Raw genomic sequence first — 56,885 nt, 5'->3', positions numbered from 1 at the left:
CGGGTCGTGGAGAAGCTCGGCTTCCGCGAGGAGGGGCTGCGGCCCCGTTACCTCCACATCGACGGCGCGTGGCGGGACCACCTGGTGTTCGCGCTGACCGCGGAAGAGGCCCCGGAAGGACTGCTGAGAAGGTGGCGTTCCACAAGAATGAAATAAGTGTTCGAATTAAATCGGCATGTGACGGACCGTCGCCCCGAACAATCACAAAAAATTTCAGTGATATCAGCCAGATCGTGCGACACACCGGGCCAATTGGCCGATGCCTTGGCGTGAACCCCTCTACCGTGTGAATCGTGAGCAGCAGCGGCCTCATCTACGCAGTCATCGTCGGGGCCTGGGCCGCCTACTTGGTGCCGATGTGGCTCCGCAGGCAGGACGAGCTGAACGAAGCCCGTCCGACGGAACGCTTCAGCACCGCCATCCGGCTGCTTTCCGGACGGGCGGGCATGGAGCGCCGGTACGCCAAGGAGCTGAAGGAGCGGGACCGTACGGCGGAGGGTCCGACGCCCGACGTAGACCCGGACGCGGTGACCGAGCATCTGAGCTCGGTCGACGTCCGGGCCTTTTCCGCGCCCGCGACCAGGACCGAGGCGCGCCTGGAACTCCCGGAACCGGCCCCCGCGCCCGCCCCGGCCCGCCCCACCCCCGAGGCCGCCGAACGCGCCCGCCGGGGCAAGGTCCTCGCCCGGCGCCGCCGGACCACGATCGTCCTCTTCCTCGCCTTCACGCTCGGCGCGGTCGTCGCGGCGGTCGGCGGGGTCCCCTTCCTGTGGGTCCCGGCGGTCCCCGCCCTGCTGCTCAGCGCGTACATCGTCCACCTGCGGACCCAGGAGCGGCGGCGCTTCGTGTACGTGATGGACCGGCGCCGCGCCGAAGCGGCGGCCGCCCGGCTGCGCGAGAGCCGCCGCCCCGCCCCGACGCCCGCGCCGGAGGCCGGGACGACGCCCGCGACGGCCCCGGCGGTCTCCCCGCAGGAGGCCGACCGGCGCGCCCTGGTCGAGCAGACCGACCACGCGGAGTGGGTGGACCAGCAGCGCGAGCGCGGCCCGGCCCGCGGCGACAGCTGGGACCCGGTCCCGGTCCCGCTCCCCACGTACGTCACCGCCCCGGTCGCCCCGCGCGCCACGAGCGGCGTCGACATCACGGACCCGGAGACCTGGAGCGCGGCCCGCTCCTCCACGGCGGCCGACCCGGCCCCCACCCCCTCTCCGGCCCCCCGCCGCCGCGCCACCCCGCCCCGCCGGGGCCGCGACCAGGGCCGCACCCCCCTCTTCGACCAGTACGCGGACGACGACGACCGCCCCCGGGCCGCCAACGAGTGAGCCCCGGGGCTCACCCCCGCCCCGTCACCTTCCAGCGCGGGGCCGCGTCGTCCGGGACGTCCGGAGAGGCGAAGTGGAACGGCACGCCGAGGCGGTCTGCGAGGAGCCGCCCCGCGACGGCCGGCGGACGTCCGTCCCGGGGGCCGAAAACGGCCGCCAGGTGCCCCTCTCCCGCGGGATCGTCCAGGACCGCGACCAGCAGCACGAACCAGTCGTGGACGGTGTCGCCGTCCCACAGCGCCTCGATGGCGACCGGCCGGCCCGGAAGGGCGGAGACGCGGGCCGCGAGCGAGGGAAGGTCGAGGGGGTCCGTCGGGGCGAGGGCCACGCGCTCCCCGAGGACCTCGTAACGGGTGTGGACGACCTCCTCCGCCGCGCGCAGGCCGATACCCAGCGGACGCAGGGCCTCCCACACTGCCCTGACCGCCGTCATCCGCCGGTCGCGCAGCACGTTCGCGTCGACCTCCGTGCGCGTGCTCTCCTCCAGGTACGGCCACCAGCCGCTCATCGGGCCACCGGCCGGGCCCCACGGGATTCACCATGCGGCGAAGGTACGCCCGTGCTCTCCGGAACGGCGGATCGGCCGTCCCCGCCCCGCCGCACACGGCGTGACGGTCGTCGCGCGGGTCCGGGAGCCTCCCCGGCTGACCTGCGGCGGAAGCGATTTTTGTTCTCGCCGGTCGGGGTGCTAATGTTTCACACGTCGCAAGGGCCTGTGGCGCAGTCTGGTAGCGCACCTCGTTCGCATCGAGGGGGTCTGGGGTTCAAATCCCCACAGGTCCACAGACAACGAGAGTCCCGCACGGTCGCAAGACCGGGCGGGACTCTCGCGTTTCCGGGCGCGTTCGCGACCGTGCCCGGTCCTCGCCCGCAGGTGAGAACCGGTGCCGGGCGCCCGGCCGGCCGTCGCGACGGTCCGTCAGATCAGCGGCTTGGCGTAGCAGAGGCTGTTCTCGTAGTCGCGGTAGTGGCCGAACTTGGCGCAGGGCTCGTAGCCGCTGGAGGTGTAGAGGGCCACGGCCTCCGGCTGGGCGTCGCCGGTCTCCAGGACCATGCGGACGCGGCCGGCGGCGCGGGCGTCGGTTTCCAGGGCCGCGAGGATGCGGCGGGCCAGGCCCAGGCCGCGCGCCTCCGGGACCACGTACATGCGCTTCAGTTCGGCGTCGCCGTCCGAGTAGCCGTGGTCGTTCTCGTCCTGGGTGCGCCAGCCGCCGGTGGCGACGGGCTTGCCCTCCGGGGTGTAGGCGAGCAGGTAGAGGCCGCGCGGTGGGACGAACATCGTGGCGTCCAGCGGTGTGACGTCGCCCTCGTCGCCGTAGCGGAGGGCGTACTCCGCCTGCACCGCGTCGTTGAGCTTCACGGCGTCGGGGTGGTCATAGGGCGTGGGCTGGATGTTCATGCGCATCATCGTACGTGTGTGCGAGTGGTGGTTGTCGGTATTCTCCCGGGATGCTCACCGTCACCAGCGTGAATGTCAACGGCCTCCGCGCCGCCGCCAAGAAGGGCTTCGCCGCGTGGCTGGCCGGGACCTCCGCCGACGTCCTCTGCCTCCAGGAGGTGCGCGCCGAGGAGGCCCAGCTGCCCCCGGAGGTCCGGGCGCCCGAGGGCTGGTTCGCCGTGCACGCGCCCGCCGCCGCCAAGGGGCGCGCCGGAGTCTCCCTCTACACCCGGCGCGAGCCGGACGCGGTGCGGATCGGCTTCGGGTCGGCCGAGTTCGACGGCGGCGGCCGGTACGTCGAGGCCGACCTGCCCGGCGTGACCGTCGCCAGCCTGTACCTGCCCTCCGGGGAGACCGGGACCGAACGGCAGGACGAGAAGTACCGCTTCATGGACGAGTTCCTGCCGTACCTGAAGGAGCTGAGGGTCCGGGCCGCCGCCGACGGGCGCGAGGTCGTCGTCTGCGGCGACTGGAACATCGCCCACCGCGAGGCCGACCTCAAGAACTGGAAGGCCAACAAGAAGAACGCCGGCTTCCTGCCCGAGGAGCGGGAGTGGCTGAGCCGCGTCCTCGACGGGGAGGACGGGGGGTACGTGGACGTCGTACGGGCGCTCCACCCCGACCGGGAGGGCCCTTACTCCTGGTGGTCCTACCGGGGACGGGCCTTCGACAATGATGCCGGCTGGCGCATCGACCTGATCGTCAGTTCGCCTCGCCTGGCGGAGCGTGCGGTGAAGGCGTACGTGGAGAGGGCTGCGAGCCATGCGGAACGGTGGAGTGATCACGCGCCCGTGACTGCCGTGTTCGATCTGTAGGGAGCGCAGTGGAAAGTCCCGTCCGGCTGTGTTCTTCGCCGTCGCCGGACGGGGCCGCGTGGGGGCGCTAAGCGCGGTTCACGCTTTCTGGCGGGACCAGCCCATTCACGGCCCCCGCCTTCGGGACGTAAGAACGTCGTAGGGCGTTTCTGGCGCTCGCTCGGGAGCTGGGCGGGGTCCTCGTAGTCCGGAATCACGTCCCGCAGGACGCCGACCCGTCCCGCGCGGTCTTCCACGCGCTGCCCGATGTCCGCCGAGGTGACCATCAGTGCCCCTCGGGGTGGCGCCGCATGAAGATGTTGCAGTCGCTGACGGTCGTCCAGTCGCCCACGACGCGAGCACGGCTCCGTACGGCAGCCAGCTCGGCGCAACCCGCGCACCCCTCGGCGGGGTCCGGTTCCCGCTCCAGGTCTAGCGGCAGTTCGATCGGCGGGGTGCTGTAGCGCGTGGGCTCACTCATGGCGCGATCGTCGCGCCGGTCATCAGGACGGGGGAACCTCGTACGTTTCCCACTTCGGGACGTCCCTTCGGGGGTAAAACGTCCCTCGGGATGTCCGGGAGTCGAGGGGACGCAAGCATGCAGAATGAGCGGCTGCGAGCCGTCATGGAGACCGGTGGGTGGACGCACGCCGCTCTGGCCGACGTCACGGGCGTCGACCCCAAGTCCGTGGAACGGTGGGTCAACCTCGGGCGCACTCCGCGCCGGGCAACTGCACTGGCGGCAGCGGAAGCGCTCGGAGAAGACGTGCATGCCCTCTGGCCGGCACTCCGCCAGGCGCGTGCCGCACGCGCCGTGAGCCCCGAACTCGTCGCCTTGTACGGACAACGGGCGGATCTCCCCGTGTCGGCCTTCGTCGATCTCTTCTCCCGGGCACGGCAGCGGATCGACGTGCTGGTGTACGCGGCCGTCTTCCTGCACGAGGCCTACCCCCGCCTCAACGACCTTCTGCGCGAACGGGCCGACGACGGATGCGCGGTCCGCATCGCGGTGGGTGACGCCGATGACTCCAACGTCCAGCAGCGCGGACGGGAAGAGAAGTTCGGCCACGGCATCGAATCCCGCTGTCGTCTCGCCCTCCTGCACTACCGGCCCCTCGCGGGCGTGCCGGGAATCGAGCTGCGTACGCACGGAACGACCCTCTACAACAGCCTGTACCGCGCCGACGACCAGATGCTGGTCAACGGACACGTGTGGGGCGTCAACGCCTACGGTGCGCCCGTGTGGCACCTGCGACGCCACGGCGACGGGGGCATGTTCGGCACCTACGCGGGGAGCTTCGACGCCGTGTGGGGAACGGCCCGCCCCGTGGAAGGCTGAGCGTCGTGGCCCGAACCGAGTACTACGACGATCCGAACGCCCCCCGGCCGAACAGCCTGGTCGTGGCAGCCTCCGCCGTCGTGACCGACGGGGACGGGCGTGTACTTCTCCAGCGTCGCCGGGACAACGACTTGTGGGCGCTGCCAGGCGGAGCCATGGACATGGACGATTCCCTGCCCGGCACGGCCGTGCGAGAGGTCAAGGAGGAGACCGGTCTGGACGTCGAGATCACGGGACTCGTCGGCACGTACACCGACCCCCGTCACGTCATCGCGTACAGCGACGGAGAGGTACGCCGGCAGTTCAACGTCTGCTTCAACGCCCGGGTCGTCGGCGGCACCCTGGCCGTCTCCGAGGAGAGCACGGAGCTCCGCTTCGTGGCACCAGAAGAACTCGACTCGCTTCCCATGCACCACACGCAGCGGCTGCGCATCGGGCACTTCCTGGAACGGCGTGCCGCCCCGTACCTCGGATAGCACCCGGCCGCCGGTTCAGGGCTTGTCGCGCAGCCGTCTGTCCAGGGCCAGGGACAGCTCCGCCTCCACCACGCTCTTGGCGAGCGGGCGCAGGCGCCACAGGTCCTCCTCGGCGGCGTGGGCGCGCAGGAGTCCGGTGAAGAGCTTCGCGAGCGCCTCGGCGTGCTCGCGGACCCGGGCGCCCGCCCCGAGGACCTCCGCGAGCGGGACGCCCTCCCGGACGAGGGAGGCCGAGACGTCGAGGAGGCGGCGGCTGACGTGGACGATCTCCTCGCCGTCGGGCACCAGGTAGCCGAGCTCCAGGGCGGCGGCGAAGTTCTCCGGGGTGACCTCGCCCGCGAAGTGGTCCGCCAGCTCCTCGGGGGTGAGCCGGACCGGCTCCTCCTCGCTGGGGGTGTCCAGGGCGAGGACCTCGCGGACGTTCCGGCCGCTCTCGAAGGCGCTGGTGAGGTCGGCGATGCCGTTGAGGGTGTGGCCGCGCTCCAGGAGGGCGGCGATGGTCCGCAGCCGGGCCAGGTGCTGTTCGTCGTACCAGGCGATCCGGCCCTCGCGGCGGGGCGGCGGGATCAGGCCGCGCTCGCGGTAGAAGCGCAGGGTGCGCACCGTGATGCCGGCCGCCGCCGCCAGCTCCTCCACGCGGTACTCGCGCGCGCCGCCGCCGCCGGTCGCGGGAGCGGTGCTCCCCGACGCACCCCCCGCCGCGCCGCCGGTCGCGGGAGCGGTGCTCCCCGACGCACCCCCCGCCGCGCCGCCGGTCGCGGGAGCGGTGCTCCCCGGCGTACCCCCCGTCGCGGCGCCGGCGCCCGTGCCGCCGTCGTCGGTCGTGCCGCTTCCCGTGCCGCCGTTGTCCGTCGTGCCGCGCCGGCCTCCGTGTGCGCCCGTCCCCGGACCCGCTCCCTCTGCCACGCCCGCCAGCCTATGTTGTACCGCCGGTAACTTTCCCTCGTCGTACCCCTACCGTTCGGTAGGGAGCTGCTCTACAGTCCCCACCATGCCAGTGATTGCTGGCGAGATCGGGCCGGACGCACGGGAGGCGGCATGGCGAAGCACGAGCACGTACGGGTGGCGGTGATCGGATCGGGATTCGGCGGCCTGGGAGCCGCCGTCCGGCTGCGCCGCGAGGGGATCACCGACTTCGTGGTCCTGGAGCGGGCCGACTCCGTGGGCGGCACCTGGCGCGACAACAGCTACCCGGGCTGCGCCTGCGACGTCCCCTCCCACCTCTACTCCTTCTCCTTCGCGCCCAACCCGGACTGGCCCCGCACCTTCTCCGGGCAGCGGCACATCCGCGCGTACCTGGAGCACGTGACGGACACCTTCGGGATCCGGCCCCACCTGCGCCTGAACCACGAGGTGCTGCGGATGGTGTGGGACGCCGAGGCGCTGCGGTGGGAGATCGAGACCTCCTCCGGGGCCTTCAGCGCCGAGGTGGTCGTCTCCGCCACCGGCCCGCTCTCCGACCCCAAGGTCCCCGACATCCCGGGGCTCTCCGACTTCCCCGGCAAGGTCTTCCACTCCGCCCGCTGGGACCACGACTACGACCTCACCGGCAAGCGCGTCGCCGTGATCGGCACCGGGGCCTCCGCCATCCAGATCGTGCCCGCGATCCAGCCGAAGGTGAAGAGGCTGACGCTCTTCCAGCGCACGCCCCCGTGGGTCATGCCCCGCATGGACCGGAACATCACCGGCGTCGAGCGCCGGCTCCACCGCGCCCTGCCCCTCACCGCGACCCTGCGCCGCGGCCTGCTCTGGGGCATCCGCGAACTCCAGGTCGGCGCCTTCACCAAGCACCCCGGTGAGCTGGGCCTCGTCGAGAAGCTCGCCAGGGCCAACATCGCCAGGGCCGTCAAGGACCCGGCCCTGCGGGCCAAGCTGACCCCCTCGTACCGCATCGGCTGCAAGCGCATCCTGCTGTCGAACACGTACTACCCGGCGGTCGCGCGGCCCAACGTCGACGTCGTCGCCTCCGGGCTCCGCGAGGTCCGCGGCTCCACCCTGGTCGGCGCCGACGGCACCGAGACCGAGGCCGACGCGATCGTCTTCGGCACCGGCTTCCACGTCACCGACATGCCGATCGCCCCGCGCGTCATCGGCGCCGACGGGCGCTCGCTCGCCGAGGTGTGGAAGGACGGCATGGAGTCGCTGCGCGGCGCCACCGCCGCCGGCTTCCCCAACTGGATGACGATCATCGGCCCCAACACGGGCCTGGGGAACTCCTCGATGATCCTCATGATCGAGTCCCAGCTCAACTACATGGCCGACTACCTGCGCCAGCTCAACGTCCTCGGCGGGCGCGCCGCCCTCGCCGTCCGGCCCTCCGCCGTGAACGCCTGGAACCGCAAGGTGCAGGCCCGGATGGAGCGGACCGTCTGGAAGTCCGGCGGCTGCGAGAGCTGGTACCTCGACGCCAACGGCCGCAACACCACCCTCTGGCCGGGCACCACCGGCGAGTTCCGGCGCGAGACCCGGCGGGTCGACCTCTCCGAGTACGAGGTCCTCCGCGCGCCCCGGTCCGCCCCGGCCGCGACGTCCCGTCCGTCCCGCACGAAGGAGGCCGCGCAGTGAGCCGGCACCTGACCCCGCTCCCCGAGGCCCGCGAACTCACCGCGGTCTCCGCCGACGGCTCCCGCGTCCACGTCCGGGTCTACGGCCCCGAGGGCGCCCCCGCCGTCGTCCTGTCCCACGGCTGGACCTGTTCGATCGCCTTCTGGGCCGACCAGATACGGGCGCTCGCCCCCGACCACCGGGTGATCGCCTACGACCAGCGCGGACACGGCCGCTCCCCGGTGCCCGGGTCCGGGGGCTACTCCACGACGGCGCTCGCCGACGACCTGGAGGCGGTGCTCGCCGCCACCCTCCGGCCCGGCGAACGGGCCGTCCTGGCCGGCCACTCCATGGGCGGCATGACGATCATGGCCGCCGCCGACCGCCCCGGTCTGCGGGACCACGCCGCCGCCGTCCTGCTCTGCTCCACCGGCCCCTCCCGGCTGACCGCCGGGGCCACCGTCGTACCGCTGCGGCCCGGCCGGCTGCGCACCCGGCTCACCCGGGCCGTCCTCGGTTCGAAGGCGCCGCTCGGTCCGGTCAACGCCCTCTCGAAGAAGATCCTCAAGTACGCGACCATGGGCCCCGGCACGGCGCCGGAGCGGGTCGACGCCTGCGCCCGGATCGTGCACGCCTGCCCGCGCGACGCGCGCTACGGCTGGTCGCAGGTCCTCGCCGGCCTCGACCTCGAACGGGGCCTGAGGTCCCTGCGGTTGCCGGTCGCCGTGCTCGTCGGCACCGCCGACCGGCTCACCCCGGCCGCCCACTCCCACGCCATGGCGGACGCGCTGCCGCACTGCACCGACTTCGTCCGGCTGACCGGCGTGGGCCACATGACGCCGATGGAGGCGCCCGAGGCCGTCACCGCGCAGATCCGCGAACTGACCCTCACGTACCTGGGCGTGAAGGACACCGTGAACGTCAAGGAGGAAGCATGAGCAGGGTGAGTCTCGAAGGGCAGGTCGTGGTCGTCACCGGGGGTGCCCGGGGCGTCGGCGAACTCCTCGCCCGCAAGCTCTCCGCGCGCGGTGCGAAGATCGCGCTCGTCGGCCTGGAGCCCGACCTCCTCAAGGAGGTCGCCGGGCGGCTGCACACCGAGGCCGACTGGTGGCACGCCGACGTCACCGACCACGAGGCGATGGCCCGGGTCGCGGCCGAGGTGAAGGAGCGCTTCGGGAAGGTCGACGTCGTCGTCGCCAACGCCGGCGTCGCGACGGGCGGTCCGTTCGCCGACTCCGACCCGGTCGCCTGGCGCCGGGTCATCGAGGTCAACCTGATCGGCGGCGCCGTGACCGGCCGGGCGTTCCTGCCCGTCCTCATGGAGTCCCGCGGGTACTTCCTCCAGATCGCCTCGCTCGCCGCGATCACCCCGGCCCCGATGATGACGGCGTACTGCGCCTCCAAGTCGGGCGTCGAGGCGTTCGCGCACAGCCTGCGGGCCGAGGTCGCGTACAAGGGAGTGAAGGTCGGCGTCGGCTACCTCTCCTGGACCGACACGGACATGGTGCGGGGCGCCGACCAGGACGACGTCATGCGCGAGCTGCGCCAGCGGCTGCCGTGGCCGTCGAACCGCACGTACCCCCTCGGTCCGGCCGTCGACCGGATCGTCGAGGGCATCGAGCGGCGCTCGCCCCACGTCTACGCCCAGTGGTGGCTGCGCGGGATGCAGTCGATCCGCGGCTACCTGCCCTCCCTGATCGGGGTGGTGGGCCAGCGCGAGGTGAAGCGCTTCGAGCCGCGTCTCGGCTCGATTCCCAAGGGGCTCGTGGGCGCGGGGGGCGCGGCCGACGAGCACGCGCGGGCCGGAAAGGTCTGACGGGACGGCCCGGGGGAGGGCCGGGCGGTGGCCCGGGGGAGGGCTTCGGAGAAGGGCCCTTCCCCCGGGCCTCACTGTCCGTAATTGATCGACATGCGTGGAATGTCCGCCCGTGTGAGGCTGGTCGAGGCCGGGGACAGGCCGTCCCCCACCTCGCTAGGAGTGAACTTCCATGGGTATGCAGGACCAGTTCAAGGACAAGGCGGAGCAGCTCAGGAACCAGGCCAAGGAGGCCATGGGCAAGGCCAAGGACGAGGCGTCCGAGCGCGCCTCCCAGGGCCGCGAGCGCTCCGGGGACGAGGCGCGCGACGCCCGCCGACAGGTGCAGGACCGCGCCGAGCAGGCCCGTAACCGCCAGGCCTGACCCGGCTGTTCCACACGGAGGGCGCACCCGGTACGCCGGGTGCGCCCTTCCGCGCACGCCGCGTCCTTCCGCGCAGGCCGCCTCCCTCCGCGCGCACCCGTGGTCCGGCGCGAAACCGCTCGTCCCGCGCCCCGGTTCTCCGTACGGTGGCGCCCATGGCCGCACTCGAACGACTCCGACCCGACCACGCCCCCGCCCTGCTCGCGTTCGAGCGGGAGAACCGGGCCCACTTCGCCGCGTCCGTGCCCGACCGGGGCGACGCGTACTTCACCGACTTCGACGCGCGGCACCGGGCGCTGCTCGACGAGCAGGAGGCCGGGACCGTCCACTTCCACGTGCTCGTGGGGGAGGGCGGCGAGGTCCTGGGACGGTTCAACCTGGTCGACGTCGCCGACGGGAGCGCCGAGCTGGGCTACCGGGTCGCCGAGCGGGCCGCCGGGCGCGGCCTGGCCACCGCCGGGGTCCGCGAGCTGTGCCGGCTGGCCCGCGAGGAGTACGGGCTGAGCCGGCTGACCGCCGTCACGACCCTCGACAACGCGGGGTCGGGCGCCGTCCTCCGACGGGTCGGCTTCGGCGCGGTCGGCAGCGTGACGCTGGACGGGCGGGCGGGGACTTCGTACGAACTGGACCTGGTATACGCGGCCGTGGAGACGGCGTAGGGGTGGTCCGGCCGACGGCTCCTGAGGGTTGCGCACTTGCGCCGGTTTCCTAGACGGGCTCGAACGAGTGGAGGGCCACTCGGAGGGCCTTCGGACCGATGGCTGCCCGTGCCGACCGTGCCCTTCGAGTTAAGCCCCGACACGGGGCCACCGGCACGGCACGGCCTGGTCCGAGGCCGATGCGAACGCCGTGCCGCGAACCTGCCGACGAACCGATCGCCATGACCGGTGCATACGTTTTCGGCCGACCGCGATGCGCCTGTCGGCGGCTCACGGGCGGTCTGGTCGCACGTTTCCGCAGGTTGGCGCGTCTTTGGTGTTCCATTGGCCGAAAATGATCTCCACGCTCCTGTGAGTCGTCCGTATGGTTCATGAAGATCCCGTGGAGGAACGTGCAGGACGTGAAACGTCGTGCGCCCGACGGGAGGGTGCCCGATTGGTGAACGTCCAAGTCGGTGACGTTGTCGGGCACATCTTTTGTGGGGGGATCCACGATGCGTACTTCGAGGGCGTACGTGCGCCGCCTTGCGGTCGGTACGACCGTTTCGGCGCTGGCGCTGACGATGCTGGCGACACCGTCCGAGGCGGACGACCGGAAGGGGGAGTCGGGGATCGTCAAGCCCGCGCTTCCACGCTGGACGCCTCCGACGGCGAAACTTCCAGTCGGTGCGCAAGGTGTTGCGCGCTTCGGTGCGCAGGCCGCAGCGCCCGTGACGCCACGCTTCGACGTTGACGGGGACGGCGTGAGCGATCTCCTCATCCGGGGGCTGGACGACGCCGTGTACATCAAGCGCTGGCAGACTGGCCAAGCAGATTCGTACCCGTCGGACTACGCTCTTCCGGATCTTCCGAACGTCTGGAAGGACGTGATCGAGCCGGGCGACCTCGACGGCGACGGCGTGCCCGAGCTGTTCGTCCTCGGTCCGGACGGCACCCTGACGCTGCAGCCCTCCAAGATTTACCTGGGTAAGAAGGTGTGGACTCAGGCCGGATGGCAAAAGTACAACAAGGTCTTCGTGCCGGGTGACGTGACCGGCGACGGCAAGAACGACCTGATGGCCCGGACTCCGAACGGTGACCTCTACCTCTGTGCTGGCACGGGCAAGCTGGACGCCCCGCTCGCCGCTGCAGTCAGGGTCGGCTACGGCTACGACATGTTCGACCAGTTGGTCGGTGCCGGTGACATGAACGGCGACGGACGTGGTGACGTGGTCGCTCGTACTCCGGCCGGGGACCTTTACTTCTACGCCGGTACCGGCAGCGCCTCCGCACCACTGAAGCCCATGGTCAAGGTCGGGTCCGGATGGGCCGCCTACAACCAGATCCTCCCGCTGGACAACAGCTCCGGTCACGTCGACCTGGTGGCCCGGGACCTCGCCGGAACGCTGTGGATGTTCCCGGGGGACGACAAAGGAGGGCTCGGTGCGCGGGTCCAGCTCGGTACCGGATGGCAAGGGGCCACTCTCGCCAACTCGGGCGGTAATCCCTTCTTCGGCAAGGGTGAACTCATCGCCTGGGACACCACCAACACGCTCAACTATTACCTGAACCTCGGCAATGGCCTCTTCGCCGCCCGGCTCCTCATCGACGGCGACATGACCGGTTACGCCCTGCCGAAGCTGTCCAATGCTTCCTCGATGGACGACAACTCCCGTTGGTCCACCCTCACCCTGGTCCGCTCCGACGGACACCTCGAGGTGGGTGGCAACGACGTCGGCGGCGGATGGAACGTGATGACGGCGTTCGCCGGCATCGGAGACCTCGACAACGACGGCAAGAGTGACCTGCTGGCCCGCCACTCCGGCGGCCACCTCTACTTCTATCCCGGCACCGGGGTGAACGACCTCAGTACCCGTACCGACCTCGGTGCCGGATGGAACGCCTTCGACGTGCTCGTCGGCTCCGGTGACGTCACGGGCGACGGACTGCCCGACCTCCTCGCCCGGGAATCCGGCACCGGACACCTATGGCTCTATCCGGGCGCACAGAAGATTGGCTTCGGCACACGAGTGGACATCGGCGGCGGCTGGAACGTCTACAACAAGATCGCGTCTCCTGGTGACATGAATGGTGATGGTCTGGCCGACCTCGTCGCCACCGACGCGGCCGGTGACCTTTGGCGTTACAACGCCGACGGCGCCGGAAAGCTGCACACCAGGGTTGAGGCCGGCCAGGGCTGGAACGTACACAAAGCCATCTACTGATTTATTTCGTGAGCCCGGGGCCGATGTCCCGGGCTCCCTGGAAGCGTGGCGATCGCTGATCCGGCGGTCCGTCGACTGGTGATCCCGTGCCCAACGCCGCACGCTTCAGGTGATGGGGGATCGCCGAAAATCGCATTCCATGAACCGCCTTTTGCGTGCAATGATCTCCTCCGTACTTCAGGGGGAAGGAAAAGGGATACTCCGCGGCCTTCGTGTCGGACTCGGATTGACTCGGTTTTTCCTTCCTCGTCCTTCACGAAATCCAGAGGGGGCCCATGTGGGCACGCACGACCCACAGGCGCGCAGACAGGAATTTCGGTCCTGGCTCGTGTACGCATTTCACGCAACCGCGTTCACCACATCCTTGGCGGTGACCGCCACCCTGATGGCTACGGCGCCGGCGCTTGCCGATGAGCCCGGAGACTTCCCTGAAAACCCGTACGAGCGCACTCTGCGCATCAGTCTCGGGCAACGGGAACGCATGGACCGCTGCCGGTTGAGCCGCGACATCCGAGTGGCGGGTCCTGTCCAGAAGGCGTTCGTCAATGACGTACTCGCAGGACCGGACAAGAATATCCATGAAACGCTTTACTTCGGGGGGAGCGGATACCCCAGTGTCGAGTATTTCAAAGCCGGGCAAAGCGACTATGACGTCGAACGTGCGGCAGGGAAAGAGTTCGACGAGCGGCAGCTGAACCTCGAAAAAACCAACGCCCCCTATGCTCGGGCGAACTATGAAGGTGGCCGCCCGTACGCCGCTCCAGTGATTGGGGCGGATATTCTCGCCTTCACCTGGAAGGGGCGCGAATCCATTCGGGCGGCTGTGTCGAGTGATCCCATCCCCAAGCCGTCGGCGGTATCACTCGCCAAGGCGAAGGAGATGTATTCGGCAATCCCGGTCAGCGAAGACTACTGGACTAAGGAGTACACTCGTCTGGCCGCAGCCGAAATCGGCGCCACGTCCGGTTACAGCGCTTACAGCTCCGCGAACGACGTCGCCTCGTTCCTCAGATACGGAGGATTCCCCGCCAAGGCGCCGCAGCCGGATTCCCTGGAGTTCCGTACAGAAGTCGAGACCCTCAAAGCTGCTTGGGCCGCCTGTGACAGCGTGAACCCGGTCGATTTCAACCGTGTCCTGACCGGTCCGATCCTGCAGGCTCACACCGAATGGGAGGCTGAATACACCTCTCAGACGACCCAACGCAAGGACATCGTCGCCGCCGAGATCGCCGCCTCCAAGGAGGCACGGCTTTCCGCCGACTACATGATCGAGGCGATCCGGCAGTCGTGGCAGGCGGACCAGGTCCTCTTCTGGCAGCAGTACTGGCGTGACAACCCCAATGCCCCGAACAGGCCCTCGCTCAACGACCAGAAGAACGCGACCCGGCTTCTCGCCACCATCCGCGAGACCACTTCTCAGCTGCTCCCCAACGCCAACGCGGCCGTCACTCGAGCCAAGGTCGCAGCTGACCGGGCCTCTACAGCACAGAACTCCGCGTGGGCCATAGCCGACCAGAACCTCTACCCGCGCGGCCGTGGCCTGATGTACGCGGCCCAGTCCGTTCAGGTGGCAAAGGCCTCCGTGGCCGCGGCACAGGCCGCCGCCAAGACGGTCGAAACTGCGCTCAAGGCCATCCAGGCCAACAGTTCCAACGGCCAGGCGTTCTACGCCCTGGCGCAAACTCAGTCCCACGCGGTCACCACGGAGTTCCGCAAGGCGGCGGCGCTGGAGGCGAAGGAGCAGGCGAAGGCGGCCTCCGAAGCCGCGGCCAAGCGAGCGCAAGAGGCGGCTGCCAACGCCGCGACGGCCAAGCAGGCCCGTACGACCGCGGAGAAGGCCGAACAGGACGCCAAGGCCGGCGCGGCCGAGGCGAAGCGGCAGCGGGGCATCGCGGAGACCGAGAAAGCCAATGCCGAGCGGGAACGCGACAAGGCGGCCGGCGAGCGCCAGAAGGCACAGGCCGCAGAGGAGCGGGCACTCACCGAGAAGGACAACGCCCAGCGCGCCCGCGTGTCCGCCGAGACGTCGGGTACGACGGCGGCCCAGCAGTCGGAGGTGGCGGAAGAAGCCGAACTGCGCGCCCGCGCGGCACGCGCCAAAGCGGTCGATGCCGAACGCCAGCGGGATGCCACGGCATCGCGCGCCCATGCGCTGGAAGCGGCCGCGGCAGCCGCTGAGGGAAGCAGCGCGGCCGCCGAAACGCGACAGGCTGCCACAGAGGCACGCGCAGCCTCCAACGAAGCGGCCTCGGCCGCAGTGAGTGCCCGCGCCGCGGCGAACGAGGCGTCGACGGCGGCGGTCAACGCGCGCGCGGCGGCGACCCGTGCCGCGGGTTCGGCCAAGCGCGCCAACGCCGCGGCCACCTCCGCATGGTCGGCCTACAGCAAGACGCACGCGGCGGCGGCCACGGCACACGCGGCTGCCGCGAAGGCGATCGACGCGGCCGCGGCCGCGTAGAAGAATGCCAAGGCCGCCCAGGACGAGGCCAAGAAGGCCCAGACCGCGGCGATAAACGCCCGTAAGCAAGCCACCGCCGCCGTGGCCGAGGCGGCGAAGACCGCTGCCTGGTCAGCGAAGACCGCCGGCTTCGCCCACGCGGCGGCACAGTACGCCCAGGGGGCCCGGGACGCCGCCATCGCGGTGACCAAGGCGGCCGACGAGGCGATCAGCCTTGGTGCCCCCTACCGCGAGACGGATACCAGTGCCGCGTTCGCAGTGCTGATCGGCCAGTTCTCCAAGACCCTCGCCGAGCAGCAGTCCGCCGCTGCCAAGGCCAAGGCGGACGAAGCCGACAAGGCGGCCGCGCAGGCCAAGGCGCTGGCCGACAAGGCGTCCGGCGACGCGAAGATCGCCCTTCAGGCGGCAGCCGACGCCGCCGCCTACGCGGTGCAGGCGCAGAAGTCCGCGGACGCGGCCCGTGCCTCGGCGGCGGCGGCGACCGCAGACGCGACCGCGGCCCAGAAGGCCGACGCCAATGCTCAGAAGTACGACGAGCAGGCCGGCACCGACGCCTTCTACGCCAGTTTCGCGGCGAGCGACGCGGACGCGGCCGCGGCCCAGGCCGACCGGGACGCCACCGACGCCGAGCGGGACGCCGCGAGCGCCGGCTCCGCGGCCACCTCCGCCGAGAACGACGCGGCGGCCGCCGGCCGGACGGCCACCACCGCGGAAGCGAACGCCACACGCGCCGAGCAGGCTGCTGCCAACGCTCAGAACGACGCCGAACGGGCCGACGAGGCGGCCGACGAGGCGGAGGCCGAAGAACGGCAGCGCGCCAAGGAGGAACGGGAGAAGGCCGTTGCCTCCAGTGGTTCCACCGGTGGCTCCTCCGGCGGAACCAACCCTGAGTACGTGCTGACCACGGATGAGGAAGCCATCCTCCTCGCGGAGTGCGGTCAGGTCTGTGTGGACCAGTACCACCAGGCCATGACGCAGGTGGACCAGGACATCATCGACTGGGTCCAGGCCAACGGCGGGCAGATCATCCTCGATCTGGTTGGTGTGACGGACGCGAAGAAATGCTTCTCGGACCCTGACATCGAAAGCTGCCTGTGGACCCTCTTCAACGCCGTAACCCTGGTGACCGTGATCGGCAAGGCCCCGCAGTTCGCCAAGGCCGTCGCACGCGTCAGTTCCGGGATCGGGAAGTTCTTCGAGGCCACCACCGCCGCCCGTAGAACTCTCGAATCGCTGCGCACGATCATCAACGCCCGCCTCGCCCTGGCCGTCTCGTTCTGTGTCAAGCACAGCTTCGTAGCGGGCACCAAGGTCAAGATGGCCGACGGCGGCCTCCGCAGCATCGAGGACGTGACCGCCGGAGACCTGGTCCTCAACGCGCGGCCCGGCGGCAACGCCGTCGAACGGCACCGTGTCGCGCGGACGCACCGCACCACGACGGACACTCGGTTCACCGATGTGACCGTCGCCACCGCGAACGGCCGGCACACCGTCACGGGCACGTCCGACCACCCGTTCTACGACCTGACCACCCGGTCATGGGCGGACGCGGGGCGGCTCAGGGTCGGAGACCGCCTGCAGACCACCGACGACGGAACCGTCACGGTTCTGGACGTCACCTCGTACACCAAGCCGCAGGTCACCTACGACCTCACAATCGCGGGCGTTCCCACGTACTTCGTGATGGCCGGTGACTCTCCCCTGCTGGTGCACAACATCAGCTGCCGCACGATCAGGGAGGGCGCGCTCAAACACATCGGTGACAGGCACTTGTGGGGTGGCACCTACCATCTCGCCGGTGACATGAACAACGTCTTCGACCAGGCGATCGACGCGGTCAAGCTGAAGAAGCTCATCCAGGAGGCGGCTCAGTTCGGCCACGAGGTTCCACGGTCCGTGAAGGATGTGGAGCGAACCGGCAACTACATCGACTACGCCTTCGACAGCATCACGACCGGCGTCAACGGACAGAATGGAATCCGCCTGGTCGTAGACCAGTTCGGCGACCTCATCACCGCCATGCCCAAGAACGTCTTCTAAGGAAGAGCGGATGATCGATTTCTCCTTCGAGCCGAGGGCGGACGACGCATCCTGGTCCCCGGACTGGCGTCCGGAACACCCGGAACTGGACAGCTCGGCCTTCTGCCTGAGGTATTTCAGAACGGACCAGCGGCTCGTCATCCACGGCGTGGACCTCAGTGTGCATGTGGCGGGGGAACCCGCCGTCGACTTCGCGCTGATGCTCGACCTGGCCACCAGGACACTCACGCACCAGAGCAGCGTCGCGGTCGAAGCCAGCCTGTCCCAGCACGTGTACGCGTTCACCAGGGAAGGGGAGACCGTCACCCTGACGACCACGTGGCCGCCGGGAGCAGTGGCCCGGCTCGCCTGGCCGGAGTTGCAGGAGCTGACGGAAAGAGCGAAGTACGAAGCGGTGCGGCTGATCGTTACCGCCCATCCGGAACTCCGCGACAACGAGTGGCTGACCCGGACGGTCGCGCGACCGCCCGCCGTCTAGTACCCGTTGTCCGAGGGCCGGGGCCTTGAGCCCCGGCCCCTCGTCGTTCAGGACCTACACTTCGGTCCGAAGGTTTTAAAGGTGCGCTTCAGCCGGCCTGCTCCTCCCGCCTCGGCGGCAGCTTCGGCCGCGACCGGTCCGGCAGGTCCACGTACTCCGGAGGGCTCGCCGCCGGGTTCTTCTCCAGGAGGGCCAGGGCGACGTGGACGGCGTCGTCCAGTTGTGCGTAGCGGCCCTCCGCCCAGTCCAGGGGGGTGCGCAGGACCGCGAGGTCGGGTTCCACGCCCTGGTTCTCCAGGGACCAGCCGTACTCGGGGAACCAGGCGGCGTTCATGGGCACGGTGATGTGGGTGCCGTCCCCCAGGCGCTGGCGGCCGGTCATGCCGACGACCCCGCCCCAGGTGCGCTGGCCGACGACGGGGCCGAGGCCGAGGATCTTGAACGCGGCGGTGATCATGTCGCCGTCGGAGGAGGTCGCCTCGTCCGCGAGGGCGACGACCGGGCCGCGCGGGGAGTTGGAGGGGTAGCCGACGGGCTGGGCGTCGCGCGTGAGGTCCCAGCCGACGATCCTGCGGGTCAGCTTCTCGATGACGAGTTCGCTGATGTTGCCGCCGGCGTTGCCCCGCACGTCCACGATGAGGGCCGGCCGGGAGACCTCCATGCGCAGGTCCCGGTTGAACTGCGCCCAGCCGGAACCGCCCATGTCGGGGATGTGGAGGTATCCGCAGCGCCCGCCGCTCAGTTCGCGCACCACGGCCCGGCGCTTGGCCACCCAGTCCTGGTAGCGCAGCGGGCGTTCGTCCACGAGCGGGACGACGGCGACGCGGCGGGCGGGACCCTCGCCCCCGGCGGGACCCTCGCCCCCGGCGGGACCCCCGCCCCCGGCGGGACCCCCGCCTCCGGCCGGGCCCTCGACCCCGGCGGGACGGAAGGTCAGCTCGACGGTGGTGCCGCCGGTCCCGGAGAGCAGCGGGTACGGCCCGGTGACCGGGTCCACCGGGCGGCCGTCGACGTGGGTGAGGACGGCGCCCGCGCGGATGCCGGTGCCGGCCAGCGGGGAGCGGGCCTTGGAGTCGGAGGACTCGCCGGGCAGGATGCGCCGGACCGTCCACCCCGCCTCCCGGGGCACGAGATCGGCGCCGAGCAGGCCCATGGGCCGCTGATAGTGCGGCGGGCCCTCGTTGCGGCGGGCGGGGGTGACGTACGCGTGCGAGGTGCCCAGTTCGCCCAGGACCTCGCGGAGCAGGTCGGCGAACTCGTCGGGCGACGAGACCCGTTCGACCAGCGGCCGGTACTGGTCGAGGACCGCCGTCCAGTCCACGCCGCCCATGCCGGGCTCCCAGAAGTAGGCGCGGACGATCCGCCCGGCCTCGTCGAACGCCTGGCGCCACTCGGCGCCCGGGTCCACCTCGTGCAGGATGCGCCGCAGATCCAGGTAGACGGTGGAGTCGTCGTCCGCCGCCTCGGTCGCGGGCACCGCCCGCAGCTCGTTCTCGTCCGCGACGACGAGCCGCGTCCCGTCGCCGCTGACCGCGAACCAGTCGAGGTCGGAGGCGAGTTCGCTCTTGCGGGCCCTGGTGATGGAGAAGTGTTCCAGGGTGGGGCGGCCCGAGGTGTCGGCCGGGTTGGCGAAGGTCTCGCCCAGCGCGCCGGAGATGGGCCAGCGCAGCCAGACCAGGCCGCCGCCGCTGACCGGGTGCAGGGCGGAGTACTTGGAGGCGGTGACCGGGAAGGGCGTGACCCGGTCGGCGAGGCCCTCGGTCTCCACGGTGACCGTGCCGTCCGCCGTCGCCTCCGCGTCGTCGTCGGCCGGGTCGAGGCCGCCGGCCGCCGGCCGTCCGTCCGGGAGCAGCGCGAAGGGGGACGGGGTCGCGGAGGAGAGCGGGACGAGGTAGGGCCGGCAGCCCAGCGGGAAGGAGAGGTCGCCGGTGTGCACGTCGTACACCGGGTCGAAGCCGCGCCAGGAGAGGAAGGCGAGGTAGCGGCCGTCGCGGGTGAAGACGGGGTTCTCGTCCTCGAAGCGCCCGTTGGTGACGTCCACGACGGTGCGGGCGCCGGGGCCCGCGACGCGGGCCAGCTTGATGGAGCGCAGGGAGCGGCCGATGCCGGGGTGGGACCAGGTCAGCCAGTCGCCGTCGGGGGAGAAGGCGAGGTCGCGGACGGGTCCGTTGACGGACCTGATCAGCTCGGTGACCTCGGCGTCGGGCCCTTCGGCGTCCGTGGCGCCGGTCTCCTCGGGCACGGTCAGGAGGAGGAGCCGGCCGTCGTGGGAGGCGAGCGCGATCCGTTCGCCGTCCGGGTCGGCGACCAGCTCCTCGATCCGGCCGAGGCCGCCGGTGACGAGCCGGCGCGGCGGCCGGTCGCCGCTGACGCGCGGCAGGCTGGCCACCTCGACGGCGTCCTCGCCGTCGGCGTCGGTGACGTACGCGACCTGGCCGCCGCTGCCCAGCATCTCGGGCAGCCGGACCCGGACGCCCGGGGCGTCGGCGATCGTGCGGGCCGGGCCGTCGCGGTGCGTCAGCCAGTACAGGCTGCCCCGGACGGAGACGGCGCTGGCCCGGCCGGTCTCGTCCACGGAGAGCGCGTCCACGTGGTGGGCGGCGGGCACCTGGTAGGGGCGGCGGCCGACGCGCTGGCCGCCGAGCCGCACCTCCAGCCTGCGGGGGCGGGAGTCGGGGGTGAGGGCGTCCACGATCCACAGCTCGCCCGCGCACTGGTAGACGACCCGGCGGCCGTCGGTGGAGGCGTGCCGGGCGTAGAAGTCGGCGTGGTCGGTGTGGCGGCGCAGGTCCGTGCCGTCGGGCCGGCAGGAGTACAGGTTGCCGACGCCCTCGTGGTCGGAGAGGAACGCGACCCGGCCGTCCACGGCCATGGGGCAGTCGAGGTGCCCGCCGATGTCGGGCAGCAGCCGCTTCCCGTGCAGCCAGAGGCGGCCGGTGGCGCCGCCCCGGTACCGCTTCCACGCGGCCGGCTCGTGCGGCGGCGTTCCGGTCAGGAGCAGGGTGCACCGCTCGCCGTCGTGGCCGGGGGCGGGGGTGTGGTCGGTGACGGCGATGTCGGAGACGGGGCCCCAGGGCAGCCGGCGGCCGGGCGAGCCGTCGGTGGGGACGGTGTAGGCCCAGGAGAAGTACGAGAAGGGCTGCCCGTGCGAGGAGACGGCGAGGATCCCGGAGCGGCCGTCCCGGTCGGGGGGCGTCCAGCCGCAGACCCGGGTGTCGGTGGAGCCCCAGTGGGTGAGCTGCCGGGCGGGCCCGCCGTCGACGGGGACGAGGTGGATCTCGGGGTCCAGGCTGCGCCAGCTCGTGTACGCGAGGTGGCGCCCGTCCGGCGAGAAGCGCGGGTGCCCGACTCTGGTCCGGTCGACGGTGAGCCGCCAGGCCCGGCCGGGGGGCTGCCCCTCGGCCGCGAGCGGGGCGATCCAGAGGTCGTCCTCGGCGACGAAGCACAGCAGGTCGTCGTGGAGGTGCGGAAAACGGAGATACGCGACGTCGTCACTCACCACACCATGCTTCCCGGGCCGGGGGGCCGGGGCAACTCGTACGGGCCCGTGGACGGGGGCGCGGTGCGGGGGAGGTGTGGCCCAGAACACGTACGAAACGGTTTCGTTTCGCTGGACGCGGGGTTATCTTCGTACGGTACGAAACCGTTTCGTTCGCACTCGTCGGGGGGCGGACCACCGGAGGGAGCCATCGCCATGGCACGCAGCAGACTCACTCCCGAGCGGGAGACCGAGCTGTACACGGCCGTGCTCGACCTCCTCCGCGAGGTCGGCTACGACGCCCTCACCATGGACGCCGTCGCCGCCCGCACCCGCTCCAGCAAGGCCACCCTCTACCGCCAGTGGGGGAGCAAGCCCGAGCTGGTCGCCCGGGCGCTGCGCCACAACAAGCCGGCCGACCTCTCCGAGATCGACACCGGCTCGCTGCGCGGCGACTTCCGGGCCATGCTCGAACGGACCGACGACTGCCAGATGGAGAAGGACTCCGCGCTGATGCGGGGCCTGGCCCACGCCGTCCACGACAACCCCGACCTGCACCGGGCGCTGCGCGAACTCCTCATCGAACCCGAGATGACGGCCTTCCGCGAAGTGCTGCGCCGGGCGGTCCGCAGGGGCGAGGTCGACGCCGGCAACCCGGCGCTGGACCTCGTCCCGCACATGCTGGTCGGGGCGCTCGTCGCCCGCCCGCTGATCGAGGACCGGCCGGTCGACCACGCGTTCCTCAGCTCCTACGTCGACGCCGTCGTGCTCCCCTCACTCGGCGTCCGGCACCCCTGACCCCACCGCACCACACCCCCTGACCGCGTACCGCTCACGCCGTCGGGCCGGCTCCCCCCCGTCCTGTCCCGCCCCACACCGGGAGTACGCACCCGTGGCCACCTTCCTCTACAAGCTGGGCCGCTCCGCCTTCCGGCGCCGCCGGCTCGTCGCCCTCCTCTGGGTGGCGCTGCTCGCGGTCGCCGGCGTCGGCGCCGCGACCGCGCCCGCCGCCACCTCCGGCTCCTTCTCGATACCCGGCACCGAGGCCCAGCGCGCCTTCGACCTCCTCCAGGAGCGCTTCCCGGACGCCGGGGCCGACGGAGCCACCGCCCGCGTCGTCTTCAAGGCCCCCGAGGGCCGGAAGGTGACCGATCCGGCGCACAAGGCCGTCGTCGAGCGGACCGTCGCCGCGCTCAGGTCCGGCTCGGACCAGATCGTCTCGGTCGCCGACCCGTACACCGCGCACGCCGTCTCCCGGGACGGCTCCACCGCCTACGTCTCGGTCGCGTACGAGGTCAACGCCATGGAGCTGACCGACGCGACGCGCGAGGCGCTCCGGGAGGCCGGGCACGACGCGCAGGGCAAGGGGCTGACCGTCGAGATCGGCGGCGACGCCCTCCAGACCATGCCCGAGACCGGGGCGGGCGAGGTCGTCGGCGTGGTCATCGCCGGCATCGTGCTCGTCGTCACCTTCGGCTCGCTCGTCGCCGCCGGACTTCCGCTGCTCACCGCGATCGTCGGCGTCGGCATCGGCGTCTCCACGATCACGGCGCTCGCGAACGTCCTCGACCTGGGATCCACCACCTCCACCCTCGCGATGATGATCGGCCTCGCGGTCGGCATCGACTACGCCCTCTTCATCGTCTCCCGCTACCGCGCGGAGCTGGCCGAGGGCCGGGGGAAGGAGGAGGCCGCGGGCCGCGCCACCGGCACGGCGGGTTCCGCCGTCGTCTTCGCCGGACTCACCGTCGTCATCGCCCTCGTCGGCCTGGCCGTCGTCAACATCCCGATGCTGACGAAGATGGGCTTCGCCGCCGCCGGCACGGTCGTCGTCGCCGTCCTCATCGCGCTCACCCTGATACCGGCCCTGCTCGGCTTCGCCGGGGACAGGGTCGTGGGCCGCAAGGCGCGCAAGGGTGCGGAGAAGGGTTCCGGGGCGGAGACCGGCAAGCCGAACGGCGGCACCCGCTGGGCCCGGTTCGTCCTCCGCCGTCCCGTCCTCGTGCTCCTCGTCGGCGTCCTCGGCCTCGGCGCGATCGCGGTTCCCGCCGCCTCCCTGGAGATGGGCCTCCCGGACGACGGCGTGAAGCCGGTCTCCGCCACCGAGCGCCGGGCGTACGACCTGCTGTCCGACGGCTTCGGCCCCGGCTTCAACGGCCCGCTGCTCGTCGTCGTGGACGGCGACCGGGCCACCGCCGACAGGACGGTCTCGGCGATCAAGGGCCTCGAAGGCTGGGCCGCCGTCACCCCGGCGACCCCGAACAAGGCCGGCGACGCCGCGATGATCACGGTGGTCCCGAAGGACCGCCCGTCCTCGGTCGCCACCGAGAACCTGGTCCACGACATCCGGGAGGCCACCGGCGACGAGGTCCTCGTCACCGGCGCCACCGCGATGAACATCGACTTCTCGCAGAAGATGAACGACGCCCTGGTGCCCTACCTGGCCCTCGTCGTCGGCCTCGCCTTCCTGCTCCTGACCCTGGTCTTCCGTTCGGTGCTCGTCCCGCTGAAGGCGGCCCTCGGCTTCCTGCTCTCGGTGGTCGCGGCCCTCGGCGCGGTCGTCGCGGTCTTCCAGTGGGGCTGGCTCGGAAGCCTCTTCGGGGTCGAGCAGACCGGTCCGGTCATGTCGATGATGCCGATCTTCATGGTGGGCGTCGTCTTCGGCCTCGCGATGGACTACGAGGTCTTCCTCGTCACCCGGATGCGCGAGGCGTACGTGCACGGCGAGCGGCCCGGCGAGGCGATCGTGACCGGCTTCCGGCACAGCGCCCGGGTGGTCACCGCCGCCGCCGTGATCATGATCGCGGTCTTCTCCGGCTTCATCGGGATGACCGAACAGATGATCAAGATGATCGGCTTCGGCCTGGCCATCGCGGTCCTCTTCGACGCCTTCGTGGTCCGCATGGCGATCGTCCCGGCCGTCCTCGCGCTCCTCGGCCACCGGGCGTGGTGGCTGCCGAAGTGGCTGGACCGCGTCCTGCCGAACGTGGACGTGGAGGGCGAGGGGCTCGCCGCGCACACCGACGGAACCGGCGGGTCCGGTACGGACTCGAAGCCGGACCTCGTGAAGGTCTGACGGACCGGTCCGCACGGCTCCCGGAGAAGCGCGCCGGGAGCCAGGCGGACCGCGCTTCCCGCCCGCACGCCGTCCGCGCGTCCTTCAGGGGCGCGCGGACGGCGCGCGCGTACCGGCGGCGGAGGGGGAGGAGTACGTGTGCCGCAGGAAGCGGACCAGGGCGGCGGTGTCGAACTGGACCACCTCCACCCCGTCCTCCGTGTGGAACTCGACGACCGTCTGCACCCGGCCGCAGGGCCACACCCCGATGTCGCCGCGCCGCACCGGGGTGCGCAGGCCCTTCTCCAGGAGGGCGCGCGGGAAGGACCACTCGACGGCACCCGGGAAGACGAACCGGACGGTCGCCGGGGAGAAGTCCGGGTCGTACCGGAGGGCGACCGGGACGGGCCGGGAGAGCGGCGCGTCGCCGATGATCCGGCCCTTGGCGCGATCGTCGACTGCGGGGGCGGGTGCGGCGGCCATCGGGAACTCCTGAAAGTTTGTCCTTTTGTCGACCGATAGTCCGCTTCTTCCCACCGTTCCGCACGTCATGCGCGGACGGGCGCGGGCGTGATGTGACCCATGCGCTCTTGCGACCTCTTCGCAGGAACCCCCATCATGCCGACGTGCACGTACCCGACGGATTCATCAACGCCCCCGTATCGGCCGCCGCCGGTGTCGCCGCCGCTGGCGCCGTCGCCGCCGCCCTGCGCGGGGCCCGCCGCGAACTGGACGAACGGACGGCGCCGCTCGCCGGCCTCGTCGCCGCCTTCGTCTTCGCCGTCCAGATGCTGAACTTCCCGGTCGCCGCCGGAACCAGCGGGCACCTCCTCGGCGGCGCGCTCGCCGCGATCCTCGTCGGTCCCTGGACCGGCGTGCTCTGCATCGCCGTCGTCCTGCTCATGCAGGGCGTCCTCTTCGCGGACGGCGGCCTCACCGCCCTCGGCGTGAACATCACCGTCATGGGCGTCGTCACCGTCGTCACGGCCTACGCGCTGTTCCGGGGCCTCGTCCTGGTCCTGCCGCGCACCCGCCGCTCGGTCACCGTCGCCTCCTTCGCCGCCGCGCTCGTCTCCGTACCGGCCGCCGCCGCCGCCTTCACCCTCCTCTACGCGATCGGCGGCACCACCGACGTCCCCGTCGGCAGGGTCCTCACGGCCATGGTGGGCGTGCACGTCCTCATCGGGATCGGCGAGGCCGTCATCACCACGCTGACCGTCGGCGCCGTCATCGCCGTCCGCCCCGACCTGGTGTACGGCGCGCGCGGCCTGACCGCCCCGCTCAGGCTCCGGGTGGACGGCGACCTGGTCGACGCCGCACCCGCCGCCCCGGCCGCACCCGCCCAGGGCTCCCCCCGGAAGCTGTGGATCGGCGGCGTCGTCACCGCCCTCGTCCTCGCCGGCTTCGTCTCCTTCTACGCCTCCGCCAGCCCCGACGGCCTGGAGAAGGTCGCCGCCGACCAGGGCATCGACGCCAGGACCGAGGAGCACGCCGCGGCGGGCTCGCCGCTCGCCGACTACGGCGTCAGGGACGTCGCCGACGCCCGCCTCTCCGGCGGTCTGGCCGGCGTCGTCGGCGTGGGCGCGACCCTGGCCGTGGGCACCGCCGCCTTCCGGGTCGTGCGCCGCCGCCGGGCGCGCGCCGAAGCCGAAGCGGCCTGACGTGGGAGCGGGCCACGTCCACCGGCTCTACCGGCACGGGGACTCACCGGTCCACGCCCTGCCCCCGCACACCAAGCTCGTCGCCGCCCTCGGCTTCGTCGTGGCCGTCGTCTCCACGCCCCGCGAGGCCGTCTGGGCCTTCGCCCTCCACGCCGCGCTCCTCGGGGCCGTGGCGGCGACGGCCCGCGTCCCGGCCGGACTCCTGCTCCGGCGGCTCCTCGTCGAGGTGCCGTTCGTCGCCTTCGCGCTGCTCATGCCCTTCGTCGTGCCCGGCGAACGGACCGAGGTCCTCGGGATCTCCGTGAGCGTCCCCGGCCTGTGGGGCGCCTGGAACGTCCTCGCCAAGGGCACCCTCGGCGTCGCCGCCTCCGTGCTCCTCGCCGCCACGACCGAGCTGCGCGCCCTGCTCCTCGGCCTCCAGCGGCTGAGGCTGCCGCCGCTGCTCGTCCAGATCGCCTCCTTCATGATCCGCTACGGCGACGTCGTCACCGACGAGATGCGCCGCATGTCCGTGGCCCGCCGCTCGCGCGGCTTCGAGGCGAGGGGCGTGCGCCACTGGGGCGTCCTCGCCAAGTCCGCCGGGGCGCTCTTCATCCGCTCGTACGAGCGCGGGGAACGGGTCCACCTGGCCATGGTCAGCCGCGGCTACACCGGTACCGTGCCCGTGCTCGACGAGACGGCCGCCACCCGCGCCCAGTGGGCGCGCGCCGCCGTGCCGCCCCTCACCGCCCTCCTGATCTGCCTCCTGGGACGGGCCCTGTGACCACGCCCCCCTCCCTCGACGTGCGCGGCCTCGCGTACGCCTACCCCGACGGCCACCAGGCCCTCTTCGGGGTGAACCTGACCGTCGGCCGCGGCGAACGGGTCGCCCTCCTCGGCCCCAACGGCGCCGGGAAGACCACCCTCGTCCTGCACCTCAACGGCATCCTCACCGGCGGCGCGGGCACCGTCACCGTCGCCGGGCTCCCGGTCGGCGCGACGCACATGGCCGAGATCCGGCGGAAGGTCGGCATCGTCTTCCAGGACCCCGACGACCAGCTGTTCATGCCGACCGTCCGCGAGGACGTGGCCTTCGGCCCGGCCGCCGCCGGACTGCGCGGCGCCGCGCTCGACGCCGCGGTGCGGCGCGCCCTGGAGCGGGTCGGGATGGCGGAGTACGCCGACCGGCCGCCGCACCACCTCTCCTTCGGGCAGCGCCGCCGGGTCGCCGTGGCGACCGTCCTCGTCATGGAGCCGGAGATCCTCGTCCTCGACGAGCCGTCCTCCAACCTGGACCCGGCCTCGCGCCGCGAGCTGGCCGACGTCCTGCGTTCCCTGGACGTCACCGTCCTGATGGTCACCCACGACCTGCCGTACGCCCTGGAGCTGTGCCCCCGCGCGGTGGTCCTCAGCGAGGGCGTGATCGCCGCCGACGGGCCGACCGGCGAACTCCTCGCGGACGAGGGGCTGATGGCCCGGCACCGCCTGGAGCTGCCGTTCGGCTTCGTGCCCCGGCCGGTGGCCTGAGGGCCCCGGGCCCGTTCCCCCGCGCGCCGCGTTGCACCATGGAGGGTCGGAACACGGCGAGACGAGGAGCGGGAACGTGGACGTCCGGGGCACGGTGGCGGCGGGCTGGGAGCCCGTCCGGGACGCCTTCCTGCGCAACTTCGAGCAGCGCGGCGAGCGCGGGGCGGCCGTCGCCGTCCACCGGGACGGCGTGAAGGTCGTCGACCTCTGGGCGGGCAGCCGGGACGTCGATGGCGGGGCCGGCGAGGCCGGTGGGGCCGGTGGGGCCCCCTGGACCGAGGACACCGCCCAGGTCGTCCGCTCGGCCACCAAGGGCGTCGCCGCCGCCGTCCCCCTCCTGCTGCACCAGCGCGGCCTGCTCGACCTGGACGCCCCCGTGGGCACGTACTGGCCCGAGTTCAAGGCGGCGGGCAAGGACCGCGTGACCGTGCGGGACCTCCTCGCGCACCGGGCCGGCGTGCCCGTCCTCGACCGGCCCCTCACCCTCGCGGAGGCCGCCGACCTGCCGACGGCGACGGCCGCGATCGCCGCCCAGGCCCCCGTCTGGGAGCCCGGCACCGCCCACGGCTACCACGCCCACACCTTCAGCTGGCTCCTCTCCGGCCTGGTCCACCGGGTCACCGGCCGCACCGTCGGCCGCTGGGTGGCCGAGGAGATCGCCGTGCCCCTCGGCCTGGACCTGTGGATCGGCCTGCCGGACGCGGAGGCCCACCGGGCCGGCCGCATCGGCCCCGTCGAGGAGACCGAACCGGCCGGGAGCGGCGCGCTCCGGCTGCGCCCCAAGCGCGCGGTCACCGAGGCGTACCGGGACCCGGGCTCCCTCACCCGGCGCGCCTTCGGCGTCATCGACCCGGCGCCCGACGAGAACGACCCGGTCTACCGGGCCGCCGAACTGCCCGGCTCGGCCGGCGTCGCCACCGCCCGCGCCCTCTCCCGCTTCTACGCCGCCACCCTGGGCCCGGTGGAGGGCGCCGGGCGCCTCTTCGCCCCGGCGACGGTCACCCTCGCCCGCACCGAGGAGTCCGCCGGGCAGGACCGGGTGCTGCTCGTCGGCACGCGCTTCGGTCTCGGCCACATGCTGCACGGTCCGGCCTCCCCGCTCCTCGGCCCCACGTCCTTCGGCCACCCCGGCCGGGGTGGCTCCCTCGGCTTCGCGGACCCCGAGTCCGGGACGGCCTTCGCGTACGTCACCAACGGCATGCGGAAGACGGTCACGGCGGACCCGCGCGCCCAGGCGCTGGTACGGGCGGTGCGGTCGGTGACGCCGTGACGGGCGGTGCGGCCGCCGCCCCGTGACGAGTAGGGTCGACGCGCCGGAGAGCAGACCTGCCGCAAGGGGAGCGAGACGCATGACCGCGAACGACCTGGCACACGACGCGCACGACACGCACGACGCGCACGCCCCGTACGCCACGTACGAGAAGCTGCTCGCCCTCCTCGACGAGCGCGGGGCCGCCCACCGGGTGATCGAGCACGCCCCCGAGGGCGCCACCGAGGCGGTCAGCGCGCTGCGCGGCAACGCGCTCGCGCAGGCGGCCAAGTGCATCGTCGCCATGGTCAAGATCGGCAAGAAGGAGAAGCGGTTCGCGCTCGTCGTCGTACCGGGCGACCGGCGGGTCGACCTGGCGGCGGTGAAGGCGCTGTACGGCGGCACCTACGTCTCCTTCGCCTCCCCCGGGATCGCGGAGGAGCTGGCGGGCTCCCCGAGCGGCACGATCCTGCCGTTCTCCTTCGACGAGCGCCTCGACCTGGTCGTCGATCCGGACCTGCTGGTCCACGAGGAGATCTACTTCAACGCGGCACGGCTCGACCGCTCGCTCGCCCTGTCCGTGGAGGACTACCGGTCCGTCGCGGAGCCGCGCGTCGCCCGCGTGTCCACCGTCTGACGGCCGGCCGCGGGGCCTGGTGCGACGGGCGCGCCGGATGTTGTGATCACCCCATGGATCTCAGGGAACGGTTCGGCGGGTACGGAGTACTGATCACGGGCGCGGCGCGCGGCATCGGCGCGGCCACCGCCCGGCGTCTCACGGCGGAGGGCGCGCGGGTCCTCGTCGCGGACGTCGACGAGGAGGCGGCCCGGGCGACGGCCGAGGAGCTGCCGGGGGCGGTCGCCGTGCGGTGCGACGTGGCCGACCAGGAGTCGGTGGACGCGGCCGTCGCGCACGCGGTGGAGGTCTTCGGCGGCCTGGACGTCCTCGTGAACAACGCCCTGGGACAGGTGGCCCCCGACCGGGACCGCTTCGAGGACGAGCCGGACGAGGTCTGGGCCGTCCAGCACGACGTCACCTTCATGGGCGCCGTCCGCTGCGCGCGGGCGGCCCTGCCGCACCTCGCGGCGGGCGGGCGCGGGGCGGTGGTCACCATCGGCTCGGTCAACGCCCAGGCGGACTTCGGCAACCACGCCTACAGCGCCGCCAAGGCGGGACTCGCCTCCCTCACCCGCACCCTGGCGGGCGACGCGGCGGCGCGCGGGGTCCGCGTCAACCAGATCGACCCGGGCACGATCGCGACCAGGGCCTGGGCGGGCAAGGAGGCCGGGCTCGCCGCGCTCGCCGAGCGGGTCTACCCCCTGGGCCGCGTCGGCACCCCCGACGACATCGCCGCCGCCGTCGCCTTCCTGGCCTCCCCGGACGCCTCCTGGATCACCGGCACGGTCCTGCGCGTCGACGGCGGCCTCCTGGCGGTGAACAAGCACTTCCGGGAGGTACTGGGGGACTGAACCGGACACGGACGGCGGTACGCCGGTGGGCATGGGCGGCGTCCGGCGGGAAAGTCGCCAGGTATGACACCCACATCGAAGCCGGGACAGGGCGACCACCGGGGACGCCACGACGCCGACCGTGCCACGGGGCCCGGCGGGAACCGGGAGGTTTCCGCCGGACCGGACGCGGAGGTCGAGGAGCGGGCGCCGGACCAGCTGTCCGAGCTGCCCAAGCGGTCGTGGAAGGCCGTACTGAAGGGCACGCTGAAGGAGTTCCAGGACGACGAGCTCACCGACCGGGCCGCGGCGCTGACCTACTACGGGGTGCTGGCGCTCTTCCCGGCCCTGCTCGTGCTGGTGTCGCTCCTGGGGATCGCGGGGGACTCGACGACCCAGCGGGTGATGGACAACATCCAGAAGCTGGCCCCGGGCCCGGCGCGCGACGTGATCACCGACGCGGTCCGGCAGCTGCAGGGCAACGCCGGCGTCGGCTCGTTCATGGCGGTCGTCGGCCTGGCCGTGGCGGTCTGGTCCGCCTCGGGGTACGTCGCCGCCTTCATCCGCTCCTCCAACGCCGTCTACGACATGCCCGAGGGACGCCCGGTCTGGAAGGTCCTGCCGCTGCGGCTCGGGCTGACCGTCGTCCTGATGGTCATCGCCGTCGTCAGCGCGCTGATCGTGGTCTTCACCGGCGGCCTGGCCCGGCAGGCGGGGGCCGCGCTCGGCGTGGGCGACACCGCGGTGACGGTCTGGTCGATCGCGAAGTGGCCGGTCCTGGTCCTGCTCGTCACGCTCATGATCGCCCTCCTGTACTGGGCGGCCCCGAACGCCAAGGGCCGCGGCTTCCGGTGGGTCACCCCCGGGAGCTTCCTGGCGCTCGCCATCTGGATGGCCGCCTCGGCGGGCTTCGCCTTCTACGTCGCGAACTTCGCCTCGTACAACAAGACGTACGGGGCCCTGGCCGGCGTGGTCGTCTTCCTGGTGTGGCTGTGGATCACCAACCTCGCGATCCTGCTCGGTCTGGAGTTCGACGCCGAGATGTCCCGGCAGCGCGCCGTCGCCGGCGGCCATCCGGAGGACGAGGAGCCCTACGTCGAGCCCCGGGACACGCGGAAGTGGAGCGACGAGGACCGCCGTCGCCCGGAGGAGTGAGCACCGTGGGGACGGACACCGCGCGCGGGCCGGACACCGAGCACGGGCCGGACACGGTGTGGGACGGCGGCGCACGGGGAGACGGACGCGCATGAGAACTCTGGCGACACTGCGCGAGCGCGACCACCGGCTGACCAGACGGATGGCCGCCTGGGACTCCCCCTGGGCCCGTCGGGTCCTGCCCCCGGTGGAGGAGGCGGCGCAGCGCACGAAGCTGTGGTGGGCGGCGGCCGTGCTCATGGCGGCCTGCGGGGGCGGAAGGGGCCGGAGGGCGGCGGTCGCCGGGATCACGGCCATGACGGTGGCCGAACTGCTCTCCAACGGGGTCGCGAAACAGCTGGTCGAACGGCGCCGGCCGCCGGAGGAGTGGATTCCGCACGACGACGTGGAGGACCGCCCCGACAGCTCCTCCTTCCCCTCGGGACACACCGCCGCGGCGGTCGCGTTCACCGCGGCCGTCGCGCCGTCCTGGCCCCCGGCGGGGGCCGCCTGCGCCGTACCGGCGGCGCTGGTGGCGGTCGAACGGGTCCACAGCGGCGCGCACTACCCCTCCGACGTGGCGGTCGGCGCCGCGGTCGGCGCGATGGCCGCCGCCCTGGTCAGGAAGGCGCCCGGCCTCCTGGCCCGGAGCGCGCCCGGCCTCCTCGCCCGGCGGGTGCCGGGCCTCCCGGTCCGCCGCCGGTTCCGGCCCTGACGGCCGTCGAGTGATCCGGGGGACGCGGGGTACACGGCCTCCGACGACCGGCGAGCCCTACGGGGACCCGCCGCATCCGCCCGGACGGCACCGGCCCCGCCGGTCCGGCCGGCGGACCCGGCAACGCATCGAAGAGGCCGGCGACCGCCCTCGCGCGGAACGGACCCGGCCGAGCACACGGAGGAAGTGGTGAGTTCCATGAGCACCGCCGGACGGCCGGACCACGGCAGTACCGCCGACGCGTCGGTGGGTGAGCTCGTCTCACGGGCCTCGCAGCAGATCTCGGAGCTGGTCCGCGACGAAATGCGGCTGGCCCGTGCCGAGATGACCCGAAAGGGCAGGCGCTACGGCGTGGGCGGCGGCCTGTTCGGCGGCGCCGGCCTGCTCGGCGTCCTGACCGCGCAGGCCCTCGTCGCGGCCGGGATCGCCGCCCTCGCGCTGGTCCTCCCGGTCTGGGTGGCGGCCCTGATCGTCGCCGTCCTGCTCGCGGGGGCCGCCGCCGTGGCGGCGGCAGCGGGGAAGAAGCAGATCGACAAGGCCGGCGCGCCCGCGCCCCGGCAGACCATCGACAACGTCAAGGCCGACGTGGCCGAGATCAGGGAGAAGGCCCACCGATGACCGACCGTTTCCAGCAGGACCAGTCCGCGCCCACCCTGGAGGAGCTGCGCGAGCAGGCCGAGCACACCCGCGACGAACTCGGCCGGACCGTGGAGGCGCTGGCGGCCAAGGCCGACGTCAAGGCCCAGGCCAAGGAGAAGGCGGCCGAGGTGAAGGCCCAGGCCAGGGAGAAGGCGGCCGACGTCAGGGACCAGACCATGGTGAAGGCGGCGGAACTCCAGGAGCAGACCATGGTGAAGGCGGTCGAGCTCCAGGAGCAGACCAGGGTGAAGGCGGCCGAACTCCAGGAACAGGCCGCCGAGAAGACCGCGCTCGTCACCGGACGGCTCCGGGAGGGGACGGTGAAGGCCGCGCGGCTGATGAAGGAGAAGACCCCCGACCCGGTCCTCGACCGGACGGCGCAGGCCGCCGCGCAGCTCCGCGACGGCGCGGCCCGCGCCGGTCACCTCGCCGCCGAGAAGACCCCGGAGCCGGTGCGCGAGAAGGCCGGAGCGGTCCTGGCCGGGGCGAAGGACCGGCGCGTCCCGCTCCTCGTGGCGAGCGCCGCGCTGGCCGCCTTCCTCCTCCTGCGCCGGCGACACGGGCGCGGCTGAGGCCCCCGGGCGGCGCGTCCGCCCGGGACGGCGGGGGCCGTTCCTCGCGGGACCGTCGTGCACGGGTCCCGCGAGGAACGGCCCCCGCCGTCGTCCGGAGACAGTCGTCCGGAGACAGTCGTCCGGAGACAGTCGTCCGGAGACCGGAGACCGGAGACCGGAGACCGGAGACCGGAGACCGCAGACCGGAGACCGCAGACCGGGAGCCGTCGGCCGCGCGCCGGGGCCGGACCGGGGCAGGGGAAGCGGAACGTCCGCGTCCCCGGACGGATATCGCGCCACGAGCCGGGCACACGAGGTCCATGCACGGACAACACGCGCGTCCCACGGGCAGCACTCCGTTCCGTACCGCCCCCTCGGCCGGCCCCAGACACTCGCGGCGGGGCGGGATGGTGGTCCGCCTCCGCCGCCGGTTCCTCGCGTACGGGGCGATCGAGTTCCTGTCCACGCACATCCCGGACGGTTCCGGTCCCGGTGAGGAGTGCCTGCTCCTGGTCCACATCCGCAAGGTCGTCGGCCGGGTCCACTACCGGATGTGCGCGGAGTGCTCCCGGGGCGTCATCACGGCCGTCACCGTGGAAGAACGCTTCCGCACCAGCGGTCTGGGCACCCGGGCCCTCTCGCACCTGCGCTCCCGCCACCCGGGGGTCGCCTGGCGCAGCACCCTGACCGTGCGCGCCACCCGCGACCTCCTGCGCCGCATGCGCATCCCCACGACCGCCCCGGGCGCCCTCTGCCCGCACGCGGACGCCCCGCCGCCCGTCCCGGCCGGCACCACGGCCTGAACGGTCTCAGCGCCCCGCCTTCAGCACCTGCGCCACCACCGGCCCCGCCGCGTCGCCCCCGTGCCCGCCGGACTGGACGACCGCCGCCGCCGCGAGGTCGCCGGAGTAACCGGTGAACCAGCTGTTGGACGTGCCCTGGCCGTCCACCTCGGCCGAGCCGGTCTTCGCGCCCTTCGGGGAGGGGACCCCCGCCATCGCCTTCGCGCCGGTGCCGTTCCCCGTCGCCGCCGCCTTCATCATCAGAAGCAGCCCCGAGGCCACCTCGGGGGAGAGCCTGTCGGCCTTGGCGAACTCGCGGCCGTCGAGGTCCTTCGCCACCAGGTACGGCTGGAGGAAACCGCCGTTCTTCGCGGTCGCGGAGAGCGAGGCGACGTTGAGCGCGCTCATCGTGATCTTGCCCTGGCCGATGTACGAGGCGGGCGTCTCGCTCCCGGACGAGGCGGGGACGCTGCCGTCCGCCGCCGGGACGCCCACCTGCCAGTCGAGGCCGATCCCGAAGGAGTCGCGGGCGGTGTCACCGAGGGCGGTGTCCGCGACGCCCTTGGCGCTGAGAGGGCTGATCGCCTTGATGAAGGCGGTGTTGCAGGAGCGGCGGAAGGACTCGGTGAGGGTGCCGCCGGTGATGCTGAACTTGTCGAGGTTCTGGAAGGTGCTGCTCCGCGACACGACGTCGGCGGGGCACTCCACCTTGCTGTCGGGCTTCGCCACGCCACGCTGCATCATCATCGCCGCCGTCACGATCTTCATCGTGGAGCCGGGGGCCTGCTTGCCGAGGAACGCGGTGTTGAAGCCGCCCGCCGGGCTGTTGGCGACGGCCCGTATCGCGCCCGTGGACGGTTCGATCGCCGCCACCGCCGCCTGGCCGTACGCCTTCACCGCCTTCTCCGCCGCCGCCTGCGCCTTCGCGTCGATGGTGGTCCTCAGCGTGCCCGGCTTCCCCTGCCGCAGGACGAGGAGGGTGCGGTCGGCGGTGGTCCCGCCGCCCGAGTCGATCCAGGTCTCGACGCCGGCCGTGCCGCCCGCCTTCGCCCCGTACCGCTTGCGCAGTTCGTCCACGATCGGCCCGAGCGAGGGGTACTTCTCCGCCGTCAGCTCGACCCCGTTCCGGTCGACCGCCCTGACGGAGGCGACCTTCGCGGTGCCCGTGCGCAGGGTCCCGGCGGCGGTCAGCTTCGGGTGGAGCACGGTGGGCTGCCACTTCACCAGGGCCCGGCCGGTGCTCTCCCCCCGGACCACGGTCAGTTCGGAGGCGTACGACAGGTCCTTGGACACGCCCTCGTGGGTGACCGTCGCCCGCACGGTGAACGGCACCTTCGTGCCCACCGGCGTCCCCGGGGTGATCACCGCCTTCGAGACCTTCGCGGTCTCCTTGTAGGCGAGCAGCGCGGGCCCGGCCGTGACCGGGTCGCTCGTCAGCTGCGCCGCCTTGTCGGACTCCCCGGCGGCCCAGGCCGCCAGGAAGTCCCGGGCGGTGGCCGTCGTCTCCTCGCCGGTGACCGGGCCCGTCTTCGGGGCGGCCTCCGCGCCGGTGCTCACGGACGCGTCGCCGCCCGTGAGCCCGTTCCACAGGTTGTAGCCCCCGTACCCGACCCCGCCCGCGACGACGGCGAACACCCCTCCGACGACCGCGACCTTGGCTCCACTGCGCATGACCGTGCTTCCCCTCCCCGTCCGGACCCACGAGTCAAGCAGCCGGGCCGGAGGACTGTCGAGCCGCACCGGTCACTTCCGTCACGACGGCCGGGAAACCGGTCACCGGCTCCGGCCCGCTACACCCAGGTGTCCAGCCACATCCGGGACCGCCAGTCGTCCAGCGGGATCGGCGTGCCCGTGTAGATCGGCCAGAAGTAGATGAAGTTCCAGACGATGAGCAGGACGAGGCATCCCGCCGCCACCGTGCCGAAGATCCGCCGCCTCTCCGAGGAGCCCCGCGGCCCGACGAGCGCGCCCAGCATCATGGCCACCGCCAGGCACAGGAAGGGCACGAAGACGACCGCGTAGAAGACGAAGATGGTGCGCTGCTGGTAGAGGAACCAGGGGAGCCAGCCGGCCGCGACGCCGCAGGCGATCGCGCCCGCCCGCCAGTCGCGGCGGAAGGCCCAGCGCCACAGGACGTACAGGAGCGCGAAGCAGGCCGTCCACCACAGGAGCGGGGTCCCCAGCGCGAGGATCTCCTGCGCGCACTTCTCCTTCGCGTCGGCCGGGCAGCCGCCGGTGCCGGGGGCCGGGGACTCGTAGAAGTACGAGACCGGGCGGCCCATGACGATCCACGACCACGGGTTCGACTGGTAGGTGTGGGGCGAGGTGAGGCCCACGTGGAAGGTGTAGACCTCGCTCTCGTAGTGCCAGAGGCTGCGCAGCCACTGCGGCAGCCAGCCCCAGGTCCCGCCGCCGTCCACCGCGTCCTGCCGCGCGGCCCAGTCGCGGAAGTAGCCGCCCTTGGTGACCAGCCAGCCCGTCCAGGTCGCCAGATAGGTCGCGAGCGCCACCGGCACCACCGACACGAAGGCCGGGACCAGGTCCCTCCTGAGCACCGAGAGGTACGGCCGGACCGCGCCGGCCGTGCGCCGCCCGGCCACGTCCCACAGGACCGTCATCAGGCCGAAGCCCACCATGACGTACAGGCCGTTCCACTTGGTCGCCGCCGCGAGCCCCAGGGTCACCCCGGCCGCGATCCGCCACGGCCGCCACCCGAGGCGCAGCGTCTCCGCGACCTCCGCGTCCGGCCGCAGCACCCCCTCCTCGTCCTCGGGGAGCGCCGCCGCGAACCGTTTCCGGGTCCGGTCGCGGTCCAGGACGAGACAGCCGAAGGCGGCCAGCACGAAGAACATCAGGACCTGGTCGAGGAGCGCGGTGCGGCTCATCACGAAGTGCAGGCCGTCCACGGCGAGCAGCAGGCCCGCCAGGCAGCCCAGGAACGTCGAGCGGAACAGGCGCCGCCCGATCCGGCACAGCATCAGGACCGACAGGGTGCCGAGCAGGGCCACCGCGAAGCGCCAGCCGAACGGCTCGAAGCCGAACAGCTTCTCCCCGGCGCCGATCACCCATTTGCCCATCGGCGGGTGGACGACGTACCCCGGGTCGGCCGGCACGAGGACCGACCCGGGGTCCTTGAGGATCGTCTTGTCGATGTCCTTCGGCCAGGCCCCCTCGTACCCCTGGTTGATCAGGGCCCAGGAGTCCTTGGCGTAGTAGGTCTCGTCGAATATCACGGCGTGCGGCTTGCCGAGGTTCCAGAAGCGGAGCACCCCCGCGACCGCCGCGACCAGGAGCGGACCGCCCCAGGCCGCCAGCCTCCACAGCCGCTCGGCCGAACCGGGGCCGAGGCCGAGGCACGACCACGTCCGTGCCGAGGGACGGGTGTACGGGGGGTCGAGCCGCTCCCGCAGCCCGATGGGGGCGGCGCTTCCGGCGGGCGGCTCGTAGCCGAAGAGCCGGAGCCGCCGCTGCCACGAAGTGGGCTCTGCCACGGCGTGCGGGCCCTCCAGGATCTCGGGTGCGGTACTGGTCACCGCGCCATCGTAGGGAACGCGCCTGTGCGCGTCGCCCGTCCGGGCTGGGAGGATGGCCCCCGTGACTGGAACGCTGGTACTCGCAGGGACCCCCATCGGCGACATCGCGGACGCCCCGCCCCGGCTCGCCGCCGAGCTGCAGAACGCGGACGTCGTGGCCGCCGAGGACACCCGGAGGCTGCGCGGCCTGACCCGGGCGCTCGGCATCCACACCTCCGGGCGGGTCGTCTCCTACTTCGAGGGCAACGAGTCCGCCCGTACGCCCGAGCTGGTCGAGGCCCTGGTGGGCGGGGCGCGGGTGCTGCTGGTGACCGACGCGGGCATGCCGTCCGTGTCGGACCCCGGCTACCGGCTGGTCGCCGCCGCCGTGGAGCGGGACATCAGGGTCACGGCCGTCCCCGGCCCCTCCGCCGTGCTCACCGCCCTCGCCCTCTCCGGCCTCCCCGTCGACCGCTTCTGCTTCGAGGGCTTCCTGCCGAGGAAGGCCGGCGAGCGGCTGGGACGGCTGCGGGAGGTCGCGGACGAGCGGCGGACCCTCGTCTACTTCGAGGCGCCGCACCGCCTGGACGACACGCTCGCCGCGATGGCGGAGGTCTTCGGCGCCGCGCGCCGCGCCGCCGTCTGCCGCGAGCTGACCAAGACGTACGAGGAGGTGAAGCGGGGCCCGCTCGCCGAGCTCGCGGCCTGGGCGGCCGAGGGCGTACGGGGTGAGATCACCGTCGTCGTGGAGGGCGCCCCGGAGACCGGCCCCGCCGAGTTCGGCGCCGACGAGCTGGTGCGCAGGGTGCGGGTGCGCGAGGAGGCGGGGGAGCGGCGGAAGGAGGCGATCGCCGCCGTCGCGGCCGAGGCGGGACTCCCCAAGCGGGAGGTGTTCGACGCCGTCGTGGCGGCGAAGAACGCGGCCGGGCCGGAGAAGGGCGCGGGCGGGCCCGCGTAGGGCACGGCGAGGCGGGCGGGGCCGCGGCCGGGCGGGAGCGTTCTCCGCCGATTTACGCTGGAAGGTAAAGCCGAACCCGGGGCCGGGACATTTCCTCGGGCGTTCGGCAAGGGAAGGGCCAAAAGCCTTCCATGGTTCCTCCCCCGCTGATGCGCTCCGGCCCGAAAAGGCGTCCACTGATCAGTGGAGAGGAGCTGGCATGAGCGAGATCACCGGCACCGGCACATCCGTCGCCCATGAGGCGTACGCCTTCGCCTGCATGCGCTGTGGATACGGCTGGGAGCAGGCGTACGACATCGAACACCACGTCGACGCCGCCGGCCACCCGTTCGTCGTCTACAAGGCCGGGGGAGAGCGGGTACCGTCCCCGCTGTCCAGTCCCACCTGCGTGAACTGCGGAGGCCACGTCGTCCGCATCATGCGCGCGGGACAGGTGTCCTCGGTGCTCGACCTGATCGCCGCCACGGAGAAGCACGGACGCGGGGCACGGGCGACCAAGCCGGTCTCGCCGTCCGGGCCCATCGGCCAGGAGCTGACCGAGGACGCCCCCGAGCCCCCGCCCGTACCGCACCACTGGCACCTGACGGACCTCCTGCACCCGTTCCGCCGGCGCGAGTAGGGTCCCCGGGTCCCCGGCCCCGCCGAGGACCCCCGCGCACGCCGTCCGCCGCCCTCGTACGATCGGGGCCATGAGTGCCAAGGACGCCCCGCCGCCGCTGCCCGAGCCCCTCCTCGTGGAGGTCGCGGACTCGCACACCCACCTGGACATGCAGTCCGGGACCGTCGAGGAGGCGCTGGTGAAGGCCGCCGCCGTCGGCGTCACCGCGGTCGTGCAGGTCGGCTGCGACGTGAAGGGCTCGCGCTGGGCCGCCGAGACGGCCGCCGCCCACGCGAACGTGCACGCCGCCGTCGCCCTGCACCCCAACGAGGCCCCCCGGATCGTCCTGGGGGACCCCGACGGGTGGTCCCGGCAGGGCGCGCGCGAGGGCGGCGGGGAGGCGGCCCTGGACGACGCGCTCACCGAGATCGACCGGCTCGCCGCCCTGCCGCACGTGCGCGGGGTCGGCGAGACCGGCCTCGACTTCTACCGCACGGGCCCCGAGGGCGTCGCCGCGCAGGAGCGCTCCTTCCGGGCCCACATCGAGATCGCCAAGCGGCACGGCAAGGCGCTCGTCATCCACGACCGGGAGGCCCACGCCGACGTGCTGCGCGTCCTGGAGGAGGAGGGCGCCCCCGAGCGGACCGTCTTCCACTGCTACTCCGGTGACGCGGAGATGGCGGAGATCTGCGCGGCCAGGGGCTACTACATGTCCTTCGCCGGCAACGTCACCTTCAAGAACGCCCAGCCGCTCCGGGACGCCCTCGCGGTCGCCCCCCTGGAACTGGTCCTGGTCGAGACCGACGCCCCCTTCCTCACCCCGGCGCCCTTCCGGGGCCGCCCCAACGCCCCGTACCTGATCCCGGTCACCGTCCGGGCCATGGCGCGGGTGCGGGGGATCGGGGAGAACGAGCTGGCCGGGGCGATCGCCGCCAACACGGCCCGCGCCTTCGACTACTGACACCCGCCGGCCCGGCGGCGGGGCCGGGGCCGCCCCGGACCGCCGCCGGTACGCCGTACCGGCACCGCCCCGGACCGCCGCCGGTACGCCGTACCGGCACCGCCCCGGACCGCCGCCCGCACGCCGTACCGGCACCGGTGCCGCCGTGGGCCGGGCCGCCGAGCCGTAGGCTGTACCGGTGAGCACCACCACCGGTCCCGAAACCCCCGACGCCCTCCTCGGCCCCGCCGACATCCGCGAGCTGGCCGCCGTCCTCGGCGTGCGCCCCACGAAGCAGAAGGGCCAGAACTTCGTCATCGACGCCAACACCGTCCGGCGGATCGTCCGCACGGCCGGGGTGCGCCCCGACGACGTGGTCGTGGAGGTGGGGCCCGGACTCGGCTCCCTCACCCTGGCCCTCCTGGAGGCCGCGGACCGGGTGACCGCCGTCGAGATCGACGACGTGCTCGCCGCCGCGCTGCCCGCCACGATCGAGGCCCGGATGCCCGCCCGCGCCGGCCGCTTCGCGCTCGTGCACTCCGACGCCCTGCTCGTCGAGGAGCTGCCGGGCCCGGCGCCGACCGCGCTCGTCGCCAACCTCCCGTACAACGTGGCCGTGCCGGTCCTGCTGCACATGCTGGAGCGCTTCCCCAGCATCGAGCGGACCCTCGTCATGGTCCAGGCCGAGGTCGCGGACCGGCTCGCCGCCGGTCCGGGCAACAAGGTGTACGGCGTGCCCTCGGTGAAGGCCAACTGGTACGCCGAGGTGAAGCGGGCCGGCTCCATCGGCCGCAACGTCTTCTGGCCCGCGCCCAACGTCGACTCCGGTCTCGTCTCCCTCGTCCGCCGCTCCGAGCCCCTGGCGACCACCGCCACCCGGCAGGAGGTCTTCGCGGTGGTCGACGCGGCCTTCGCCCAGCGCCGCAAGACCCTCCGCGCGGCCCTCGCGGCCTGGGCCGGCTCCCCGGCGGCGGCGGAGGAGGCCCTGGTGAGGGCCGGGATCTCGCCGCAGGCGCGCGGCGAGTCCCTGACGGTGGAGGAGTTCGCGCGGATCGCGGAGGCAAAGGCGTGAGCGGCGGTACGGAGCCGGTGACCGCTGGGCCGACGACGGAGACGGTGCGCGGCGGCGGCACGCCCGGCGGCGGGGTGCGGTCCGTCACCGTCCGCGTCCCCGCCAAGGTCAACGCCGGGCTCGCGGTCGGCGCGGCCCGGCCCGACGGCTTCCACGACCTGGCCAGCGTCTTCCTCGCCGTCTCCCTGTACGACGAGGTGACCGCCACCCCCGCCGGGGCGCTCACGGTCACCTGCGAGGGCCCGGACGCCGACAAGGTGCCGCTCGACCGCACCAACCTCGCCGCGCGGGCCGCCGAACTCCTCGCGGCCCGGCACGGCGTCTCCCCGGACGTGCGCCTGCACATCGCCAAGGACATCCCGGTCGCCGGGGGCATGGCCGGCGGCAGCGCGGACGGCGCGGCCGCCCTGCTCGCCTGCGACGCGCTCTGGGGCCTGGACACGCCCCGCGCCGAGCTCCTGGAGATCTGCGCCGAGCTGGGCAGCGACGTGCCGTTCAGCCTGGTCGGCGGCGCCGCGCTCGGCACCGGGCGCGGCGAGCGGCTGACGGAGCTGCCGGTCGGCGGCGTCTTCCACTGGGTCTTCGCCGTCGCGGACGGCGGGCTCTCGACCCCGGTCGTCTTCCGCGAGTTCGACCGCCTCACCGAGGGCACGGACGTCCCCGCGCCGACGGCCCCGCCCGCCCTCCTGGAGGCCCTGCGCACCGGCGACACCACCGCCCTCGCGGGCGCCCTCGTCAACGACCTCCAGGCGTCCGCGCTCTCCCTGCGTCCCTCCCTCGCCGCGACCCTGGCCGCCGGCACGGAGGCGGGCGCGCTCGCGGCCCTGGTCTCCGGCTCGGGCCCGACGACCGCGTTCCTGGTGAAGGACGCGGAGTCGGCGTCGGCCGTCGCCGCCGCCCTGACCGCCTCGGGCACCTGCCGCACGGCCCGCACGGCGACGTCCCCGGCGGCGGGCGCGACCGTCCTGACGGCCTGACCGCCCGCCCCGGCGACGGCTCCGCCGACGGCGGGAACCGAACCGTCCCCTCACGGAGAGTGACGAGCCGCCCCACGGTCTACCCTGGACGTCGATCGATCACCCGGTACAGGAGTCAACGTGGCCGTCAACCTGGTCAATGTCGAGAACGTCAGCAAGGTGTACGGCACCCGTGCCCTGCTCGACGGGGTCTCGCTCGGTGTCTCCGAAGGGGACCGGATCGGGGTCGTGGGCCGCAACGGCGACGGCAAGACCACCCTGATCCGCATGCTCGCCAGGCTGGAGGAGGCCGACACCGGCCGCGTCACCCACAGCGGCGGGCTGCGCCTCGGCGTCCTCACCCAGCACGACTCGCTCGACCCGGAGGCCACGGTCCGGCACGAGGTCATCGGCGTCATGGCCGACCACGAGTGGGCGGGCAGCGCCAAGATCCGCGACGTGCTCACCGGGCTCTTCGGCGGGCTCGACCTGCCCGGCTTCGAGAAGGGCCTCGACACCGTCATCGGCCCGCTCTCCGGCGGCGAGCGGCGCCGGATCGCGCTCGCCAAGCTCCTCATCGAGGACCAGGACCTCATCGTCCTCGACGAGCCCACCAACCACCTCGACGTCGAGGGCATCGCCTGGCTCGCCCAGCACCTGCGGGAGCGCCGCTCGGCGCTCGTCTGCGTCACCCACGACCGCTGGTTCCTCGACCAGGTCTGCACCCGCATGTGGGACGTGCAGCGCGGTGACGTGCACGAGTACGAGGGCGGCTACTCCGACTACGTCTTCGCCCGCGCCGAGCGCGAGCGGATCGCGGCCACGGAGGAGACCAAGCGGCAGAACCTCATGCGCAAGGAGCTGGCCTGGCTGCGGCGCGGCGCCCCGGCCCGCACCTCCAAGCCCCGCTACCGCATCGAGGCCGCCAACGAGCTGATCGCGGACGTGCCGCCGCCGCGCGACACCAGCGAGCTGATGAAGTTCGCCAACGCGCGCCTGGGCAAGACGGTCTTCGACCTGGAGGACGTGACCGTCACCGCCGGTCCCAAGGAGCTGCTCAGGCACCTCACCTGGCAGCTCGGCCCCGGCGACCGCGTCGGCCTCGTCGGCGTCAACGGCGCGGGCAAGACCTCCCTCCTGCGGGCGCTCGCGGACGCCGCCCGCAGCGGCGGCGAGGTCCAGCCCGCCGCCGGCCGGATCGTCGTCGGCAAGACCGTCCGGCTCGCCTACCTCTCCCAGGACGTCACCGAGCTGCCCGGCTCGCTGCGGGTCCTGGAGGCCGTGCAGCAGATCCGCGACCGGGTGGACCTCGGCAAGGGCCGCGAGATGACGGCCGGGCAGCTCTGCGAGCAGTTCGGCTTCACCAAGGAGAAGCAGTGGACGCCGGTCGGCGACCTCTCCGGCGGCGAGCGCCGCCGGCTCCAGCTCCTGCGGCTGCTGATGGACGAGCCCAACGTCCTCTTCCTCGACGAGCCCACCAACGACCTCGACATCGAGACCCTGACCCAGCTGGAGGACCTCCTCGACGGCTGGCCGGGCTCCATGGTCGTCATCTCCCACGACCGGTTCTTCATCGAGCGCACCACGGACCGCACGTTCGCCCTGCTCGGCGACAGGACCCTGCGGATGCTGCCGCGCGGCATCGACGAGTACCTGGAGCGGCGCCGCAAGGCCGTCGAGGCGTCCGTCCCGGCGCCCGCCGCCGCCCCCGCCCAGCAGAAGCCGGGCGTCTCGGCGGCCGACGCGCGCGCCGCCAAGAAGGAGCTGCAGAAGGTCGAGCGGCAGCTCGACAAGGTCTCCGAGAAGGAGGCCAAGCTGCACACGCGGATCGCGGCCGACGCCACCGACTTCGAGAAGGTGGCCAAGCTCGACGCGGAGCTGCGCGAACTCGCCGCGGAGCGCGAGGAGCTGGAGATGCGCTGGCTGGAACTGGCCGAGGACGCATAACGAGGGCATCACAGGCCGGTCCGCCCTTGGACACAAGGGGTGGACCGGCCGCTTTTGCGCCATGGCGCGGGTGGTAGAAAGAAAACCCGTTCACGCCAAGGGGGAAACCGCTGATGAGCCAGCCGCCCAGCAACCAGCCGCCGGGGGGCTTCGGAGCCCCTCAGGACCCGGACCGGTCCCCGGACCCGGGCCACCCGCCCGTACCGCCGGTCCCGCCGCAGGCCCCGCCCGCGCCGACGGCGCCGCCCGCCGCGCCCGGCCCGTACGGGCAGGCCCCGCAGCAGCCCGGATACGGCTACCCGCAGCAGCCGGGCCAGCAGCCCGGCCCGTACGGCCAGCCCGGCCAGCCCGGCCCGTACGGCCAGGCCGGCCCCTACGGGCAGCCCGTGCCGCCGCCCTACGGCTACCCGCAGCAGCCGGGGCAGCCCGGCCAGCCCGGACAGCCCGGCCCCTACGGGCAGCAGGCGGGCCCCTACGGCGGCTACCCCGGCCAGCCGGGCGCCCCGACCCCGCCCGGTGGCGGGGGACCCTCCAAGGGCAGGACCGGCCTGGTCGCCGGTGTGGCCGCCGCCGCCGTCCTGGTCGCCGCCGTCACGACCTGGGCGGTCGTCGGCGGTGGCGACGACGAGAAGGGTCCGGTGGCCGGGCCCACCAGCTCCGCCCCGCCCACCACCGCCCCCAAGCCCACCGCCTCGGTGGACCAGGGCGACGGCTCCGGCGACGGGCGTGAGGGCGGCGACGACCTCAACGCGGGCCGTCAGGCCGGCGAGGCCAAGGTGAACTGGCTCACCACGAACAACGTCGACCTGCCCCGCAACGGCTCCGACGCGTACGGCCCGTGGATCGTCGGCGACACCGTCGTCAGGGCCATGTACAAGCGCATCGAGGGCTACGGCCTCGGCGACGGCGCCGTGAAGTGGCAGGTGGACGTGCCGTTCAAGCTGTGCGCGGCGCCGGTGGCCCCCTCCGCCGACGGCCGCATGGTCTTCGCCTACCAGGAGAGCGCCAAGGACGGTGCCAAGTGCACCGAGCTCCAGCAGATCGACCTCAAGACCGGCAAGGCGGGCTGGAAGAAGAGCGTGCCCAAGCCCACGGGCCTGTTCGCGTTCTCCGACAACACCCTCGCCATCAGCGGCGACACGGTCACCGTCGCCGGCACCAGCAGCGCCTACGGCTTCTCCCTCGCCGACGGCAAGCAGATCTTCACCGGCGCCACCACCGGCTGCAAGCCCTTCGCGTACGCGGGCGGCAGCAAGCTGATCGCCGCCATGGAGTGCCCGACGAACGGCTCCACCAAGAAGACCCAGGCGATCGGCGAGGTGGACCCCGCCACGGGCAAGCCCCGGTTCACCTACGCCCTGAAGGCGGACTGGGAGGTCGACAAGGTCTACTCGGTCGACCCGCTGGTCGTCTCGGCCACCCAGCGCGAGCAGAAGAAGTGGGCCGTCTTCGCCCTCAAGCCCGACGGCTCGCTCCGCTCGCAGATCCAGGGCGGTACGGACAAGTTCTCCGTCTCGTGCGGCGGCGGCGGCCTGGTCATCTTCGGCCGCAAGCTCCAGGGCTGCAGCGGCGTCGCGGCCGACGCGAACACCTTCTACATGGCGACCGACACCGCGTACGGCAAGTCCAACGAGATCGTCGCCTTCGACCTGAACACCGGCAAGCCGAAGTGGCGCTCCACGGCCCCCGCCGAGCAGTCCATGCTCCCGCTGCGCATGGAGGGCTCCGACGTCCTGGTGTACGTGGGGCCCCGCTACAACAAGGGCGGCGCCACCGCCACCATCGCCCCGACCGGCGGCGCGCCGAAGGTCCTGCTCCAGCACCCGGTCTCCACGGCCCAGATCGAGAGCAGCTTCTTCTCCCCGGGCTACGCCTACGGCAACGGCGTCCTCGTGGTGTCGAGCGGGCGCGTGTCCGCGAGCTCCGACGCGGAGGAGAAGCAGGTCAAGACGATGATGGCCTTCAGCAAGTGAGGTACACGGACCGATGACGCAGCCTCCTCCGCCCCCGCCGAACCAGCCCCCGAACCAGCCCCCGGGTCCGCCGGGCGGCTTCGGGGCCCCGACGCCCCCGCCGCAGGAGCCCGGCCCCGGCCGTCCGCAGCAGCCTCCGGCCGACCAGGGGTACGGCTACCCGCAGCAGCCTCCGGCCGGTCCGGGATACGGCTACCCGCAGCAGCCTCCGGCCGGTCCGGGCTACGGCTACCCGCAGCAGCCCCCGGCCCCGCCGCAGCAGCAGCCGTACGGCCACCCGGGCGGGCCGCAGCCGTACGGGGACCACCAGCAGCCGGTCCCGCCGCCGTACGGCTACCCGACCCAGCCCCAGCAGCCGCAGTACGGCGGTCACCCGCAGCCCGCACCGGCCCCGGCCGGCGGGAAGAAGCTGTCGGCCCAGCTCCAGATCGTCATCGCGGCGGCCGTCGCGATCGTCCTGATCGTCGGCGCCGGCATCTGGTACGCCGGGTCGCGCGGCGGCGACGACGAGGCCAAGGGGACGGGCGGCACCTCGCAGGGCTCCGGGTCCGGCGGCGGCGACACCGGCGGCAAGGGCATCGGCGGCGGAGGCAAGGAGAAGCCGTCCGCCGACACCCGGGCGAAGATCGGCTTCCAGATCCCGCAGCCGAAGGTCCCGGACGTCACCGACGTCGCCGGCTCCTGGATCACGGACAAGGCGTTCGTGAAGTCCGGCATCAACTCCCTCGTCGCCTACGACCTGGACAAGGGCACCGTCCTGTGGACGCTCCCGCTCACCGGCCAGGTGTGCGGCGCCTCGCGGCACATGACCGCCGACCACAAGGTGCCGATCCTGTTCGAGGCCGCCAAGCGGGTCGCGCCGCGCTACTACCAGCAGTGCACCGAGGTCGGCGTGGCCGACCTGAACACCGGCAAGCTGGTCTGGTCCGCCTCGGTCACCGGCGGCTCCACCGGTGACGAGAAGGTGCGGTTCAGCGAGGTCACCCTCTCCGGGACGACCGTCGCGGCCGGCGGCGGCGACGGGGGCGCGGCCTTCGACATCGCCAACGGCAACCCGCGCTGGAAGCCGCAGTCCGACGCCGACAACTGCTACGACATGGGCTACGGCGGCGGCGAGGGCCTCGTCGCGGTCCGCAAGTGCGGGGCGTACGGCAGCGAGTCGGTGCAGATCCAGAACCTCGACCCGATGACGGGCAAGCCGCTCTCGCAGTACAAGATGCCGTCCGGCGTGAAGTACGCGTCGATCGTCTCCACCAGGCCGCTGGTCGTCGCGGCCGACGTCGGCGACACCGCCGGCGACGGCAGCGGCATCTCGGACTTCTTCTCGATCGACGAGAAGACCGGGAAGCTGAAGGTGAAGATCGCGGCGTCGGCGGACCAGTACGCGGCCCGCTGCCGCTCGACCCGGGTCGAGTCCTGCACCCAGGCGGTCGTCGGCAACGGCCGGCTGTACGTGCCGACCGAGGAGCACGAGGGCTCCAGCGGCGAGTACGCCGACCGGACCAACGAGATCATCGCCTTCGACCTGACCACCGGGCGCACCGCCCCGGAGAAGGCCGACGCGGGCGACAAGTACACCCTCGTCCCCCTGCGGATGGACGGCGGCAACATCATCGCGTACAAGGTCCCGCCGTACGACAAGGGCGGCCGGATCGTCTCGGTCGACGGGGGCACGATGAAGGAGACGCTGCTCCTGGAGAACCCGGCGGCCAAGCCGACCCGGGACATCGAGAGGAGCTTCGGCCTGACCGGCTCCGAGCTCCAGTACCGGGACGGGCGGCTCTTCCTCTCGGACAACATGATCAGCAAGACCCGGCCGACGGACAGCGGGCCGAAGGAGTACCTGGTGGTCTCCTACGCCGTCCCGCGCTGACGGCGGCACGCACCGAACGGCGGGCCCCTCCGGATCACCGGAGGGGCCCGCCGCGTTTCCCGCGCTCCCGAGGGCGCGGTGCTCCCGGCGGTCCGGCGTTTCCGGTGTCCGAGGTTGGCGGGGGGCGGGGCGGGGGAGCGTGTAGCTTGCCGGGTTCAGGCCCGTCCGGCTCTCCGGCGGCCAGGAACTCCGGCGGGCCCGGAGGAGGGGGATGACCGGGATGGGCGTACGCCTCGTGGTGGTCGACGACCACCGGCTGCACGCGGAGGCGCTCGCCTCGGCGCTGAAGCTGCGCGGGCACCGGGTGCTCGCGTCGGCCGCGCCGGTGGCGGGGGCGGCGGAGCTGGTGGTGAGCCGGGCGCCGGAGGTCTGTCTCCTGGGCACGGCGGCGCCGGAGGGACCGGGGACCTTCGACCCGGTCGCGCGGATCAAGCGGGAGCGGCCGCAGGTGGCCGTGGTGGTGCTCGGCCCGGTGCCGTCGCCGCGCGGGATCGCGGCGGCGTTCGCGGCCGGGGCGTCGGGGTACGTCCGCCACGACGAGCGCGTGGAGAACGTCGAGCGGGCCCTGGTGAAGGCCAGGGCGGGGGAGACGGCGGTGGCGCCGCAGCTCCTCCAGGGCGCCTTCGCGGAACTGCTGCACCCCCCGGCGCGGCCGGACGACGAGGGGCAGCGGCTGCTGCGGCTCCTGACGCGGCGGGAGGTCGAGGTCCTGACGCGGATCGCGGAGGGCGAGGACACCCGGCTGATCGCGGAGCGGATGAGGATCGCGCCGAGCACGGCGCGCACCCACGTGCAGCGGGTCCTGATGAAGCTGGAGGTCGGCTCCCGTCTGGAGGCGGCGGCCCTCGCGGCCCGCACCGGCCTCCTGGACCGGGCGGCGCCGGTCCGGCCCGGGGCCCAGGGCCGGGCGGCCCCGGGCCGGACCGGGATTCCGGGCCGGACGGCTCCGGGGGCCGGTGCTCCTTCCTGATCCGGCGGCGCCGGGTCCCGGCCCCGTACCGCCGGGGCGGTCCGCCCTTGACCGTGATGTTCGAGTGTGGTTTTTTGTGAGCGGTTATGTTTGATCGTGCTTGGTCCTGCCCGGAGGGCACCCCGTGAAGAAGACCGCCACCACGCTCGCCGACGGGCGCGAGTTGATCTACTACGACGCGCGCGAGGACACCGTCCGCGCCGCCGCCGACCCGCGCCCCCTCACCCCCGTCGCCTCCCGCTCCGAGATCCGGCACGACGAACTCACCGGCGACCCGGTCGTCATCGCCTCCCACCGCCAGACCCGCACCTACCTCCCGCCGGCCGACGCCTGCCCGCTCTGCCCCTCCCGGGACGGACACGAGAGCGAGATCCCCGAGGCGGAGTACGAGGTGGTGGTCTTCGAGAACCGCTTCCCCTCCCTCTCCGGCGGCGCCGGCCGCTGCGAGGTCGTCTGCTTCACCGACGACCACGCGGACTCCTTCGCCGACCTCACCGAGGAACGGGCCTCCCTCGTCCTCGACGCCTGGACCGACCGCACCGCCGCGCTCTCCGCCCTCCCCGGCGTCCAGCAGGTCTACTGCTTCGAGAACCGGGGCGCCGAGATCGGCGTCACCCTCCCCCACGCCCACGGCCAGATCTACGCCTTCCCCTACGTGACGCCCCGGACGGCCGCCACGAGGCGCCGGATCGACGAGCACCGGGCCGCGACCGGGCGGAACCTCTTCGACGACGTGGTGGCCCGCGAGCGGGCCGACGGCGAGCGGGTGGTCCTGGAGACCGCCCACTGGATCGCCTTCGTGCCGTACGCCGCCCGCTGGCCGTACGAGGTGCACCTCCACCCGAAGCGGCGGGTGCCCGACCTCCTCGCCCTCGACGGCGACGCCCGCGCGGAGTGCGCACGGGTCCTCCTGGAACTCCTCGGGCGCTTCGACCGGATCTTCGGCCCGGACGAACCGCCGACGCCCTACATCGCCGCCTGGCACCAGGCGCCGTTCACGGACGGGCGGCGCGAGGACTTCGGGCTCCACCTGGAGCTCTTCACCGTCCGCCGGGCCCCCGGCAAGCTCAAGTTCCTCGCGGGCACCGAGTCCGGCGCGGGCGCGTTCATGAACGACGTACGGCCGGAGGACGCGGCCCGGCGACTGCGAGAGGTGGCGGGCGCGTGACGCGCAGATATCTGGTGACGGGCGGGGCGGGGTACGTGGGCAGCGTCGTCGCCGCCCACCTCCTGGAGCGGGGCCACCGGGTCACCGTCCTCGACGACCTCTCCACCGGCTTCGCCGAAGCCGTCCCGGACGGCGCCGAGTTCGTGGAGGGCCGCGTCCACTCCGCCGCGGAGTGGCTCGACGGCTCCTACGACGCCGTCCTGCACTTCGCCGCCTCCTCCCAGGTCGGCGAGTCCGTCGAGAAGCCGGAGAAGTACTGGGAGAACAACGTCGTCGGCACCGTCGCCCTGCTCGCCGCCATGCGCGCGGCCGGGGTCCGCCGGCTCGTCTTCTCCTCCACCGCCGCCACCTACGGCGAACCGGAGACCGTCCCGATCCCCGAGACCGCCCCCACCGCCCCCACCAGCCCCTACGGGGCGACCAAGCTGGCCGTGGACCACATGATCGGCGGCGAGTGCGCCGCCCACGGCCTGGCCGCCGCCTCGCTGCGCTACTTCAACGTGGCCGGGGCGTACGGCGCGTACGGCGAGCGCCACGATCCCGAGTCGCACCTGATCCCGCTCGTCCTCCAGGTCGCCCTGGGCCGGCGCGAGGCCGTCTCCGTGTACGGCGCGGACTACCCGACCCCGGACGGCACCTGCGTCCGCGACTACATCCACGTCGCCGACCTCGCCGAGGCCCACCTCCTGGCGCTCGACGCCGTGACGCCGGGCGAGCACCTGATCTGCAACCTGGGCAACGGCAACGGCTTCTCCGTCCGCGAGGTGATCGAGACCGTGCGGGAGGTCACCGGCCGTCCGGTCCCGGCGACCGCCGACCCGCGCCGCCCCGGCGACCCGGCCGTCCTCGTCGCCTCCGCCGCCACCGCCCGCGAACGCCTCGGCTGGACCCCCTCCCGCCCCGGCCTGGCGGACGTCGTCGCCGACGCCTGGGCCTTCGCCCTGCGGAGGGAGGGGGAGCGCCCGTGAACGTCGCGGCCGGATTCGAAAGCCTCTACGGGGCCGCCCCCGACGGGATCTGGGCGGCTCCCGGCCGGGTCAACCTCATCGGGGAGTACACCGACTTCAACGACGGCTTCGTGCTGCCGTTCGCACTGCCGCGGACCACCGTCGCCGCCGTCTCCCGCCGTGACGACGGCGTCCTGCGCCTGCACTCGGCCGACGCCGGGGGCGGGACCGTCCGGCTGGACGCCGCCGCCCCGGAGCCGCCCCCCGGCCACTGGACGGCCTACCCCGCCGGGGTCGTCCGGGCGCTGCGCGAGGCCGGGCACCCGGTGACGGGCGCGGACGTCCACCTCGCCTCGACCGTGCCGTCCGGCGCCGGGCTCTCCTCGTCGGCGGCCCTGGAGACCGCCGTGGCGCTCGCCCTGAACGACCTGTTCGGGCTCGGCCTCTCCCGGCCGGAACTGGCCCGGATCGCCCAGCGCGCCGAGAACGCCTTCGTCGGCGTGCCCTGCGGGATCATGGACCAGATGGTCTCCGCCTGCGCGCGGGAGGGCCACGCCCTCCACCTGGACACCCGCGACCTGTCGTACCGTCAGGTCCCCTTCGACCCGGCCGCCGAGGGGCTGACGCTGCTCGTCGTGGACACCCGGGTGAAGCACGCGCTCGGCGACGGCGCGTACGCCGAGCGGCGCGCCGGGTGCGAGGCGGGCGCGCGGGCGCTCGGGGTGCGCGCCCTGCGCGAGGTGGACGCCGAGCGCCTGCCGGAGGCGCTCGCGCTCCTGGAGGACGACAGGACGCGCCGGTACGTGCGCCACGTCGTCTCGGACAACGCGCGCGTGGAGCGGACCGTCGCGCTCCTGGACGCCGGGGACGTCCGGGCGGTCGGTCCGGTCCTCACCGAGGGCCACGCCTCCCTCCGGGACGACCTGCGGGTCTCCTGCCCCGAGCTGGACCTCGTGGTGGAGACGGCGAACGCGGCCGGCGCGCTCGGCGCCCGGATGACCGGCGGCGGGTTCGGCGGCTCGGCCCTCGTCCTGGTCGAGGCCGGCCGGGCGGAGGCGGTCGCCGCCGCCGTCGGGCGGGCCTTCGCCGGGGCGGGCCACGCCCCTCCGGCCGTCTTCCCGGCCGTGCCGTCGACGGGCGCCCGCCGCCTCTGAGACCCCGCCGGCGGGCCGGGCGCCGCCACCGGCCCCGCGGCGCCGGGCAGTTCCGCGAATCGGCCCCCGCCGTCCCGCCCCGCCTCTACTCTGAGGGGCGGTGCCGGCGGGGGCCGGTGCCGTCCGGGGGACGAGGCCCGCCGACACGGCGCCGTGGGCGCGGGTGTCCGTCTCCCCGCGGCGGCGGCCGTGTCCGCGGCGGACCCGCCCCGGCGCCGTTCCCGCGCCGGTCCGTTCCCCGACGCTTGGGAGTGTCCGTGGCACGTGTCCGGGTCCTGGTGGTGGACGACCACCGCGTCTTCGCCGAGTCGCTGGCCGCCGCCCTCGCGGCGGAGCCCGACGTGGACGTCACCGCGGCGGGCAGCGGCCCGGCCGCCCTGCGCTGTCTGGAGCGCGGCGCGGCGGAGGGGCGCCGGTTCGACGTGCTGCTCGTCGACGCCGACCTCGGCGCGGGGCCGCCCGGGGCGGTCGCGGCCCGCGCGGCGTCCGACGACGGCGGGGTCGCGGCGGACGGGATCTCCCTGGTGGCCGGGGTGCGCCGGGTCCAGCCCGCCGTCCGCGCCGTCGTGCTCGCGGAGCGGGACGACCCCCGGCGGGCCGCGCTCGCCCTCCAGGCCGGGGCGTCCGGCTGGGTCGCGAAGGACTGCTCGCTCCAGCGGCTGCTCGCGGTGGTGCGGGGGGTGCTGAGGGACGAGACGCACCTGCCGCCGGCCCTGCTCACGGGCGTCCTGCGGGAGCTGACGGCGGCGCGCAGGCACCGTACGGACAGCGAGCGCCTGGTGGAGTCGCTGACCCCGCGCGAGCGGGAGGTGCTGCGCTGCATGGTCGCGGGCCTGGGCCGCAAGGCGGTCGCCGAGCGCCTCTTCCTCTCCCCGCACACCGTCCGCACGCACACGCAGAACGTCCTGGGGAAGCTGGGCGTGCACTCGACCCTGGCCGCGGTCGCGCTGGCCCGCCGGGCGGGCGTGGGACCGGCGGAGCCCGTGGGGGACGGGGACGCGCGGACGGCGGAAGCCGTGCCCGCGCCCGCCGCCCTAACCGGGGACGTTGTCGAACGGGGCGGTCAACCGGCGTAGCAGCGCGGCCAGTTCGGCACGCTGGGCGCCGGAGAGCCGGGCCAGGATGGCGCGCTCCTGGGCCAGGAGGCCGGCGAGGGCCTCGTCGGCGCGGTCGCGGCCCTCGGAGGTGAGCCGCACGAGGACCCCCCGGCGGTCGCTGGGGTCGGGGAGCCGTTCGACGAGGCCCTTCTTGGTGAGCCGGTCGATGCGGTTGGTCATGGTCCCGGAGGTGACCAGGGTCTGGGTGAGGAGCTGGCCGGGGGAGAGCTGGTAGGGCGCCCCCGCCCGGCGGAGCGAGGTGAGGACGTCGAACTCCCAGGGCTCCAGCTGGTGCTCGGAGAAGGCGAGCCGACGGGCGCGGTCGAGGTGCCGGGCGAGCCGCGAGACGCGGCTGAGCACCTCGAGCGGTTCCACGTCGAGGTCGGGGCGCTCGCGGCGCCATGCTGCGACCAGTCGGTCGACCTCGTCCTCCATGACGATCAGTGTAGAGGGTCTGTTGACATAAAGTCTCTTGAGATCAATTTTCTTGACCTAATATTTCTTGAGATCAAGATATATTTTTCTGGACTATGGGGAAGGCACCCGGCCGGAACACCGTTCCGCTTTCGGCCATGCGTTTCAGCAAGGGGGCTCCGACCATGCACTTCGTGGAATCCGCCGCACCGACATGGGACCCACAGCAGTACCTCCGCCATTCCGGCCACCGCACCCGGCCCTTCCTCGACCTGCTCGCCCGCATACCCGACCTGCCGGCCGCCGGCCGGCCCGCCCGCGTCGCCGACCTCGGCTGCGGCCCCGGCAACGTGACGGCCCTCCTCGCCGACCGCTGGCCCGACGCCCGCATCACCGGGTTCGACCTCTCGCCCGAAATGCTGGAGCGGGCCGACAAGGACTGGTCGGGGTCCACCCGGGGCGGCGGCTGGATCGACTTCCGGCCCGCCGACGCCGCCCACTGGACACCGGAGGAGCCCTACGACCTGATCGTCTCCAACGCGGCCCTCCAGTGGGTCCCCGGCCACGCCGAGTCCTTCGCCGCCTGGATCGACGGGCTCCGCCCCGGCGGCACCCTCGCCTTCCAGGTCCCCGTCAACTTCGTCTCGCCCAGCCACGCCCTGCTCGGCGAACTCTGCGACACCCCCCGGTGGCGCGACCGCCTCGGCGACCGGGGCCGCCGCTTCGTCCACGTCCTCGGCACCGCCGACTACCTCACCCGCCTCACCGGCCTCGGCTGCGAGACGGACGTCTGGGAGACCACGTACTGCCGGCTCCTCCAGGGCGAGGACCCCGTCCTCGACTGGGTCAAGGGCACCGCCCTGCGGCCCGTCCTCACCGCCCTGGACGACGACCCGGAGGCGGCCGACGCCTTCCTCGGCCAGTACCGGGACCTCCTGCGCGAGGCGTACCCGCCCGGCCCGCACGGGACGGTCTTCCCGTTCCGCCGGATCTTCGCCGTCGCCCGCAGGCCGGCCTGATCCGGAGCCCCGCCCCGCACGGCCCCGGACGCACGGGCGCCCCGCACCGGAACTCCGGTGCGGGGCGCCCGTGCGGTCCGGGCCGCGACGGCCCGGGACGGACTAGTACATGTTCTTGTAGATCTGGAAGCCGGTGCCGATCCGGACGCGCGGCCCGAACGAACCGTCCCCCTTGCCGAGGTAGCGCCACAGCTCGCCCGCCCCGTTCACCGCGAGCAGGTCGCCCTTGCCGTCGCCGTTCAGGTCGCCCGGCGCGAGGACCCTGCTGTACGTCCAGCCGGTGCCGATCACCGTCCGCGCGCCGAACGGGGCGGTGGCCGAACCGGTGCCCCGGTACAGGTACAGGTTGCCCGAACCGTCCCGGGCGATCAGGTCCGGACGGCCGTCGCCCGAGTAGTCGCCCGCGCCGAGGATCGCGTTGTAGGGGCTCCACCCGGTGCCGACCTTGATCCGCGGGGCGAAGCCCGTGCCCTCGCCGTTGCCCGGGTACAGGTACAGGTTGCCGGAGCCGTCCCGGGCCAGCAGGTCGCCCTTGCCGTCGCCGGTCAGGTCGCCCGCGCCGACGATCCGGTTGTAGATGTTCCAGCCGGTGCCGAGGACGACGCCGTAGGCGCCGTACATGACGCCCTGGTAGCGGTCCAGGATCTCGGCGAACCCGTCGGCGTCGAGGGACGGCGCGAAGGTGATGTCGACCCCGGCCCAGATGCCGGGGTCGCCGATGGAGTCGCGCGCGCTGAGGAGGCCGTTGTTCTCGGAGCCGTAGACGAAGAGCGTGCCCCCGGCGTCCCGCGCCAGGACCGCGTTCTTGCCGGAGACCGGGAGGGCGCCCGAGCCGCCGAACTGGTCGACGCTCTTGTAGGAGCCGTCGCGGGAGACCCTGGTGGCCGGCCCGAAGGAGCCGTTGCCCAGGCCGGTGTAGCCCCACAGCGCGCCCTTGCCGTCGCGGGCGTACAGCTCGGCGTGGCCGTCGCCGTTCAGGTCGTCCGCGGGCAGGAGCTGGTTGTAGACGCCCCAGCCGTTGCCCACCTGCCGGGGGGCCTTGAAGGGCTTCGTCCTGTCGCCGGTGCTGCCGTAGAAGTACAGCCGGCCGTCGAGGGTCCGGCCGAGGACGTCACCACGGCCGTCGCCGTCGTTGTCGCCGAGACCGACCAGCTGGTCGTAGACGTTCCAGCCGGTGCCCACCTTCGCCCGCGGACCGAACGGCGCGGTGGAACTGCCCGTGGCGAGGTACAGGTACAGGTCGCCGTTGTGCTGACGGCCCATGAGGTCGGCCTTGCCGTCACCGTTGACGTCGCCCGGCGAGAAGACCTTGTTGTAGATCGTCCAGCCGCCGCCCGCCCAGGTGAAGTACCCCTCGGAGACGGTGTTGCCGGTGAACACCTCCAGTCGGCCGTGCTTGGTGACGGCGGCCACCTCGGGGTTGCCGTCGCCGTTCTGGTCGCCGAGCGGGACGATCTCCTGCTTGAGGACGGTGGAACCGTTCATCCCGGTCCACCGGGTGGCCGGGGCCTCGCCGGTCGGGATCGTGTAGACCTCGCCGTCCCACTCGCGGTTGATCAGGTCCGACCGGCCGTCGCCGTCCACGTCGAAACGGATCAGCGGGGCGGCGGCGGTCCGGGCGGCACCGGCCCTGCCGGTCCCGCCGGACAGCGCCGACAGGTCGGGCTTCGCGACCGTACGGTCGCGCTGGGGCAACTCCACGGCCGGCCGCGGGGCCGGGTCGGCCACCGCGGGGGACGCCAGCAGCATGCCGGAGGACAGGGCGAGAGCGGTGCATGTCGTGAGACGACGCGCGCGCCCGAGGAAAGCGGAACGCAAAGGATTCCCCCCTGGGGAACATGAGGACCTGGGCCCGGGACAGGGCTCCGCGACGCCTCCGTACGGCGAAAGGCGCGTACGGAGGGCGAACACCCCCCGGATGTCCGGGGAGTGTATCTCTGTTCGTTGATGAAGCAACCACAGGTTTTCCGGATGCGTCAGGTCCGGGCCCCGGCCCCCGCACCCGCCGCACGCGGAAGGTCCCGGACGCGGGGGGGGGGCGTGTTTGTGGTGGGCGGTGGGGGGGGGCGAGGTTGTCTCGCGGCCCTGGTTGATGGGTGGTGTCGTCTCTGTTCTTGTGGAGGAACATGTTGC

At 73.0% G+C, this 56,885-nt stretch carries 51 protein-coding genes and 1 tRNA gene (1 of these 52 only partly in view); 42 read left to right on the top strand and 10 right to left on the bottom strand.

What is annotated here, in order from left to right; all coding sequences use genetic code 11:
- A protein-coding gene (locus ACZ6AQ_RS21170) for a GNAT family N-acetyltransferase (RefSeq protein WP_468761299.1) crosses the window boundary here: on the top strand, positions 1-156 show its 3' end. It extends 456 nt beyond the left edge of the window; 156 of the gene's 612 nt are visible here — the last part of the coding sequence; the start codon falls outside the window, past its left edge; its stop codon occupies positions 154-156.
- A 137-nt stretch (positions 157-293) separates the two neighbouring features.
- A complete protein-coding gene (gene sepX / locus ACZ6AQ_RS21165; protein ID WP_468761297.1) occupies positions 294-1,322 on the top strand; it encodes a divisome protein SepX/GlpR in 1,029 nt (342 codons plus the stop codon).
- A gap of 10 nt (positions 1,323-1,332) precedes the next feature.
- On the opposite strand, the gene ACZ6AQ_RS21160 is transcribed toward sepX, so the two are convergent.
- Positions 1,333-1,830 (bottom strand): hypothetical protein, encoded by a 498-nt coding sequence (locus ACZ6AQ_RS21160; RefSeq protein WP_468761296.1) that lies wholly within the window; start codon positions 1,828-1,830, stop codon positions 1,333-1,335.
- 201 nt (positions 1,831-2,031) lie between these two features.
- Between ACZ6AQ_RS21160 and ACZ6AQ_RS21155 the strand changes: the two genes are divergently transcribed.
- Positions 2,032-2,105 (top strand) — tRNA-Ala (locus tag ACZ6AQ_RS21155).
- A gap of 136 nt (positions 2,106-2,241) precedes the next feature.
- On the opposite strand, the gene ACZ6AQ_RS21150 is transcribed toward ACZ6AQ_RS21155, so the two are convergent.
- Positions 2,242-2,721, bottom strand: coding sequence for a GNAT family N-acetyltransferase (locus ACZ6AQ_RS21150; protein ID WP_468761294.1), 480 nt, complete (start codon positions 2,719-2,721; stop codon positions 2,242-2,244).
- 50 nt (positions 2,722-2,771) lie between these two features.
- Between ACZ6AQ_RS21150 and ACZ6AQ_RS21145 the strand changes: the two genes are divergently transcribed.
- Positions 2,772-3,575, top strand: a complete 804-nt coding sequence (locus tag ACZ6AQ_RS21145) for an exodeoxyribonuclease III (protein WP_468761292.1) — start codon at positions 2,772-2,774, stop codon at positions 3,573-3,575.
- A 265-nt stretch (positions 3,576-3,840) separates the two neighbouring features.
- On the opposite strand, the gene ACZ6AQ_RS21140 is transcribed toward ACZ6AQ_RS21145, so the two are convergent.
- Positions 3,841-4,035 (bottom strand): hypothetical protein, encoded by a 195-nt coding sequence (locus ACZ6AQ_RS21140; protein ID WP_468761290.1) that lies wholly within the window; start codon positions 4,033-4,035, stop codon positions 3,841-3,843.
- A 117-nt stretch (positions 4,036-4,152) separates the two neighbouring features.
- Between ACZ6AQ_RS21140 and ACZ6AQ_RS21135 the strand changes: the two genes are divergently transcribed.
- Positions 4,153-4,893, top strand: coding sequence for a helix-turn-helix domain-containing protein (locus ACZ6AQ_RS21135; RefSeq protein ID WP_468761288.1), 741 nt, complete (start codon positions 4,153-4,155; stop codon positions 4,891-4,893).
- A gap of 5 nt (positions 4,894-4,898) precedes the next feature.
- Positions 4,899-5,369: an NUDIX domain-containing protein gene (locus tag ACZ6AQ_RS21130; RefSeq protein ID WP_468761286.1), complete on the top strand. Its 471-nt coding sequence runs from the start codon at positions 4,899-4,901 to the stop codon at positions 5,367-5,369.
- Positions 5,370-5,384: 15 nt separating this feature from the next.
- Here the strand turns inward: ACZ6AQ_RS21130 and ACZ6AQ_RS21125 are convergent, their stop codons facing one another.
- The gene (locus ACZ6AQ_RS21125) at positions 5,385-6,005 is read right to left on the bottom strand and encodes a MerR family transcriptional regulator (RefSeq protein WP_468761512.1); all 621 of its coding nucleotides are present in this window, start codon (positions 6,003-6,005) and stop codon (positions 5,385-5,387) included.
- 402 nt (positions 6,006-6,407) lie between these two features.
- Between ACZ6AQ_RS21125 and ACZ6AQ_RS21120 the strand changes: the two genes are divergently transcribed.
- From ACZ6AQ_RS21120 to ACZ6AQ_RS21080, 9 genes are all read left to right on the top strand, one after another.
- Positions 6,408-7,934 carry a flavin-containing monooxygenase gene (locus ACZ6AQ_RS21120; RefSeq protein WP_468761284.1) on the top strand — a complete coding sequence of 509 codons (1,527 nt, stop codon included), beginning with the start codon at positions 6,408-6,410 and terminating at the stop codon, positions 7,932-7,934.
- An 8-nt stretch (positions 7,935-7,942) separates the two neighbouring features.
- Positions 7,943-8,851 (top strand): alpha/beta fold hydrolase, encoded by a 909-nt coding sequence (locus ACZ6AQ_RS21115; RefSeq protein WP_388692885.1) that lies wholly within the window; start codon positions 7,943-7,945, stop codon positions 8,849-8,851.
- Positions 8,848-9,729, top strand: a complete 882-nt coding sequence (locus ACZ6AQ_RS21110; protein WP_468761282.1) for an SDR family oxidoreductase — start codon at positions 8,848-8,850, stop codon at positions 9,727-9,729. Before ACZ6AQ_RS21115 ends, ACZ6AQ_RS21110 begins: the two co-directional genes overlap by 4 nt.
- 172 nt (positions 9,730-9,901) lie before the next feature.
- The gene (locus ACZ6AQ_RS21105) at positions 9,902-10,093 is read left to right on the top strand and encodes a hypothetical protein (RefSeq protein ID WP_468761280.1); all 192 of its coding nucleotides are present in this window, start codon (positions 9,902-9,904) and stop codon (positions 10,091-10,093) included.
- A 155-nt stretch (positions 10,094-10,248) separates the two neighbouring features.
- On the top strand, positions 10,249-10,752 hold the full coding sequence (locus ACZ6AQ_RS21100; RefSeq protein ID WP_468761278.1) for a GNAT family N-acetyltransferase: 504 nt from the start codon (positions 10,249-10,251) through the stop codon (positions 10,750-10,752).
- Between the two features lie 494 nt (positions 10,753-11,246).
- Positions 11,247-12,956: an FG-GAP repeat domain-containing protein gene (locus tag ACZ6AQ_RS21095; protein WP_468761276.1), complete on the top strand. Its 1,710-nt coding sequence runs from the start codon at positions 11,247-11,249 to the stop codon at positions 12,954-12,956.
- A 370-nt stretch (positions 12,957-13,326) separates the two neighbouring features.
- Positions 13,327-15,414 (top strand): hypothetical protein, encoded by a 2,088-nt coding sequence (locus tag ACZ6AQ_RS21090; protein ID WP_468761274.1) that lies wholly within the window; start codon positions 13,327-13,329, stop codon positions 15,412-15,414.
- Between the two features lie 81 nt (positions 15,415-15,495).
- Entirely contained in the window at positions 15,496-17,454 is a 1,959-nt protein-coding gene (locus tag ACZ6AQ_RS21085) for a Hint domain-containing protein (protein WP_468761272.1), read from the top strand.
- 10 nt (positions 17,455-17,464) lie between these two features.
- Entirely contained in the window at positions 17,465-17,932 is a 468-nt protein-coding gene (locus ACZ6AQ_RS21080) for a hypothetical protein (RefSeq protein WP_468761270.1), read from the top strand.
- Between the two features lie 88 nt (positions 17,933-18,020).
- Here the strand turns inward: ACZ6AQ_RS21080 and ACZ6AQ_RS21075 are convergent, their stop codons facing one another.
- Entirely contained in the window at positions 18,021-21,431 is a 3,411-nt protein-coding gene (locus ACZ6AQ_RS21075; RefSeq protein ID WP_468761268.1) for a S41 family peptidase, read from the bottom strand.
- A 195-nt stretch (positions 21,432-21,626) separates the two neighbouring features.
- Here ACZ6AQ_RS21075 and ACZ6AQ_RS21070 point away from each other — a divergent pair, with 195 nt between their 5' ends.
- Both ACZ6AQ_RS21070 and ACZ6AQ_RS21065 read left to right on the top strand, forming a co-directional pair.
- Entirely contained in the window at positions 21,627-22,208 is a 582-nt protein-coding gene (locus ACZ6AQ_RS21070; protein WP_468761266.1) for a TetR/AcrR family transcriptional regulator, read from the top strand.
- Between the two features lie 94 nt (positions 22,209-22,302).
- On the top strand, positions 22,303-24,486 hold the full coding sequence (locus ACZ6AQ_RS21065) for an MMPL family transporter (RefSeq protein ID WP_468761264.1): 2,184 nt from the start codon (positions 22,303-22,305) through the stop codon (positions 24,484-24,486).
- 84 nt (positions 24,487-24,570) lie between these two features.
- On the opposite strand, the gene ACZ6AQ_RS21060 is transcribed toward ACZ6AQ_RS21065, so the two are convergent.
- A complete protein-coding gene (locus ACZ6AQ_RS21060; RefSeq protein WP_468761262.1) occupies positions 24,571-24,948 on the bottom strand; it encodes an SsgA family sporulation/cell division regulator in 378 nt (125 codons plus the stop codon).
- 143 nt (positions 24,949-25,091) lie between these two features.
- Between ACZ6AQ_RS21060 and ACZ6AQ_RS21055 the strand changes: the two genes are divergently transcribed.
- From ACZ6AQ_RS21055 to ACZ6AQ_RS21005, 11 genes are all read left to right on the top strand, one after another.
- Complete coding sequence (locus ACZ6AQ_RS21055) at positions 25,092-26,126, top strand: energy-coupling factor ABC transporter permease (RefSeq protein WP_468761260.1); 1,035 nt, start codon at positions 25,092-25,094, stop codon at positions 26,124-26,126.
- A gap of 1 nt (position 26,127) precedes the next feature.
- A complete protein-coding gene (cbiQ, locus tag ACZ6AQ_RS21050) occupies positions 26,128-26,889 on the top strand; it encodes a cobalt ECF transporter T component CbiQ (RefSeq protein ID WP_468761258.1) in 762 nt (253 codons plus the stop codon).
- Positions 26,886-27,632, top strand: a complete 747-nt coding sequence (locus ACZ6AQ_RS21045) for an energy-coupling factor ABC transporter ATP-binding protein (RefSeq protein ID WP_468761256.1) — start codon at positions 26,886-26,888, stop codon at positions 27,630-27,632. Before cbiQ ends, ACZ6AQ_RS21045 begins: the two co-directional genes overlap by 4 nt.
- A gap of 76 nt (positions 27,633-27,708) precedes the next feature.
- Positions 27,709-28,902, top strand: coding sequence for a serine hydrolase domain-containing protein (locus ACZ6AQ_RS21040; RefSeq protein ID WP_468761254.1), 1,194 nt, complete (start codon positions 27,709-27,711; stop codon positions 28,900-28,902).
- Between the two features lie 79 nt (positions 28,903-28,981).
- Complete coding sequence (locus ACZ6AQ_RS21035; RefSeq protein ID WP_468761252.1) at positions 28,982-29,518, top strand: YbaK/EbsC family protein; 537 nt, start codon at positions 28,982-28,984, stop codon at positions 29,516-29,518.
- A gap of 53 nt (positions 29,519-29,571) precedes the next feature.
- Positions 29,572-30,351 carry an SDR family NAD(P)-dependent oxidoreductase gene (locus tag ACZ6AQ_RS21030; protein WP_468761250.1) on the top strand — a complete coding sequence of 260 codons (780 nt, stop codon included), beginning with the start codon at positions 29,572-29,574 and terminating at the stop codon, positions 30,349-30,351.
- A gap of 63 nt (positions 30,352-30,414) precedes the next feature.
- On the top strand, positions 30,415-31,485 hold the full coding sequence (locus tag ACZ6AQ_RS21025; protein WP_388692625.1) for a YihY/virulence factor BrkB family protein: 1,071 nt from the start codon (positions 30,415-30,417) through the stop codon (positions 31,483-31,485).
- 91 nt (positions 31,486-31,576) lie between these two features.
- Positions 31,577-32,179, top strand: coding sequence for a phosphatase PAP2 family protein (locus tag ACZ6AQ_RS21020; protein ID WP_468761248.1), 603 nt, complete (start codon positions 31,577-31,579; stop codon positions 32,177-32,179).
- A gap of 198 nt (positions 32,180-32,377) precedes the next feature.
- The gene (locus ACZ6AQ_RS21015; protein ID WP_468761246.1) at positions 32,378-32,797 is read left to right on the top strand and encodes a phage holin family protein; all 420 of its coding nucleotides are present in this window, start codon (positions 32,378-32,380) and stop codon (positions 32,795-32,797) included.
- Complete coding sequence (locus ACZ6AQ_RS21010) at positions 32,794-33,390, top strand: DUF3618 domain-containing protein (protein WP_468761244.1); 597 nt, start codon at positions 32,794-32,796, stop codon at positions 33,388-33,390. Before ACZ6AQ_RS21015 ends, ACZ6AQ_RS21010 begins: the two co-directional genes overlap by 4 nt.
- Before the next feature lie 389 nt (positions 33,391-33,779).
- Complete coding sequence (locus tag ACZ6AQ_RS21005; RefSeq protein ID WP_468761242.1) at positions 33,780-34,175, top strand: hypothetical protein; 396 nt, start codon at positions 33,780-33,782, stop codon at positions 34,173-34,175.
- Positions 34,176-34,181: 6 nt separating this feature from the next.
- Here the strand turns inward: ACZ6AQ_RS21005 and ACZ6AQ_RS21000 are convergent, their stop codons facing one another.
- Both ACZ6AQ_RS21000 and ACZ6AQ_RS20995 read right to left on the bottom strand, forming a co-directional pair.
- A complete protein-coding gene (locus ACZ6AQ_RS21000; protein WP_468761240.1) occupies positions 34,182-35,825 on the bottom strand; it encodes a penicillin-binding transpeptidase domain-containing protein in 1,644 nt (547 codons plus the stop codon).
- A 119-nt stretch (positions 35,826-35,944) separates the two neighbouring features.
- Positions 35,945-37,687, bottom strand: a complete 1,743-nt coding sequence (locus ACZ6AQ_RS20995) for a dolichyl-phosphate-mannose--protein mannosyltransferase (protein WP_468761238.1) — start codon at positions 37,685-37,687, stop codon at positions 35,945-35,947.
- A 52-nt stretch (positions 37,688-37,739) separates the two neighbouring features.
- Here ACZ6AQ_RS20995 and rsmI point away from each other — a divergent pair, with 52 nt between their 5' ends.
- The 13 genes from rsmI to ACZ6AQ_RS20930 all read left to right on the top strand — a co-directional run bounded on the left by rsmI (position 37,740) and on the right by ACZ6AQ_RS20930 (position 53,298).
- On the top strand, positions 37,740-38,624 hold the full coding sequence (rsmI, locus tag ACZ6AQ_RS20990) for a 16S rRNA (cytidine(1402)-2'-O)-methyltransferase (protein WP_468761236.1): 885 nt from the start codon (positions 37,740-37,742) through the stop codon (positions 38,622-38,624).
- 199 nt (positions 38,625-38,823) lie between these two features.
- Positions 38,824-39,243, top strand: a complete 420-nt coding sequence (locus ACZ6AQ_RS20985; RefSeq protein ID WP_468761234.1) for a hypothetical protein — start codon at positions 38,824-38,826, stop codon at positions 39,241-39,243.
- A gap of 70 nt (positions 39,244-39,313) precedes the next feature.
- Complete coding sequence (locus ACZ6AQ_RS20980; protein WP_468761232.1) at positions 39,314-40,183, top strand: TatD family hydrolase; 870 nt, start codon at positions 39,314-39,316, stop codon at positions 40,181-40,183.
- Between the two features lie 178 nt (positions 40,184-40,361).
- Complete coding sequence (gene rsmA, locus ACZ6AQ_RS20975) at positions 40,362-41,234, top strand: 16S rRNA (adenine(1518)-N(6)/adenine(1519)-N(6))-dimethyltransferase RsmA (protein WP_468761230.1); 873 nt, start codon at positions 40,362-40,364, stop codon at positions 41,232-41,234.
- 74 nt (positions 41,235-41,308) lie between these two features.
- Positions 41,309-42,211, top strand: coding sequence for a 4-(cytidine 5'-diphospho)-2-C-methyl-D-erythritol kinase (locus tag ACZ6AQ_RS20970; protein WP_468761510.1), 903 nt, complete (start codon positions 41,309-41,311; stop codon positions 42,209-42,211).
- Positions 42,212-42,331: 120 nt separating this feature from the next.
- The gene (locus ACZ6AQ_RS20965; RefSeq protein ID WP_468761228.1) at positions 42,332-44,137 is read left to right on the top strand and encodes an ABC-F family ATP-binding cassette domain-containing protein; all 1,806 of its coding nucleotides are present in this window, start codon (positions 42,332-42,334) and stop codon (positions 44,135-44,137) included.
- Between the two features lie 113 nt (positions 44,138-44,250).
- Positions 44,251-46,110, top strand: coding sequence for an outer membrane protein assembly factor BamB family protein (locus ACZ6AQ_RS20960; protein ID WP_468761226.1), 1,860 nt, complete (start codon positions 44,251-44,253; stop codon positions 46,108-46,110).
- A gap of 13 nt (positions 46,111-46,123) precedes the next feature.
- Positions 46,124-47,983, top strand: a complete 1,860-nt coding sequence (locus tag ACZ6AQ_RS20955; RefSeq protein ID WP_468761224.1) for an outer membrane protein assembly factor BamB family protein — start codon at positions 46,124-46,126, stop codon at positions 47,981-47,983.
- A gap of 220 nt (positions 47,984-48,203) precedes the next feature.
- Positions 48,204-48,953 carry a response regulator transcription factor gene (locus ACZ6AQ_RS20950; protein WP_468761508.1) on the top strand — a complete coding sequence of 250 codons (750 nt, stop codon included), beginning with the start codon at positions 48,204-48,206 and terminating at the stop codon, positions 48,951-48,953.
- A 124-nt stretch (positions 48,954-49,077) separates the two neighbouring features.
- Entirely contained in the window at positions 49,078-50,121 is a 1,044-nt protein-coding gene (gene galT, locus ACZ6AQ_RS20945; protein WP_468761222.1) for a galactose-1-phosphate uridylyltransferase, read from the top strand.
- Positions 50,118-51,089 (top strand): UDP-glucose 4-epimerase GalE, encoded by a 972-nt coding sequence (gene galE / locus ACZ6AQ_RS20940; protein ID WP_468761220.1) that lies wholly within the window; start codon positions 50,118-50,120, stop codon positions 51,087-51,089. The genes galT and galE overlap by 4 nt, the downstream gene beginning before the upstream one ends.
- Positions 51,086-52,222 carry a galactokinase gene (gene galK / locus ACZ6AQ_RS20935; protein ID WP_468761218.1) on the top strand — a complete coding sequence of 379 codons (1,137 nt, stop codon included), beginning with the start codon at positions 51,086-51,088 and terminating at the stop codon, positions 52,220-52,222. Before galE ends, galK begins: the two co-directional genes overlap by 4 nt.
- Before the next feature lie 257 nt (positions 52,223-52,479).
- A complete protein-coding gene (locus ACZ6AQ_RS20930) occupies positions 52,480-53,298 on the top strand; it encodes a LuxR C-terminal-related transcriptional regulator (protein ID WP_468761216.1) in 819 nt (272 codons plus the stop codon).
- On the opposite strand, the gene ACZ6AQ_RS20925 is transcribed toward ACZ6AQ_RS20930, so the two are convergent.
- Complete coding sequence (locus tag ACZ6AQ_RS20925; protein ID WP_388692656.1) at positions 53,257-53,754, bottom strand: MarR family winged helix-turn-helix transcriptional regulator; 498 nt, start codon at positions 53,752-53,754, stop codon at positions 53,257-53,259. The two genes, ACZ6AQ_RS20930 and ACZ6AQ_RS20925, sit on opposite strands and share 42 nt — an antisense overlap.
- 164 nt (positions 53,755-53,918) lie before the next feature.
- On the opposite strand from ACZ6AQ_RS20925, the gene ACZ6AQ_RS20920 reads away from it, so the two are divergent.
- Entirely contained in the window at positions 53,919-54,752 is an 834-nt protein-coding gene (locus ACZ6AQ_RS20920; RefSeq protein ID WP_468761506.1) for a trans-aconitate 2-methyltransferase, read from the top strand.
- Between the two features lie 102 nt (positions 54,753-54,854).
- On the opposite strand, the gene ACZ6AQ_RS20915 is transcribed toward ACZ6AQ_RS20920, so the two are convergent.
- A complete protein-coding gene (locus ACZ6AQ_RS20915) occupies positions 54,855-56,501 on the bottom strand; it encodes an FG-GAP-like repeat-containing protein (protein WP_468761214.1) in 1,647 nt (548 codons plus the stop codon).
- Positions 56,502-56,885 lie beyond the last annotated feature (384 nt).

Source organism: Streptomyces sp. NPDC041191 (genome assembly GCF_055591945.1).
This window is presented reverse-complemented; position numbering and strand designations above follow the sequence as displayed.

Bases quoted from the DNA above. Each gene is read 5' to 3' on its own strand.
- ACZ6AQ_RS21000 (WP_468761240.1), bottom strand. From the start codon at position 35,825: ATGCGCAGTGGAGCCAAGGTCGCGGTCGTCGGAGGGGTGTTCGCCGTC.
- ACZ6AQ_RS20915 (WP_468761214.1), bottom strand. From the start codon at position 56,501: ATGCTGCTGGCGTCCCCCGCGGTGGCCGACCCGGCCCCGCGGCCGGCC.
- ACZ6AQ_RS21070 (WP_468761266.1), top strand. From the start codon at position 21,627: ATGGCACGCAGCAGACTCACTCCCGAGCGGGAGACCGAGCTGTACACG.
- ACZ6AQ_RS20925 (WP_388692656.1), bottom strand. From the start codon at position 53,754: ATGGAGGACGAGGTCGACCGACTGGTCGCAGCATGGCGCCGCGAGCGC.
- ACZ6AQ_RS20950 (WP_468761508.1), top strand. From the start codon at position 48,204: ATGGGCGTACGCCTCGTGGTGGTCGACGACCACCGGCTGCACGCGGAG.
- ACZ6AQ_RS21160 (WP_468761296.1), bottom strand. From the start codon at position 1,830: ATGAGCGGCTGGTGGCCGTACCTGGAGGAGAGCACGCGCACGGAGGTC.
- ACZ6AQ_RS20920 (WP_468761506.1), top strand. From the start codon at position 53,919: ATGCACTTCGTGGAATCCGCCGCACCGACATGGGACCCACAGCAGTAC.
- rsmI (WP_468761236.1), top strand. From the start codon at position 37,740: ATGGCCCCCGTGACTGGAACGCTGGTACTCGCAGGGACCCCCATCGGC.
- ACZ6AQ_RS21135 (WP_468761288.1), top strand. From the start codon at position 4,153: ATGCAGAATGAGCGGCTGCGAGCCGTCATGGAGACCGGTGGGTGGACG.
- ACZ6AQ_RS21080 (WP_468761270.1), top strand. From the start codon at position 17,465: ATGATCGATTTCTCCTTCGAGCCGAGGGCGGACGACGCATCCTGGTCC.
- ACZ6AQ_RS21120 (WP_468761284.1), top strand. From the start codon at position 6,408: ATGGCGAAGCACGAGCACGTACGGGTGGCGGTGATCGGATCGGGATTC.
- ACZ6AQ_RS20960 (WP_468761226.1), top strand. From the start codon at position 44,251: ATGAGCCAGCCGCCCAGCAACCAGCCGCCGGGGGGCTTCGGAGCCCCT.
- ACZ6AQ_RS21030 (WP_468761250.1), top strand. From the start codon at position 29,572: ATGGATCTCAGGGAACGGTTCGGCGGGTACGGAGTACTGATCACGGGC.
- ACZ6AQ_RS21015 (WP_468761246.1), top strand. From the start codon at position 32,378: ATGAGCACCGCCGGACGGCCGGACCACGGCAGTACCGCCGACGCGTCG.
- ACZ6AQ_RS21110 (WP_468761282.1), top strand. From the start codon at position 8,848: ATGAGCAGGGTGAGTCTCGAAGGGCAGGTCGTGGTCGTCACCGGGGGT.
- ACZ6AQ_RS21060 (WP_468761262.1), bottom strand. From the start codon at position 24,948: ATGGCCGCCGCACCCGCCCCCGCAGTCGACGATCGCGCCAAGGGCCGG.
- ACZ6AQ_RS21025 (WP_388692625.1), top strand. From the start codon at position 30,415: ATGACACCCACATCGAAGCCGGGACAGGGCGACCACCGGGGACGCCAC.
- ACZ6AQ_RS21100 (WP_468761278.1), top strand. From the start codon at position 10,249: ATGGCCGCACTCGAACGACTCCGACCCGACCACGCCCCCGCCCTGCTC.
- ACZ6AQ_RS21140 (WP_468761290.1), bottom strand. From the start codon at position 4,035: ATGAGTGAGCCCACGCGCTACAGCACCCCGCCGATCGAACTGCCGCTA.
- ACZ6AQ_RS20985 (WP_468761234.1), top strand. From the start codon at position 38,824: ATGAGCGAGATCACCGGCACCGGCACATCCGTCGCCCATGAGGCGTAC.
- ACZ6AQ_RS21010 (WP_468761244.1), top strand. From the start codon at position 32,794: ATGACCGACCGTTTCCAGCAGGACCAGTCCGCGCCCACCCTGGAGGAG.
- ACZ6AQ_RS21095 (WP_468761276.1), top strand. From the start codon at position 11,247: ATGCGTACTTCGAGGGCGTACGTGCGCCGCCTTGCGGTCGGTACGACC.
- ACZ6AQ_RS20955 (WP_468761224.1), top strand. From the start codon at position 46,124: ATGACGCAGCCTCCTCCGCCCCCGCCGAACCAGCCCCCGAACCAGCCC.
- ACZ6AQ_RS21150 (WP_468761294.1), bottom strand. From the start codon at position 2,721: ATGAACATCCAGCCCACGCCCTATGACCACCCCGACGCCGTGAAGCTC.
- ACZ6AQ_RS21105 (WP_468761280.1), top strand. From the start codon at position 9,902: ATGGGTATGCAGGACCAGTTCAAGGACAAGGCGGAGCAGCTCAGGAAC.
- ACZ6AQ_RS21145 (WP_468761292.1), top strand. From the start codon at position 2,772: ATGCTCACCGTCACCAGCGTGAATGTCAACGGCCTCCGCGCCGCCGCC.
- ACZ6AQ_RS21005 (WP_468761242.1), top strand. From the start codon at position 33,780: ATGGTGGTCCGCCTCCGCCGCCGGTTCCTCGCGTACGGGGCGATCGAG.
- ACZ6AQ_RS21020 (WP_468761248.1), top strand. From the start codon at position 31,577: ATGAGAACTCTGGCGACACTGCGCGAGCGCGACCACCGGCTGACCAGA.
- ACZ6AQ_RS21035 (WP_468761252.1), top strand. From the start codon at position 28,982: ATGACCGCGAACGACCTGGCACACGACGCGCACGACACGCACGACGCG.
- ACZ6AQ_RS20980 (WP_468761232.1), top strand. From the start codon at position 39,314: ATGAGTGCCAAGGACGCCCCGCCGCCGCTGCCCGAGCCCCTCCTCGTG.